Genomic DNA, 57,671 nt, shown 5'->3' with positions numbered 1-57,671 from the left:
GGGGTTCGAATCCCCTCAGCTCCACCGACCGACACCCTGTCTGACCTGCGGATCAATCGCAGGATGGACAGGGTGTCTTGTCATGTGACCCTCTGGCGTGTGCCCCCGGTGTGGCACAAGCTGTCGCATGCACTCCATGCCGCTGCATGCAGCGAAGTGTGCGTCTCACTCGGAGAGTGGGCGTCCCGCAGCATCGTCTGCATGGCCTGTGCGCCCTCATGCTGGTCGAGAGTGCGGGCGCATGTGACCACGCGGCGTACCGCATCGGCCTGCTCGGCCGGCGGTCACCCTGGGCTGTTCAGGGCGCCAGGTAGACCGACGCGCCGAGCTCGAGGAACTCGCGCGACTTCGCGTCCATCCCCTCCTCGACCGGACTGGAGTCGACCACGTGCTCCGCCGCGTAACGGCGCACGTCCTGGCTGATTCGCATCGAGCAGAACTTGGGTCCGCACATGGAGCAGAAGTGGGCAGTCTTGGCTGGCTCGGCGGGGAGGGTCTCGTCGTGGTAGGCGCGTGCGGTGTCGGGGTCGAGGGAGAGGTTGAACTGGTCCTCCCAGCGGAACTCGAACCTGGCCTTTGACAGCGCGTCGTCCCAGTCGCGGGCGCCGGGGTGTCCTTTGGCGAGGTCGGCCGAGTGTGCGGCGAGCTTGTAGGTGATGACGCCGGTCTTGACGTCGTCGCGGTTGGGCAGGCCCAAGTGCTCCTTGGGGGTGACGTAGCAGAGCATCGCGGTGCCGTGCCACGCGATGTTCGCCGCGCCGATCGCCGAGGTGATGTGGTCGTAGCCGGGCGCGATGTCGGTGGCCAGCGGACCGAGGGTGTAGAACGGCGCGCCGTGGCACCAGTCCTGCTGCAGGTCGACGTTCTCCTTGACGAGGTTGAGCGGCACGTGGCCGGGGCCCTCGACCATGACCTGGACGTCGTGCTCCCAAGCCCGCTGGGTCAGCTCGGCCAGGGTGCGCAGCTCGGACAGCTGGGCCTCGTCATTTGCGTCGGCAATGGAGCCTGGTCGGAGCCCGTCGCCAAGGCTGAAGGCAACGTCGTACCGGGCGAAGATCTCGCACAGGTCGTCGAAGTGGGTGTAGAGGAAGTTCTCCTCGTGGTGGGCGAGGCACCAGCCGGCCATGATGGACCCGCCGCGGCTCACGATGCCGGTGATCCGCTGCGCCGTGAGCGGGACGTAGCGCAGCAGGACGCCGGCGTGGATCGTCATGTAGTCGACGCCCTGCTCGCACTGCTCGATGACGGTGTCGCGGAAGATCTCCCAGGTGAGGCGGTGCGCCTCGCCGTCGACCTTCTCCAGCGCCTGGTAGATCGGAACGGTGCCGATGGGGACGGGGGAGTTGCGGACGATCCACTCCCGCGTGGTGTGGATGTCGTCGCCCGTCGACAGGTCCATCACGGTGTCGGCGCCCCACCGGGTGGCCCAGGTGAGCTTGTCGACCTCCTCGGCGATGGAGCTGGTGACGGCGGAGTTGCCGATGTTGGCGTTGACCTTCACCAGGAAGGCACGCCCGATCACCATGGGCTCGCTCTCGGGGTGGTTGATGTTGGCGGGGATGATCGCCCTCCCGGCAGCGACCTCCGAGCGGACCAGCTCGACGTCGCAGTCCTCGCGCAGCGCGACGAACTCCATCTCGGGCGTGACGATGCCCTGACGCGCGTAGTGCATCTGGGTCACGCACCGGCCTTCCATGCCCCGCAACGGCTCGCGCCGTGCGCCGCGCCACTCTTCGGATGCGGCACCCCGTCGAAGGGCGGAGCGGCCGTCGTCGGCCAGGGAGCGGTCCCGGCCTGTGTAGCTCTCGACGTCACCGCGCCCGGTGATCCACTCGGTGCGAAGTGCCGGCAGGCCCTGCTCCGGCGTGGAGCCCGGGCCGGACGTGTCGTAGAGGCGGAAGGGCTCGTTCGCCACGGGAAGGCCGCCCGGTCCGGGTGAATCGGAGAGAGCAACCTGGGTGAAGGGGACCTGCAGGTCAGGCCGGCTGCCGGGGACGTAGATCTTGGTGCGTGCGCTGCCGTGCATGTCATGCTCCTTGCTCGGTGGGGAGGGTCTGGGGGCTCGAAGGGAGGAGGTGGCTGATGGGACCGGTGCCGTGCCCGAGTCGCCAGGAGGCGGAGGCGTGCAGTGCGGCCCGGACGAACTGCTGGGCCGCGGTGACCGCAGCCAGGACGGTGCCACCGTTCGCGAGCACGGCTGTGGCGGCGGCGGCGAACGTGCACCCGGTGCCGTGGTCGTTGGGTGTGGCGATGGCTGGTCCGCGAAGCTCGTGCGTCGTCCCGTCCCGGGCCAGCACGTCGACCCGGTCGTAACCGTCGACGCCGCCGGTCACCACGACCGCGCAGCCCTTCTCGGCCAGCGCGAGGGCGTGCTCGTGCTGCCCCGCGAGCGACGTGGCGGGCGCGGTGCCCAGCAGCGCAGCAGCCTCCTCGACGTTCGGCGTCGCGAGGGTGGCCTGGGGGAGCAGCTCGGCGGCGATCGCCTGCAGCGCGTCGGTGCCGGTGAGACGATCACCACTGGTCGCGATGGCGACCGGGTCGACAACGAGCAGCGGCAGTCGTTCCTGTGCGGCCAGCCCGGCTACGAGGCGAACCACGTCGACACTGCCGAGCATCCCCGTCTTGACCGCCGCCACCGCGAAGTCGCTGGTCACGCAGGCAAGCTGCGCCTGGACCACGTCCAGTGGGACCGCGTGTATGCCGTGGACCCCGGTCGTGTCCTGCACGGTCACCGCGGTCAGCGCGCTCGTCCCGTGGACGCCGAGGGCGGCAAAGGTCGCCAGGTCGGCCTGGATGCCAGCTCCGCCTCCGCTGTCCGAGCCCGCAATGGTCAGCGCGACCCGGGGGCCTCGTGCGGTGGGTTCCGGTGTCATGCGAGCCCCGTGACCGACAGCGATGTCGCGAACGCCCCCGCGCGAGCGCGGATGTCGTCGTGTCGCAACAAGGACCCCATCACGGCGATGCCGTGGGCGCCCGCGTCCAGAACGGGGGCGACGAGCTCGGGGTGGATGCCACCGAGCGCCAGGACCCGTGGGGAGCTCGACCCGTAGCCCGCCTCCCGAAGCATCGCCTGCAGTCCGCGCGGCCCCAGGGCTGGCCCGTACCCGGGTTTGGTGGAGGTCGGCGCGACGGGGGACACCGTCACGTAGTCGCACCCCTCGGCGGCGGCCCTGCGTAGGTCCTCGGCGCAGTGGCACGACCGTCCCACGACGGCGCGGCGCACCGGCGGGAACGCGTCGTGCGCACGCAGGTGCACTCCGTCGCCTGCCTCACCCTCGCCCGGGACGGGCCAAGCCCAGCTGAACCTGGCACCGTGAGCCGTGGTGAGCGCACGCAGCCGGGACCCGGTCCGGGCCCGCGCGTGGGGCGTCAGGTCGCGCTCGCGGAGGATGACCCCGTCGACTCCGCCCCCGAGGGCTGCCCCGACCGCCTCGTCGAGGTCTTGTCCGACAGGCAGGAGCTGCCGGTCGGTGAGCAACACGAAACGTGGCACGTGCGCCGATCCGGTTCGTGGCTCCGTCATCGACCGACCATCCCCTCGAACGCCGTCGAGGCCACCGCGACCTCACGCCGCGGAATCCGGCCGGCCAGGTGTGCCTGCCGACCGGCGCACACCGCATACCTCATCGCCCTGGCCATCGCGACGGGGTCGTGTGCTCGCGTCACGGCGCTCGCGACGAGCACTGCGTCGCAGCCCAGCTCCATGGCGAGGGCGGCGTCCGAGGCGGTGCCGATGCCGGCGTCCAGGATGACGGGTACGTCCACGGCGGCGCGTACCAGCTCGATCGCGTGCGGGTTGCGGATGCCCAGACCGCTGCCGATCGGCGAGCCGAGCGGCATCACCGCGGCGCACCCGATGTCGGCCAGCCGGGCGGCCAGCACGGCGTCGTCGGTCGTGTAGGGGAGCACCGTGAAGCCGTCCTCGACCAGCTGGGCCGCGGCGTCCAGGAGTTCGAGGCCATCCGGCAGGAGCGTGCGGTCGTCGCCGATCACCTCGAGCTTGACCCAGTCCGTCTCCAGGGCCTCGCGACCCAGCCGGGCCGTGAGGACCGCCTCGCGGGCTGTGAAGCAGCCGGCCGTGTTCGGCAGGATCCGGACGCCGGCGCGACGCAGGACGTCCAGCAGTCCGCCGGCGCCGCTGGCGGGGACCCTGCGCATGGCGACCGTGACCACCGACGCCGCGGACTCCCGGATGATCTGCTCTACGACGGTCAGGCTGCTGGCGCCGCCGGTGCCGAGCAGCAGCCGTCCGTCGAGGGCCTGCCCGGCGATGACCAGGGCATCCTCGGCCGGTGCCGGATGTGCGGTGCCCGAGGCGGCGGGGCGGGTGCTGTCCACGGTCATCTCAGCCTCCCTGCATGGCGGTGACGATGTCGACGCGTCCCCACTCCGGGACCAGCGTCTGCGACCAGGCGGAGCGCGCGACGACCTCGCCGTCCAGTGCGAGGGCGATGCCTCGGTCGGGTAGGCCGAGCTGCGTGACCACGTCGGCGAGGGTGGTCCCTGCCGGCAGGTCGGCCGGGTTTCCGTTGAGCGTGAAGGTCATGGGGTGGCCTCGGAGTCGGAGTCGGGGACGGGGTCGGCGGTGACGTCGGGGGTCACGACTGGTCCAGGGCGGTTGCGTACCTGCCCGCTGCGGGCGTGGGCCGGCCGAAGCGCGCCGGCGCCAGCGCCTCGACCAAGGGGCTGGTCGGCGCTCCCTGCACGAGGGCCGTGACCGCGTGCGCCGTCGCGGGCGCCATGAGGACCCCGCCGCGGAAGTGTCCGGTGGCCAGGAGCAGTCCCGGTGTGGTGGTGGGGCCGATCACGGGGGCGTTGTCCGGTGTGGCGGGACGCAGTCGGGCGACCGCGTCGGAGAGCTCGTGGTCGGCGAGGCCGGGCACCACCGTCAGAGCCGCCTGCAGGAGCCGGTGGATGCCCTCGGCGGTGAGCCGGGTGTCGTCCCCGACGTCCTCGCTGGTGGCCCCGACGACGACCTCCCCGCTGTCGCGCGGGACGAGGTATACCTGCTCGCCCGCGACCCGGGCCCGGACGGTGTGACGCAGCAGGCCGGGCGTCCCGTCGAGCCGCAGGATCTGTCCCTTCACGGAGCGGACCAGGCGGCGACCCCCGTCCAGCCCGGCGGCGGCGAGGACCTCGTCGCTGCGGTGACCGGCGGCCACCACGACCACCTCGGCGTGGGTGAGCCCGTTCTCGGTCCGCACGCCGACGACCCGGTCACAGTCCAGCACCAGCGACCCCGCGTGCCGGTGCACGCGGACACCGGCCCGGGCGCACGCCGACAGCAGCGCCCGCACGACGGCGCGGTTGTCCACGCTGTGCTCCCCGCGCAGGTGCAGCCCGGACACGACGCGTGGTGACAAGGCAGGCTCCAGGTCCCGGACGGCCCTGGATCCCAGGCAGGTGGCCTCGAACCCTTCCCGGGCCAGGAGGGTCGCGAACCGCTGGAGCTCCTCGGCGTCCCCCACGTCGTGTGCGACCAGGAGCGTGCCGCCGCGTCGCAGGCCGATCCCCGACCCCCAGTCGGTCTCCAGCGCCTCCGCGAACGCCGGCCACAGCTGCAGCGAGTGCAGGCCGAAGCGCAGCACGTGGTCCTCGGTCGGCACCACCTCGCTGAGTGGTGCGAGCATGCCGGCGGCGGCGTACGAGGCCCCCTGTCCCGGTGCGGGGTCCACGACGTCGACAGAGCACCCACTGCGCGCGAGCCACCACGCGCAGCTCAGGCCCACCACGCCGCCACCGACGACGGCCACCCGGGTCACCGGCATACCGTCACCGCTTCCAGGAGACGGGCAGTGGCTGCCTGAGGGTCGGCAGCCTCCGACACCGCCGAGACGACGGCGACGCCGTGGGCCCCGGCGCGGACCAGGGCCGCCGCACGCGCGACGTCCACCCCCCCGATCGCGATGACCGGCACGCTGGCCTGCCGCGCGACCTCGCCCAGCAGGTGCACACCCAGCGGAGCCGGAAGTCCGTCCTTGGTGCTCGTCGCGAAGCAGGGGCCGACGCCGAGGTACCCGGCCCCGGCGCCTGTCAGGGCTCTCGCGCTCGCCGGTTCCCTCGCCGTTCCCCCGATGACCAGGCGGTCGCCCCCGAGACGCCGCGCGACCTCGACGGGAAGGTCGTGGGCACCCAGGTGCACACCATCGGCGGCCGCCGCCAGCGCCACGTCGACGCGGTCGTCGACGACCACCCAGCACCGTGGTGGCCCAGCCTCGGCGACCATCGCAACGACACGCCGGGTCAGCTCGAGCAGCTCGCGGTCCGTCGCCGACTTGTGGCGCACCTGCACCGCGATCGGGACCCCGAGTGCGTGGGCCGCCCGCAGGGCTCCTGCCACGCACGGGAGGGGGTCGCGGTCGCCGCGGGTGTCCGTGAGCACGTGCAGGCGGGGAACGGCGGCAGGACCCGCGGCGGTGGTCGGGGCTGGCTCGAACGCTGGTGCTGGCATCGGACTCCTGACTCCCTGCGCCGGCATGATCCGGATCAGGTGTGAACGGTCAGGGCCGCGTCAGCCCCCTCTCAGCCCGGTGCGCCGGACTCCCGTGAAGGTCACCGAGAGAGTAACCGCACCCCCTCCCGGTTCCGCAACCGCTGTCTCACGAGGGGTGGGGTTGCCGAGGCCGGACCGCGCTGGGGCACCGTCGCCCGCAGGTCAGGGTCGCGGTGCAAACACTGCGGACCCGAGCCGGAGCGTCGCGCCTCGGCGTCGTACCATCGTCCCCGTGCGCGTACTCGTGCTGGGCGGTACGGCCGAGGCGCGTGCCCTCGCGGTGGCCCTCGACGCTGCCGGGATCGTCTTCGAGTCCTCCTTGGCCGGGCGAGTCTCGCGCCCTCGACTGCCGGTCGGGCCGGTACGGATCGGCGGGTTCGGTGGGGCGGACGGCCTCGCCCGGTACGTCGCCGACGCGCGCGTGACACACATCGTCGACGCCACCCACCCGTTCGCAGCCGGCATGTCTGCCAATGCCGTCCGTGCAGGGTGCGCGACGGGCGTGCCGGTGCTTCGGCTCAGCCGCCCGGGGTGGGGCGGCCGCCCCGACGCCGCATCGTGGCGGTGGGTGCCGACTCTCCCGGCGATGCGCGCCACGGCCGAGCGGCTGGGCCGTCGGCCCTTCATCTCCAGCGGGCGCCAGACTCTCGGCGCGTTCGCGTCGTGGACCGACCGCGCAGCGCTCGTCCGGGTGGTGGAGCGCCTGGAGGTGGCGCCCCCCGACCGGTGGACGGTCATCGAGGATCGCGGCCCCTACACCTTGGACGGCGAGCTGGAACTGCTGCGTGCCCACGACGTCGACGTCGTGCTCACCAAGGACTCGGGCGGCTCGTACACCTCGGCAAAGCTCGACGCCGCGGGTCGGCTCGGCATCCCGGTCGTGGTCCTGTCCCGGCCGCCCACCCTGCCGGGTGCGGCAGAGGTCACCTCCGTGGGCGCATGCGTGGAACGACTGCTCGCAGCAGGAGCCGAGCACTGACGACGCCCAGGAGGCTGATCAAGCCGATCCGGTGCTGCAGTGCCCTTGCGTGGTCGATGTCCTCCGCTGTGACCGCCGGTCCGTCCCCCAGCCGACCGCGGTCCTCGGCGACCCCGTCGTAGTCGTTTCGGCCGCCCAGCTGACGGCCCAGGGCCGCGGCGAAAGCCGCCTCGACGCGGCCGGCGTTGGGACTCGGGTGCGCCGGGGCATCCCGACGCACCACGGCAAACGTGTGGCGGGCACCCCGTCGTGACCCGGTCGCGAGGGCGGTGGCGGCTACCGTGACCGAGGCCGGCAGCCAGTTGAGGACGTCGTCGAACCGTGCTGCGGCCCAACCGAACTCGCGGTACCTGGGCGACCGGTGACCGACCATGGCGTCGAGGGTGTTGACGGCCCGGTAGCCGAGCATGCCGGGCAGCCCCGCCACGGCGCCCCACACGAGGGGTGCGACCACGGCATCGGAGCCGTTCTCGGCGACCGACTCGACGCAGGCACGGGCCAGCTCGTCGGCATCGAGCGCCGAGGGATCACGCCCGACAAGGTTTCGGATGCGCACCCTGGCCCCGTCGAGGTCTCCCTCGTGCAGGAGGGTCTGCATCGCCTGCGCTTCCCGGCTCAGGGACCGGCCTCCCAGGACGACCCAGGTGGTCACGGCCACGGCCACGACCTTGCCCGCGGGCGGTAGGCGGTTCAGGCCGTGCCCGAGGACCACGACGCCGCCGACGAGGACCGCCTCGTGCACCACACCACGGGAGCGGCGCGGGGCATACGTGTGTCGTTCGAGAAGCTCGGCGGCGCGACCGAACGCGGCGACGGGATGGCCACGCCGCGGATCGCCGAGAAGGAGGTCCGCGGCATACCCGAGGACCAGTCCGGCCGTGATGTCGTCGGGCCTCACGGCTGCTTCACCGGGAGCGCCTGCCCCGCGACGACGAGCTGCACGGCGTCGCAGGCCGCGGCCACCCGCTGGTTGGTGAACCCCAGCCAGTCGGCGAAGATCCGGCCCGCACGGTTGTCTGGGACCAGGGCCAGCCCGACCTCGTTGGAGATCAGGACCAGGGGGTGCCGATGCCGTTCGACGGCCTCGGCCAAGCCGGTCAGGCGGTCGTCGAGCACGGGCTCCCAGCGGGAGCGTGGGGCGTCCCAGACATCGAGGTCGTCCAGCTGGGCGGTGAGCCAGGTACCGAGGCAGTCGACGACAGCGGGGCCCTCCAGGCCGGCGAGCGTCGCGGGCAGGTCGGTCGATTCGATCGTGCGCCAGGAGGACGGTCGACGGCGCTGGTGGGCGGCGATCCGCTCGGCCCAGTCGGGGTCGTCGTGGCGAGGTCCGGTGGCGACGTAGGTGACCGCAGAACCGTGGCCGGTCGCCTCGACGGCCACGAGCCCCTCGGCGACAGCGGACTTGCCCGACCGGATCCCGCCCAGCACCAACGTCCTCATGCGGATCCCCGGTTCGCGGTTGCTGCCCTCATTGCCTTCTCCGTCACGCCGAGGTTCCAGAGCACAGCACCACGAGCAGCACGCACTGGGCCACCTCGATGCAGGCGCCCATGACGTCGCCGGTCACACCGCCCAATGAGCGGGTGCACCGCCACAGGAGCAGGACCACCGCAGCGGCAGCGCCCGCCACCGCCAGGGCGGACCGCCACCACGGGACTGCCGCGAGGGTCCCCACGGCGCTGACGAGGACTGCGACCCCGACAAGGGCCGCGAGGGAGCCGGCCGGGGGTACGGATCGTGCGACGCCCACGCCGAGCCCGTCCGCGCGCGCCGCACGCAGCAAGGTGCTGCCGGTGAGGGCACATGCGACCCGGGCGGTGACGACGGCCACGGCGGCGACCCACACACCCCGCGGGCGGTCGACCAACGCTGCGAGGGCGGCGGCGTCGAGCAGGAGCACGGTGCCCAGCACCCCGACCGCAACCGGACCGGCGTCGCCGCGACGCATGATGTCCAGGGCGCGCTCGCGATCCCAGGAGGCGGCAAGGCCGTCAGCGGTGTCTGCCAGGCCGTCCCAGTGCATTGCCCGGGTACCCCACCCCAGGAGGGCCAGGAGGAGACCGGCGGTGACGAGGCCCGGAAGCTGCGCCAGGCGTCCCGCCCCGGCGACGACCAGCGTCCCCATGCCCAGCGGGAGCGCCGCGACGGGTGCGAGCAGCATGGCCCAGCGGGCCACCGACGGGGTGACGGGGCGCAGCCGCCCGACCGGAACGATGGTGAGTGTGCCGACGGCGAGTCGCAGGCCGTCCCCCAGAGGGCGCAGGGTGGTCACGGCCGGGGAGCGGCGAGTGCCGCGACGGCGTGACCGATCACGGTCACGGCGGGTGGCCGCAGGTCGGCGTCGGCAACGGCGGCAGCGAGGTCTGCGACGGTGGCGCGGACGACCCGCTGGGTCGCCAGCCCGGCATCGGCGACACACGCGGCGGGTGTCCGCGGGTCCACGCCGTTGGCCACGAGGGCTCTGGCGAGGGGTTCGAGATTGGCGACACCCATCAGGACAACGATCGTCAGGCCGGTGCGGGCGACGGCCCCCCAGTCGACCGACCCCCGGGTGTCCTGCGGGCCCACGTGGCCGGACACGACGACGAAGCCCTGCGCGAGCTCGCGGTGCGTCACGGGGATTCCGGCGAGCGCAGGGCCCGCGATCGAGCTCGTGACGCCAGGGATGACGCTGACCGGGATCCCAGCCTCGATGCAGGCGTTCCACTCCTCGCCCCCGCGACCGAACACGAAGCTGTCGCCACCCTTGAGCCGCACCACCGTTCGTCCGGCTCGTGCCTGCTCGACGAGGATGGCGTTGATGCGCTCCTGAGGGGTGAACTCGCCGCGTGGGATCTTGCCGACGTGGATGACCTCGACGCCCGGGTCGAGGGTGTCGAGCAGTCCGAGCGGTGCCAGTCGGTCGCACACGACGACGTCGGCGGCCTGCAGCGCCGACATGCCGGCGAGCGTGAGCAGCCCCGGGTCTCCCGGCCCGCCGCCGACGAGCACGACGCGCCCGGCGGTCGCCCGTGCGCCGGCGGGGGAATCGTGCTCGTCGGTGGCGGCGCCGGGCTGCCCCCACGGGTCGCGCAGGACAAGGTCGTATGCGTCGAAGTCGGCATCTGGGTCGAACGTCACCAGGCGCCGGGAGGCCAGATCGGCGACAACGCCGCCGGCCGAGGACGAGTCCACCCGGAGAGCAACGGTCGCCCCCTGGTCGAGGAGTCCGTGGACGGTCTCGGCGATCCGGGGGCCGGGGGTGTGCACGAGCACCCTGGCCCCCGCCGAGGGGACGGTCAGCCTCATGCAGTCACCTCCGAGGGAGCGGGTGATGACACCACGCCCGACGGGAGCGGTGATGGAAGACGGACGGCCGCGGACGTGCCGCGACCGATCCGGCCCACGACGTGGGTGAGCGCCTCCACGAAGGCGTCACTGGTCGCCGGGTCGCGAACCGCGATGCGGATCCAGCCGGCGTCCAGGCCCGGGAACGTGTCCCCCCGTCGGACGGCAAAACCCTTGGCACGCAGGGCCTCCCGCACCCCCGGACCGACGGGGAGGAGGACGAAGGGCGCCTCGCCCGGAACGGGGCGCAGGCCGGCTGCCTCCAGCGCGCGGACAAGGTGGGTGCGGTGCCGACCCGCTTCCTCCGCGGCCCGTGCCGCCTCGGCCAGCGCCCGGGGCGTCGAGGTGGCGGTCATGACGGCGGCTGCCGGCGTGGACACGGGCCACGCCGGTTGCTGGTCCCTCATGGAGGCGACCAGGTCCGGGTCGCCGACGACGTAGCCGGCTCGCAGCCCCGCGACACCCCAGGTCTTCGTGAGTGAGCGCAGGAGCAGCACGCCGTGGAGATCCGGTCCCATGAGGCTCTCCCGTTCGCCGGGTATGGCGTCCGCGAATGCCTCGTCGACGACGAGCACCCGGCCGCTGGTCCGCAGGGCCTCCAGGGTGGCTCGGGGGTGCACGACACCGGTGGGGTTGGTGGGGTTGCCGACGAGAACCAGGTCTGCGCGCGGGTCCACGAGGGCCGGGTCCAGGCTGAAGCCCGACTCGGCCCGCAGGACGAGCCGGTCGGGCTCCCGCCCCGCGCGGCGCAGCGCAGCCTCGGGCTCGGTGAACTGCGGGTGGACCACCAACGGGTGCCGGCCCTCGACCGCACGGGCCAGCAGCGTGAAGGCCTCTGCCCCGCCGTTGGTGAGCAGGACCATCTCCTCGGGGACGCCGTGCCGGCGGGCGACGGCAGCGCGTGCCGCGGCGACATCAGGGTAGGCGGCAAGTCGACTGGTCGTGCCGCGGATGGTGTCTGACAGCCAGGTCGGTGGGGAGGAGACCCGAACGTTGACCGCGAGGTCGACCAGCTCCGGGGCGTCCCGCAGCTCCGCGTCGCCGTGGTGGTCGAGGTCGTACGTGGGGTGGGCAGCACCTGCGCGGGCCTCGTCGCACGACTCGACGTGGGCCGAGGGGGTCGCACCCGCGGCGGCGCCCGTGGGGGCTGTGGCCGCCGACGGGGCGGTGCCGGCCGAGGGGGTGGCAGCGCACGTGTGCACGGCCTCGGCGAACGACCCTGCCAGTGCGGGGTTGCCGGCCCAGTGGACGTGGAGGTAGGACGCGTGCAGGGTCGGCTGGCCGGTACGCGCCGGGTCGAGGGCGAAGCCCTGGGCCGTGCCGTCAACAGTCCACGCGGCAACGGGGCCGGCGTGGGGACTGGTCGCGGTGTGGTGGAACTCGTGCGCGTTCACCTCGGTGCCGCTCGGACCGAGGAGCCCGTCCACGGGTAGCCGGGCAACGGTGTAGCGCAGCGTCAGACGGGGATGCATGGCGGCAGTGGCTGGTACTGCCCCGACCATGGGCCGGTCGTCGAGGGCCTGCGAGAGGTAGAGCAGACCCGCGCACTCGGCCACCGTCGGCAGGCCGGCGGCGATCGCGTCGCGCACCTCCCCGAGCAGACGGGTGTTGGCGCACAGGGCGGCTGCGTGCACCTCCGGGAAGCCGCCGCCGAGGTAGAGACCGCTCGTTCCCGGCGGAAGGGACGCGTCGGTTGCGGGGTCGAAGACGACAGGTTCGCACCCGGCGGCGCGCAACAGCTCGTCGGTCTCGGCGTACCGGAAGGTGAATGCCCGTCCGCCCGCAACGGCGACGACCGGCCGCGGCCCGGCCTGGGATGGCTGCGGCAGCCGGCTCGGTTCGCCTGCACCGTGCAGCGCGGCGGCTGGGGACCACGCGACGCCGGGGAGGTCCGGAGCCCGCCGGGCCAGTTCCAGGATGGCGTCGAGGTCGAGGCGTGCCGCCGTCTGCTCGGCGAGCCGCTCGAGCCCGGCCGCGGCCTCCTGCCGCTCCGCAGCGGGGACCAGGCCCAGGTGCCGCGAGGGTGCCGTGACCCCCGCGTCCCGAGGCAGGACCCCGAGCACGGGCAGGCCCGTGGCCTCGACGGCCTGACGCACTTCGACCGCGTGCCGGGGACTTCCGGCCTTGTTGAGGACCACGCCCACGACGTCGACGCCCGGGTCGAAGGTCCGGAGCCCGTGGACCGTCGCGGCCACCGTGCGCGAGGCCGAGGAGATGTCGACGACGAGCAGGACCGGCGAGCTGGTGAGGGTCGCGACGTGGGCCGTGGAGGCGAACCCCGCCCGGCCGAGCTGGCCGTCGAACAGCCCCATCACGCCCTCGACGACGGCGATGTCGGCCGGCGCTGGGCTCTGGAAGCCGTGCAGCAGCAGCGGCACCACGAGCTCGGGTGAGGTGAGCCAAGGGTCGAGGTTCCGGCCGGGGCGGCCGGTGGCCAACGCGTGGTAGCCGGGGTCGATGTAGTCGGGGCCGGCCTTGGCGGGCGCCACGGCGTACCCCTGACGGGTCAGCGCGGCCATGATGCCGACGGCCACGGTCGTCTTGCCCTGCCCGGAGGCGGGGGCGGCCACGACGAGTCGGGGGACCCTCACCACTCGATGCCCCTCTGGCCCTTCTGGCCGCGGTCGAACGGGTGCGCGAGCTTGGTCATCTCCGTCGCGACGTCGGCGACCGCGAGCAGCCGGGGCTCGGGGTCGCGGCCGGTGACCACCACGTGCTGGTAGCCCGGGCGTGACTGCAGCGTCGAGACGACGTCGTCGACGTCGATCCAGCCCCACTTGAGGGGGTAGGTGAACTCGTCCAGGACGTACAGGGTGTGCTGTTCCGTCGCCAGTCGTCGTTTGATCTCTGCCCAACCCTCGCGGGCGGCGGCAGCGTGGTCCTCAACCGTGCCGCTCTTGCGCGACCACGACCACCCGGAGCCCATCTTGTGCCACTCGACGGGGCCGCCACGGCCGGTCGAGTGGTGCACCTCGTCCAGCGCCAACAGGGCGGCTTCCTCGCCGATCCTCCACTTGGCCGACTTCACGAACTGGAAGACCCCGATGGACCACCCCTGGTTCCACCCCCGCAGGGCGAGGCCGAAAGCCGCTGTCGACTTTCCCTTGCCCGCACCGCTGTGGACGATGAGCAGCGGGCTCGTGCGGCGCTGGCGGGTGGTGAGGCCGTCGTCGGCAGCGACCGGCGTCTGTCCTTGCACCATCAGGCGGCGTTCCTCTCGGTGATGAGGGCGACGAGGCTCGCGGCTGCGACCTCGCCCAGCGGAATGTGCTCAGCGCCCATGCGCCGGGCGAGATCGGCGGCCAGTCCCATCCGGAACCGGCCCGCCTCGCAGTCGACGACGACGGCGTCGACGCCCATCGAGCGCCACCGGTCGGCCACCCAACGAACCCGCGCGAGCGCGTCCGCACCGCTGGTGGCGCGACCGTCGGTCACCAGCACGAGCAATGGTCGCCGGCGCGGGTCCCGGATCCGTTCGAGCTCCAGGACGCGTGCCGCGGTGCGCAGGCCCTCGGCGAGTGGGGTGCGTCCGCCGTGCGGCAGGTCCGTGAGGCACCGGGCGGCGGCCTCCACGGAGGAGGTCGGCGGCAGTGCGAGGCTGGCATCGTCCCCTCGGAAGGTGACCACGCCCACCCGGTCGCGGCCCCGGTAGGCGTCGAGCAGCAGGCTCAGCACAGCGGTCTTGACCTCGGCCATCCGCTGCCTGGCGCCCATGGACCCGGACGCGTCCACCACGAGCAGGACCAGGTTGGCCTCGCGTCCCTGGGTGATCCGGTGTCTTAGGTCCTGGGCGTGCAGGAGGAGTGGGCCGGTGCGGCCTCGACGGCCCTGGTGGGGGGCGGCGGCCGCGATCGTCGCAGGCAGGTGGATCCGGCCCTCGCCGCCCGAACTGGCGCCGACCGTGCGACCCCAGGAGGTGATGGCGCGGCTGCGTCGTCCCGGTTCGCCCTGCCCGGTGCCGCGCACCTGGAGCCGCCGGGCCCTGTACGGGTCGTGCGCCTCGGCCACGGCCGTGGCGGACGGCAAAGGGGCAGGAACCGGTTCGGGTACCTCCTCCGCCCCGGCGTCCGGCTCCGACTGGTCGCCGACCTGCGGGTCGGCGCCCGGGGTCGCGCCCGTGGGGGAGTCAGGGCCTGCGTGGTCCGACCGGCCGGGGTCCTGCGTCTGCGAGTCGTCGGGCCCGTCTCCGGTGTCGCGTGGGGGTGGGCCGTCCGGCTCGGGGTCGTCGTCCGGGGCTTCGTCGCCGAGGAGGGCGTCGAGCAGGTCCTCGTCCAGCCCCGGGGCATCGAAGGGGTTGCGTCGTCGTCGGTGTGGCAGCGCGAGGCGAGCGGCGGCACGGATGTCCTCTCGGGTCACCTCCGTGCGGCCGTCCCAGGCGGCGTGGGCCCGGGCGGCACGTGCGGTCACCAGGTCGGCGCGCATCCCGTCGACGTCGAAGCCGGCGCAGACGGTGGCGATCGTGGTCAGCGCCCACTCGGAGAGACGCACCGCGGGCAGGGCCTCCTGGGCGCGACGGATCCGGTCGCGCAGGACCGCCTGCTCGGCGGCATACGACCCGGAGAACGTGTCGGGGTCGGCGTCGAAGGCGAGCCGACGCCGGACGACCTCGGCGCGCTCGGACGGTTCGCGTGATGCGGCCACCTCGACGGTCAGGCCGAAACGGTCCAGGAGCTGGGGACGCAGCTCCCCCTCCTCGGGATTCATCGTCCCGACCAGCACGATGCGGGCTGCGTGCGACATCGACACACCATCGCGCTCCACCGTGTTGCGGCCCATGGCCGCAGCATCGAGCAGGAGGTCGACCAAGTGGTCGTGGAGCAGGTTCACCTCGTCGACGTACAGGATCCCCCGGTGTGCCGCGGCGAGCAGGCCAGGGTCGAACGCGGTCTCACCGGCTCCCAGGGCGCGGGACAGGTCCAGTGACCCGATGACCCGGTCCTCCGTGGCGCCGACGGGCAGTTCGACGAGCCGTGCAGGCCGGTCGTGTGCCGGTGTGTCGCCCGGGTGCGGGCCGTCAGGGCAGCCGGGGTCCGGGTGGCGTGGGTCGCACCCGAAGCGGCAGCCGGTGACGACCCTCTGCGCAGGCAGCACCTCGGCGAGGGCGCGCACCATGGTCGACTTCGCGGTTCCCTTCTCGCCGCGGACCAGTACCCCCCCGACGTCGGGGGCCACCGTCGTGAGTACCAGGGCGAGCGCCATGTCATCGGCACCGACGATGGCGGAGAAGGGGTAGTGGGGCACGCGCGTGACCTCCTGGCGAGTGACCACGCTCGCCGGTCGCAAGACGTCCCGACCGGGGGTCCGGGCGGGCGTGACGCGGGCCGACGTCCTGGCTCACGACGGGCTCACCCGTCGCTCACAGTGGCGGGACCGCTTCGGACTCACACCGAATTCCACGCCCCGCGTCGCGCGTCATCATGTCACATAGGATCCTGCGCGTGATCAACGTCGTGGGCCTGGGCGACGGCGGCTTCGCCGAGCTGCCGGAGCCCCTGCAACGCCTCGTGGCGAGAGCCCGGGTGCTGCTCGGCGCTCCGCGACACCTCGCGTTGGTGCCGGCGGTCCACGGACAGGTCCGGGCGCAGTGGCCACGGCCGCTGGTGCCGACCCTGCCGGAGTTCCTCGCCAGGCAGCTCGAGGCGGTCGCGGAGGCGGGAGAGCCGGCCGACGACGCGGTCGTCGCCCTCGCCAGCGGCGACCCGCTCACCTCCGGCATCGGGACCACCTTGGTGCACCTGTTGGGTGCGGAAGCGGTCCGGGTCCACCCGGCGCTGCCCTCGCCCGTCCTCGCCCGGGCCCGGATGGGCTGGTCGACGGAGACCACCACGGTGGTCTCCGTCGTGGGTCGGTCGCTCGCGACGATTCGCCGCCACCTCGACCCCGGCGAGCGCCTGGTCGTCCTGTGCTCCGACGGGTCGACGCCCGCGGCCGTGGCCGAGCTCCTGCGCGAGGCCGGCTGTGGTGCCTCGACGGTGACCGCCTGGTGGCACCTGGGGGGCCCGGACGAGGGGGGCCGGAGCGCCACCGCCGAGCTCTGGGATCCCACGCCCACCCCTGACCTCGTCCTCCTCTGTGTCCAGGTCGACCCCGTGGGCGCGCTGGCTCGGCCGGCGGGACCGGTCCCCGGACGTCCTGAGTCGGCCTTCGACAACGACGGACAGATCACCAAGCGCGACCTGCGCGCCTCGGCACTGGCGAGCCTGCGCCCCACCCCCGGCGCCCACCTCTGGGACCTGGGTGCCGGCTCGGGCGCCGTGGGCATCGAGTGGGTTCTGGCCGCCCGCAGGGCGAGGGCGACCGCGGTCGAACGCGACCCGTCCCGCGCCCAGCGCATCCGAGGCAACGCCGACGCGCTCGGGGCCGCAACCGACGTGGAGGTCGTCACCGCGGAGGCCGCGGCGGCCATTGCCGCGCTGGAACCGCCCGACGCGGTCTTCGTCGGCGGAGGGCTCACCGCCGACGTCGTCGAGCGCGCGTGGGAGAGGCTGCTCCCGGGTGGCCGAATGGTCGCGCACGCCGTGACCCTGGGGACGGAAGCGGTGATCGTCGCCGCGTGCTCGCGCTTCGGCGGCCGGCTGACCCGGATCAGCGTGGAGCACGCCCAGCCACTGGGGGCGCACCTCTCCTGGACCCCGTCCCGGCCCGTGGTGCAGTGGAGCGCTACCAAGCCGCTCGTGGGGCCCACCGCACCTTCCCCAGACGCACGGTCGGTGGAGACATGACCGTCCACTTCATCGGCGCGGGGCCAGGCGCTGCGGACCTGCTCACCCTGCGCGCAGTCCGCCTGATCGCCACCAGCAGGATGTGCCTGTACGCCGGGACCTACCTCGACGCGGAGGTCCTGTCGCACTGTCCCGCCGACGCGGAGCTCATCGACACCCAGCACCTGGACCTCGACGCCATCACCGAGCACCTGGTCCGAGCCACGAACGAGGGCTGGGACGTCGCCCGCCTGTGCTCGGGTGACCCGTCGGTCTACTCGGCAGTGGCCGAGCAGGCGCGTCGGCTCGATCGCGCGGGCGTGCCCTGGGACGTCACTCCCGGGGTCAGTGCGTATGCCGCGACTGCGGCCGCAGTGGGGCGTGAGCTCACCGTCCCGGAGGTGGCCCAGTCGGTGGTCCTCACCCGCGCCCAGCGCGACTCCACCGCGATGCCGTCAGGGGAGGCGCTGGGGTCGTTCGCCGCCACGAGCGCGACGCTGGTGCTCCACCTGGCGGTGCGGCACACCCGCCGGCTGGCTGACGAGCTCGCCGAGCACTACGGCGCCGACTGCCCCGTGGTCGTGGGGTCGCAGGTCAGCCAGCCGGCCGAGCTCATCCTGCGCGGGACGCTCGCCGACATCGCGGACCAGGTCGAGTCGCACGAGCTGCGCCAGGCGGCCGTCATCATCGTCGGCTGGGCGCTGGCCGCGGAAGGGTTCGTCGACTCGCACCTCTACTCCAGCCGCGGACGGACGCCCTTCCCGACGGTGTAGCCTCCCGGCCAGTGCCCGGCGCCGTCGGGCCTGTGGTCCGAGCGAAGTCCGGTGTGATCCCGGCACTGTCCCGCAACGGTGGTCCTCCTCGAGCGTGAGGGGGCGAGTCCGGTCGCCTCGCCCACACCGCCGTTTCCGTCCCGAGGAGGATGGGCCTTGGCCTCGACGCCCCCGTCACCACCTGCCCGCCAGCCCGTGCCGAGCCCCGCCGAAGGCGCGGCGGCGAACCCGTGTCGCCCTCGCTGGGGTGGTGAGGACTGGGCCCCGGTGGCGTCATACGGTGCCGTCATCCTCCTCATGCACGTCGTCGGCTTCGGGCTGCTGGTCTTCCTGATCGCCCCGCGGCACCTCACCGTCGGGAGCCAGGTGTTCGGACTGGGCCTGGGTATCACGGCCTACGTCTTCGGCCTGCGGCACGCCTTCGACGCGGACCACATCGCGGCGATCGACAACACGACCCGCAAGCTGATGGCTGGGGGTGGGCGACCCAAGTCGGTCGGGTTCTGGTTCGCCATGGGCCACTCGGGCATGGTGTTCGTCCTCACGGCCCTGATGGCTCTCGGCGCGCGCGCCGCCGTCTACCTGACCGGTGACGACTCGACCGTCCACGTCGTGCTCAGCACCATCGGCACCTTGGTGTCCGGTGGTTTCCTCGTCCTCATCGGCCTGCTCAACCTCGTCGCCCTGGTCGGGATCTGGCGCCTGTTCCGTGGCATGCGCCACGGCGTCCTCGACGAGCTGGCGCTTGAGCGGCACCTCGACGCCCGCGGCTTCCTCAGCCGGCTGCTGGGCCGGGTCGGCAGGGCGATCCGGCATCCGTGGCAGATGCTGCCGCTGGGGATGCTGTTCGGACTCGGCTTCGACACCGCCTCCGAGGTTGCCCTGCTCGTGCTGGCGGGGACGGGGGCCGCCTCAGGACTACCCTGGTACGCCGTCCTCGTCCTGCCGCTGCTGTTCGCAGCCGGGATGTCGTTGCTCGACTTCCTGGACGGCGTCTTCATGACCGTCGCCTACGACTGGGCCTTCGCTCACCCCGTTCGGAAGATCTACTACAACCTGGCGGTCACCGGGTTGTCCGTGGCGGTCGCCGTCGTCATCGGGTCGGTCGAGCTGCTGTCCGTCCTCCACGAGCGGTTCGGCCTCGACTCGTGGGCCATGAACTGGGTGGCGGACGTGGATCTCGGCAGCATCGGCTTCGTCGTCGTCGGGCTGTTCGTGGTGGTCTGGGCGGTCGCCGTGGGGTACTGGCGACTGGCGCGGGTGGAGGAGCGCTGGGCCACCGAGCCGGAGCAGGGCTGAGGCCGACGGGCTGGGCGTCGAATCACGCGTGCGGGACGAAGCGCGGCGTCCAGACCCGGCCGGTCGGCGTCACCCTGGTGGCGGACGCGCCGACGATGACCAGGCAGGTCATGTCCACCTGTTCGGGGTCGAGGGCGCCGAGAGTGGTCACCTCCAGCGCTTCGCCGGGGCGGCCCACGTCACGGGCGACGACCACGGTCGTGTCCGTGGACCTGACCTGCAGGAGGACCTCTCGGGCTCGAGCCAGCAGGTCCGGACGGGACCGGGACCGGGGGTTGTAGAGGGCGAGGACAAGGTCGGCCTCGGCGATGTGCAGCAGCCGGGACTCGATGACCTCCCACGGCTTGAGCCGGTCCGACAACGACATCATCGACCAGTCGGCACCCAGTGGTGCGCCGGCCAGCGCGGCCGCCGCGGTGGCGGCGGTGACGCCCGGGTGCACTTCCACCGGCACGGCGGCATACCGCTCGTCCTGCGCCGCCTCGAACACGGCCGAGGCCATGCCGAAGATCCCGGCGTCACCGCCGGACACGACGGCCACGTCCTCGCCCGCGCGGGCCAGCTCGAGGGACAGGCGCGCGCGGTCCACCTCGACGGTGTTGCCGCTCGCGTGGCGCCGCAGGCCCTCCCGCTGCGGAACCCGGTCGACATACGGCCCGTAGCCCACCACGTGGGCGACGTGCTCCAGCACCGCTCTCGCGTCAGGGGTCATCCACCTGTCCGGGCCGGGGCCGAGCCCGACGACGTGGACCGTGCCGGGGCGAGGGTCCCCACTGGAGGGGTCGCGCGGCCGCGGAAGCGGGGGCGTCGCCGTGGCCGAGGTGCCCAACGGTCCGGCGCGGCCCGCCGAGTCGGCACGGCGGTCCTGCCCGGGCACCACGACGATCGACATGTAGGGGACTGTGTCGGCGTCCACCTCGGCGACGGGCATGATGCGCTGGCCGTCACGGGTGGCGCGCTCGACGTAGATGGCTCGCTCGAGCAGCCCTGCCTGGCGGAGCGCCTCGCGCACCCCGGCGAAGGTGCGGCCCAGCTTCATGACGACGGCTGCCTCCGTGTCTGCCAGTCGGCGGGCCAGCTCGGGCACTGGCAGCGTCCCTGGCAGCACCGTGAGGACGTCCTCGTGCCGCGCCAGCGTCTGGGCCGCCACGGCGGTGGCTCCCGACAGGGCCGTGACCCCCGGCACGACCTCGGTCCGGAAGCGGTCGGAGAGCCGGTCGTGGAGGTACATGAAGGAGCCGTAGAACATCGGGTCGCCCTCGGCGAGGACGACGACGGTGCGGCCCGCGGTCAGGTGCACCGCCAGACGGGTGGCGCAGTCCTCGTAGAACTCCGCGAGCCACCCGTGGTACCCGGCCGGGTGCTTCACGTCCCCGGTGGTGACCGGGTACCGCAGTTCGACCTCGATGGTGCCGGGGGTGATCAGCTCGTCGGCGATGGTGCGGGCGATCGAGGCGCGTCGTGTGCCCGCGTGGTAGGCGATGACGTCGGCTTCCCCGATGAGCCGCGCTGCCTTCCGCGTGATGAGCTCGGGGTCGCCGGGGCCCACACCGACCCCGTAGAGACGGCCGGGCGGAACTCGATCCATCGCCTTCACCGAGCGAGCTCGGACCGGGTCGCCAAGGCGTTCACCGTCGCAGCAGCCATCGCCGAGCCGCCGCGGTGGCCGTGCACGACGATCCACGGAAGCTGCGTGCCATCGGGCAGGACGTGCTCGGCGAGTGCCACCTTGGACTCGGCGGAGCCGACGAACCCCACCGGCATCCCGACCACAGCGGCCGGACGGGGCGCTCCGTCGAGGACCAGCTCGAGCAGGTGGAACAGGGCGGTCGGGGCGTTGCCGATCGCAACCACGGCACCGTCGAGGCGGTCGCCCCACAGCGAGACCGCAGCCGCCGCCCGGGTCGTCGACCAGGCACGGGCCAGTTCGGGCACCTCGGGCTCGCGCAGGGTGCACACCACCTCGTTGTCGGCGGGCAGCCGCCGTCGGGTGACGCCGTGTGCCAGCATCAGCGAGTCGGTGAGCACCGGAGCGCCAGCCTCCAGGGCGGTCCGCGCCGCGTGGACGACGTCGCGCGAGGCGGCGAGGTCGGTGACGACCCCGACGTCGCCACAGGCGTGGATGACCCGGGTGGCCACGGTCGCAAGGTCTGCGGGCAGCGCGGACAGGTCCGCTCGGTCGCGGATCATCCCGAAGGACCGGCGGTAGATCTCATCGCCGTCGGTCAGGTAGTCGTACCGCCGTGTCGGCGGCGCCTCGACAGGTGCGGGCGTTCGCGGTCCTGGGCCAACCGGGGTCCTGGGCGGTCGGGTCACGAGTCTGCTCCTGCGTCGACGACGATGTCCCTCACGCTGCGGGGTGCCACCACTGCCACGTGCTCGCCGGAGGGCCGGCCGCACCTGCGTTCGCAGCCCACGACGTGCAGCCTGGGGCCGGTGGCAGGCAGCACGGCGGCGGCGGCCGCGGTCAGGTCCAGGGTGCGCGAGGTCGTGGCGCCGCACGAGGGCGCGCCCACGCACGCGGACAGCCGCGCCCAAGGGGACCGTGGAGTCGTCACGAGCCCCGCCGACGCCAGCCCGGCAGCGTGGACGGCACCCCCGGCCACCACCAGCGACCGCCAGGGGGTGAGGGTGACGTACTCGCTCACCTTGGACAGGGCCGCCACGTGCGGCGCTCGGAGCAGACCCAGGGGAACCCCTGCGACGAGGTCGTCCCCGACCGCGCCAGGCAGGTCGGGGGACGCGGCCGACGCAGCGTAAGGGGTCATGCCTGCGAAGACGGGGCCTCTGGCGGGCAGTTCACGGACGTTCCAGATGCGGTCGTCACCGCGGTGCCGCAGGAACAGCCTCGCGCGCGACAGCAGCTCCGCGGCGGCGTCGCGCCGACTGACCTCCACGGCAAAGGAGCCGGCGAGCACCCTCCCCCCGTGGTCGTCGATGGCCTCGTAGGCGATGTCCCACGGTTCGCCGAGGACGCCGTCGCCGACCCCGCCGACGGCGAAGAGGAAGCGTCCCGGTAGGGCGGCGAGCTCGGCATCGGCGACCAGGGATGTGTCGAGCTCGGCCACGAGGGATGCGAGGTCGTCGCGGCGGGGTGAGGCGATGATGTTGCGGGCCAGCTCGTGTGAGGGCGAGGGAAACAGTCCCGTGGCCTCGAGCCGGGTGACCAGGTCGGCGGGGAGCGGGTCCGGCAGTGCCCGCAGCTGCAGGCTGCCGCGGGTCGTCAGCTGGAGCACCGGGGCCCCGTGGTCGGCCGCGATCGCCAGCAGGTCGGTGATGGCGGCGACGGCCAGTCTGCCGCCGGGGACGCGCACGCGGACCAAGGCACCGTCCTGCGCCGTGAACGGGCGTGCCAAGCCCGGGCACCGGTCGGCGCGAGCGCCCCGGGCGATCGCCCCCACACCTGCGCGCCCGCTCGTCTCCACGCTGGCGAGCATAGATCGCTGGTGCCGGGCCGGTGCCAGCGGTCCGGATAGGGTGGGCGCGGTGCCGCACGGCGGAACCCGGTGCGAGTCCGGGACGGTCCCGCCACTGTGACCCCTCGGCCTGTCCGTGTGGGAAGCCAGGAACGCCGTCGGCGCCGCCGCCCCCGGACCAGGGCGCGGCCCCTCAGCAGCCGGAGCGCGGACGTCCGGCGAAGGAGCATCGGATGCCTCGCATCGCCCTCGTATCGACCTCGGACACCGACCTGCTGAGCGCTCGAGCCAGCGCAGCCGACTACGTGTGGGCCAACCCCGCACGACCCGGACACGCCGACCTCGGCGAGGTCCTCAGGTCGGCCGAGGTGGTCGTGGCGCGCATCCTGGGCGGTCCCCAGGACGTGTGCTCCGGGTTCCGGGAGATCGCCGCATCCGGTGTCCCGCTCATCGTCCTAGGTGGTGAGCAGACCCCGAACGCAGGGCTGATGGAGCTGTCCCGGGCCGTTCCTGCCGGCGTTGTGCACGAGGCGCACCGGTACCTCGCGCACGGCGGACCGGACAACCTGCGCAACCTGCACGCCTTCCTCTCCGACACCGTCCTGCTGACCGGGGAGGGCTTCGACGCGCCCCGCGAGCTGCCCACCTGGGGCCTCCTGGAGCGGCCCGGCAGGCCCCTCGTGCCAGGGGGTGCGGATCGCGTCCGGCCCCGGGTCGGCGTGTTGTTCTACCGGGCCCAGGAGGCTGCAGCCAACACGGCATACGTGCACGCGCTCTGCGACGCCATCGACGCCGCGGGTGGTGTCGGTGAGCCGATCTACGCCGCGTCCCTTCGTGATGCTCCCACCGACCTGCTGGAGCACCTGGGCGGTCTGGACGCGCTCGTGACCACGGTCCTGGCGGCGGGGGGCACCAAGCCGGCGACCGCCCAGGCGGGAGGCGAGGACGAGGCGTGGGACGTCCAGGCGCTGGCAGCCCTCGACATCCCGATCCTCCAAGGCCTGTGCCTCACCTGGAGCAGGGCCGAGTGGGCCGGCTCCAGCGAGGGCATGTCGCCGCTCGACGTCGCGACGCAGGTCGCGGTCCCGGAGTTCGACGGCCGCATCATCACGGTGCCCTTCTCGTTCAAGGAGACCGACGCCGACGGCCTGCCCCACTACGTTCCCGACCCCGAGCGGTGCGCCCGCGTGGCCACGATCGCGGTCAAGCACGCACGCCTGCGCCACACGCCCGTCGAACAGCGCCGGATCGCCATCGTGCTGTCCGCCTACCCGACCAAGCACTCCCGCATCGGGAACGCCGTCGGCCTCGACACGCCGGTCTCCACGGTCCGGTTGCTCCGGGCCCTGCGGGAGGCGGGGTACGACCTCGGCCCCCGCGGCGGCATCCCAGGGCTCGACGACGTGCCGCCCGTCGAGGGCGAGGCGCCGGACACCACAGCGGGCAACGCGCTGGTCCATGCCCTCATCGCCGCCGGCGGCCAGGACCCGGAGTGGCTCACCCAGGAGCAGGTCAGCGACGCGCAGGTGCGCATACCGGCAGCAACCTACGCCGCGTGGTTCGACCGCCTCCCAGAGGACCTCCAGGACGCCATGACCGAGCACTGGGGGCCGGCGCCCGGTGCCCTGTACGTCGACACGACACGCAACCCGCAGGGCGACATCGTCTGTGCCGCAATGACTTCCGGCAACATCGCCATCCTCGTCCAGCCACCTCGTGGCTTCGGCGAGAACCCGATAGCGATCTACCACGACCCCGACCTCCCGCCGACGCACCACTACCTGGCCACCTACCGCTGGCTGGAGGAGGAGTTCGGTGCCCACGCGGTCGTGCACGTCGGCAAGCACGGCAACCTGGAATGGCTGTCGGGCAAGAACCTGGGCATGTCGGCGTCCTGCGGGACGGACGCCTCCCTGGGCTCCCTGCCGCTGGTGTATCCCTTCCTCGTCAACGACCCGGGGGAGGGCACCCAGGCCAAGCGTCGCGCCCACGCGACGATCGTCGACCACCTGGTCCCCCCGATGGCCAGGGCCGAGAGCTACGGCGACATCGCGCGGCTGGAGCAGCTCCTCGACGAGTACGGCAACGTCACGGCCATGGACCCGGCGAAGGCGCCGGCCCTGCGCGGCGAGATCTGGACCCTGATCACGGCTGCCAAGATGGACCAGGACCTCGGGCTGTCGGGTCGCCCGGGGGACGAGGAGTTCGACGACTTCGTCATGCACGTCGACGGGTGGCTCTGCGAGATCAAGGACGTCCAGATCCGCGACGGCCTCCACGTGCTCGGCGAGGCCCCGACGGGGGAGGGGCTCGTCAACCTCGTCCTCGCGGTGCTGCGCGCCGGGCAGGTCTTCGGCGGCCGTGATTCCGGGGTGCCAGGCCTGCGTGCAGCCCTCGGACTGGCGGAGGGAGCCCCCACGGTGGAGACCGACCGGGTCGAGCAGCTCGCCCGCGACCTCGTGGTTCGGGTGGCCGACTCGTCGTGGGACGTCGACGCCGTTGCCGGCGTCGTCGAGGAACTGTGTGGACAGCCGAACCCCGGTGCCGAGGCAGCGCTCCGGTTCGCCTGCGAGGAGGTCGTGCCCCGGCTGGCGGAGACGACCCGCGAGCTGCCCATGGTCCTTCACGCCCTGGACGGGGGGTACGTCCCGGCCGGTCCCTCCGGGTCGCCGCTGCGGGGTCTGGTGAACGTGCTGCCCACCGGACGCAACTTCTACTCGGTGGACCCCAAGGCCATCCCCTCCCGGCTCGCGTACCAGACCGGCTCGGCGATGGCCCAGTCGTTGCTCGACCGGTTCGTCGAGGACGAGGGCCGGCTGCCGGAGTCCGTCGGACTGTCGATGTGGGGCACCTCGGCGATGCGTACCTCCGGCGACGACATCGGCGAGGTGCTCGCCCTGCTCGGGGTCGTGCCCGTCTGGGACGCGCAGTCGCGCCGTGTCGTCGGGCTGGAACCGATGTCGCTCGAGGAGCTGGGACGCCCACGGGTCGACGTCACGGTCCGGATCTCGGGATTCTTCCGGGACGCGTTCCCCCATGTCATCGCCCTCCTGGACGACGCCGTGACCCTCGTTGCGTCCCTTGACGAACCGGTCGAGCACAACTTCGTCCGCAAGCACGCCCTCGCGGACGTCGAAGGCCATGGCGACGAGCGGCGCTCGCGCACGCGCATCTTCGGTTCGAAGCCGGGGTCCTACGGGGCAGGCGTCCTGCAGGTCGTGGAGTCGGGCACCTGGCGGGATGACACCGACCTCGCGGAGGTCTACACCGCCTGGGGCGGTTACGCCTACGGGCGTGGGATGGACGGCGTCCCGGCGCGCGAGGACATGGAGCGCAACTACGGGCGGATCCAGGTGGCTGCCAAGAACGTCGACAACCGCGAGTCGGACATCTTGGACTCCGACGACTACTTCCAGTACCACGGCGGCATGGTCGCGACCGTCCGGGCACTCACGGGCGTCGAACCGAAGGCCTACGTGGGTGACTCGACCTCGCCGGACGCGGTGCGCACCCGAACCCTGCAGGAGGAGACCCACCGGGTCTTCCGGGCCCGAGTCGTCAACCCCCGCTGGATCAGCGCCATGCAACGGCACGGCTACAAGGGGGCCTTCGAGCTCGCCGCCACCGTGGACTACCTGTTCGGCTTCGACGCGACGGCCGGCGTGGTGCAGGACTGGATGTACGAGTCGATCGTCCGGGAGTACGTGCTCGACGAGACCAACCAGGCGTTCCTGCGACACGCGAACCCCTGGGCGCTGCGCGGCATCGTGGAGAAGCTCGGCGAGGCGGCCGACCGGGGGCTGTGGGCGCAGCCAGACCCCGAGCTGGTCGAGGCGATGCAGCGGGTCTACCTCGACGTCGAGGGGGAGCTCGAGGGATGAGGGAGACCTGGCCCCGGCCCGTGCCGCTCGTCGGAGACCCCACCAGCGCACGTCAACGCAGCGAGGACCCCCGGGGGTGGGCCATGGGGCCCGACGTCACCGCCGCCCTCGGGTCGGTCGTGTCCGCCCGTCGCGACATCCGGCGCTTTCGCCCTGACCCCGTGCCGGACGACCTGCTCACCGAGGTGCTCTCCGCGGGCCACCGTGGACCGAGTGTGGGCCACTCTCAACCGTGGCGGTTCATCGTCGTCCGCGACGGCTCGGTGCGGGACCGCGCGGCCCACCTTGCCGACCGCGCGCGCCTCGCCCAGGCCGAGCACCTTTCGGACGACCGTGCCGCCCGGATGCTCGACCTGAAGCTCGAGGGCCTGCGCGAGGCGCCGGTAGGGGTCGTGGTCGCCTGCGACCGGCGCACCCCCCCGCTCGGGGTGCTGGGACGGGCGACCTTCCCCGACGCCGACCTGTGGTCGTGCGCGTGTGCGATCGAGAACATGTGGCTCACCGCCCGCGCCCACGGACTGGGGATGGGGTGGGTCACCCTCTTCGACCCGGCCGACCTCGCAGGGCTGCTCGGGCTGCCGGAGGGGGTGGTGACGCTGGGCTGGCTGTGTCTGGGGTGGCCCGACGAACGACCGCCGGCTCCGGGTCTGGAGCGAGCTGCGTGGTCGAGCCGGATGCCGCTGTCCGAGGTCGTCCTGCACGACCGATGGCCGTCCTCCGGCGAGGGTCCCCTTCCTCCTGAGTCGCACCTGCGTGGGCCGGTGCAGGACCGGCTGGTCGCGGCTACGGACGCCTCCGACGAGTTCCTGGCGCCGGCGGATGCGCTCGGCGTCCTCGACCGGGCCCTGAACCGGGTCGAGGCGCTGTCGGCAGGTCCCGTCGAGGGAGGGACCCTCGTCCTGGCCGCCTCGGACCACCCGGTGGCCGCTCTGGGCGTCAGCGCCTACCCGACGCACGTCACCCGGGACGTGGTCGGTGCTGCCGTTGTCGGTTCGTCGATGGGGGCGGCCGCCGCTGCCGCCGCCGGCTTCGGCCTCGTCGTGGTCGATGCGGGCGTCGACGGCGGCGCGGTCGCAGGCGCGACCTCGCTGCGCCCTCTCCGCCCTCGCGGGGACCTGGCCACGTCCGACGCGCTCACCGCCGCGGACGTGGACCGTCTGCTCGCCGGTGGCCGTGAGATCGGCCTCCGCGCCGCGCAATCAGGCCTCGTCGTGCTCGGCGAGGTGGGCGTCGGCAACACGACCGTCGCGGCCGCCCTGTCGTGCGCCCTCACGGCTCTCGAGCCGCGTGACGCCGTGGGGCTGGGCGCCGGCGCCGACAGCGCCATCCTGGAGCGAAAGCGGGAGGTGGTCACGGCCGCACTGGCGCGCACCCAGGCCAACAGGGACGCGGCGACCTCGCCCGCGGAGCACGCTCGGCTCTGCCTGCAGACCCTGGGGGGCCCTGAGGTGGCTGTCCTCGTGGGAGTCGTCCTCGGGGCGGTCGAGGCCCGCGGGGTGGTCGTCCTCGACGGGCTGTGCGCGTCCGTGTCCGGTCTGCTCGCCGCACGCCTGGAGCCGGCCGCGCAGGCCCACCTCGTGGCGGGGCAGGCATCGCGGGAGCGTGCCCACCCGACGGTCCTGCGGGAACTGGGGCTCGAGCCGTTGCTGTCCCTCAGGCTGCGCGCCGGTGAGGGAGTCGGGGGCTGCCTCGCGGCCTCGATGGTGGTGCAGGGGCTGCGCATGCGCCGGTTGGTCGCCCGAACCGCTCCCGAGCCCGGCCCCCGGTCGCCCGCAGGGGGTCAGCCGGCGGACAGCGTGTAGACGTCCATGATCCATCCGTGCCGTTCCCGGAGTGACGCCCGCAGGGCGACCAGGTCGTCCACCACGTCCGCCAGCCGCCCGCTGCGCAGCTCCTGCTGCGGCATCCCGACGTAGGCGCCCCACCGAATGACCAGATCCGGGGCGACGTCCACAAGAGCGCGGCAGGCCAGGGCGCCGTCCAACATGACCACGACCGTGCCGAGGTCCGGGCGCCACTCGGCCACCAGGCGTCGTCCGGTGGTCACGTGGACCGGTCGGCCAACTGCGTGGAGAACCACCCCGTGGGCGGCGGCGAGGGCCTGGAAGGCGGAGATCCCGGGCACGACGCGGACGTCGAGGCTGGACCGGGCGGGCAGCGCGTCCACGATCCGGATGGTGCTGTCGTAGAAGGCTGGATCGCCCCACACCAGGAAGCCGATGACCGCGTCCTCCGGCAGGCCGTCGAGGATCTGTGCATAGGCGTGGACGCGTGCCGCGTGCCAGTCCGCGACGGACCTCTCGTATGCCGTTGCGCCACTCCCGTCCTGAGGCTGGCGCTCGGGGTCAGGCACTGTCACGAGCTGGTAGCTCCGTCCGGCGTCGATGAACCGGTGGCAGATCGCATGACGCAGGGCGACCAGCTCGTCGGTGGCATCGCCCTTGTCGGCGACGAGGAAGACGTCGACCTCGTTCATGGCCGCGATCGCCTGCTGGGTCACGTGGTCCGGGGAACCCGCCCCGATGCCGATGACCCAGACGGTCCGTCTGCCCGCACCGCTCATGCTGCCTTCTCCATGGCCCAGGCGAGGAGCTGGTCGAGGTCCAGGTGTTCGGTGACCGCGTCAGCCAGCCGGTCGATCATGGTCTCGCGACGGGACGCGAACGACGGTGCGCCCGCCTGCGGACGCCACGGCGAGCCTGCCGCCTCCGCGACCTCGGTGAGCCACGCCCGCCGGAAGTCGTCGCACTCCAGCGTTCCGTGCCAGATCGTCCCCCAGACCGTTCCCGAGCAGGTACCTCCCGGAAAGGACGCCTCGGCGGAGACGATCCCGTGGTGGATCTCGTAACCGGACACGGGGTGTCCCCTCCAAGAGCCGTGAGGCCTGCCGAGGACCTTCTCGTGCCGGAACTGCGTGGTGGCCTCGAGGTGACCGAGCCCGTGGACCCGCTCCACCGTGGACTCGACGGTGTCCTCGATCATCGACCCGAGCATCTCGTAGCCACCGCACACCCCGAGGACCGGACGAGCGGCGGCCACGCGGGCTGCCACCACCTCGTCGAGGCCACGTCCTCGGAGCCACGCGAGGTCGTCCACCGTGGCCCGGGAACCCGGCAGGACGAGGAGGTCGGCCTCTCGGCAGACGGAGGGGTCTGTCGTCACGCGCACCTCGACTCCCGGTTCGGCGGCCAAGGCGTCGACGTCCGTGGCGTTCGAGACCCGAGGGAAGCGCACCACGGCCACGCGCAAGGGCTCTGGCGAAGGAGTGCTGGGGCTGGTCGGGTGCCAGCGGCCCACTGACAGTGCGTCCTCGGAGTCGAGCCAGACGTCCTCGAGCCAGGGCAGGGTGCCTAGCCACGGCAGGCCGGTCCGGTCGGAGACGACCGACAGCCCGGGCGCGAGCACGTCGTGGTCGCCGCGGAACTTGTTCATGACGAACCCCCGCAACATCCCGCGGTCTGCAGGAGACAGCAGGGTGCTCGTCCCGACCACTGCCGCCAACGCGCCTCCCCTGTCGATGTCGGCGACCAGGAGCGTCGGCAGCTCGAACCGCCGCGCGAGACCCATGTTGACGTAGTCGCCTGCGCGCAGGTTGACCTCTGCAGGGGACCCTGCCCCCTCGCACACGACCAGGTCGACCGAGTCGGCGAGCTCCTCGTATGCCGCGAAGGCCGCCTCGGCCAGGTGGGCGCGCCCGGTCGCGTACTCGCCGGCGCCGAGTTCGCCGGCAGGTCGACCGCGCAGCACGACGAAGGCTCGTCGGTCGGAACCTGGCTTCAGGAGAACAGGGTTGTGGAGCAAGGAGGCCACCACACCGGCGGCCTGGGCTTGCAGGTACTGCGCCCGCCCGATCTCCGAGCCGTCCTCGCACACCATCGAGTTGTTTGACATGTTCTGGCTCTTGAATGGTGCCACGCGAATGCCTGCACGGGCCCAGGCCCGGCAAAGGCCGGTGACGACGAGCGACTTCCCTGCGTCCGACGTCGTCCCGGTCACCAAGAGGCCTGCCACGCCCAGACCCTACCGGGGTGCGGTCGTGGGTTGCGCCTAACCTGTTGCAGTGCCCGTCGTGCAGGTCCACCTCGTCCGCCACGGGGAGTCGACGTGGAACCGGGAGGGCCGTCTGCAGGGCCAGACCATCCACCCCCCGCTCACGGCACGCGGCCTCCAGCAGGCTTCGGCGGCGGCGACCACCGTGGCGGACTTGTTGGACGCCCCTGCGATGCTGTGGAGCAGTGACCTCCTCCGTGCCGCGCGGACTGCGTCGGTGATCGGCAGGCACCTCCGACTACCCGTGCACCACGAGGAATCACTGCGCGAGCAGCATCTCGGCACGATGGAGGGCAGGCTTGCACGCCACTTGCGTCCGCAGCCGACGCCATCGGGGCGGCATGTCGCCGACGTCCGCTGGGGTGGGGGCGAGAGCGTCGCCGATGTCTACCGCCGGGTGGGCCGGTTCCTGCGCCGGGAACTTGCCTCCGCGTCTGAGTGCGGCGCTCGTCATCTCGTGGCGGTGAGCCACGGGGACACGATCCGCGTCGCCACCGCGTGGCTCGCGGGGCGAGACCACCGGAACGTTGACTGGAAGCCTTTGCCCAATGGAAGCGTGACGACGGTGTCCGTCGATCCGTGGTGCTTGACCCGAATGGATGGGGATTGAGCGCAGGTCCGCCATGGGCGTCCCATGACGGCCGCTGGTCGACCCCAGTTCCTGCGATGCAACCCGTCACCGGCACACGTCATGGAGCGTCGCGAGCCCGTGTTTGATCGGCGCGGGTGCCAGAGCCAGCGTGACTGCGTTGCGCCCCCTCTTGGCATGTTGAGTTCCGAGCGGTCGCCGGGGGCCAACGGCCATCGGATGTCTTGGTGAGGTGTCGTTCTGCGGCAAATCTCGTCCCTTTGCGGGAGGCCAGGCACCTGACGCTGCGTGACCCTGTATTCACGGTTGAGCAGGGCGTTCCGGAGCTGCACAGGGTCGGCGCGGGACGGTCGCCGCGCCGGGCCCATCATCCTGGCGCGGCGATCAGCCCGGAGAACGCCGCAGCGGGTACCCGGCCCATGACCACCAGGCCGGACGGCGTCATCGCGAGGTTTGCCGGCTCGCCAGCGCCCTTGAATGCGATGGCGAAGGCCTGAGGTGGGGTGATGGTGGATATCCGATGGGGGCACGGCTCCGGCTCAGGACTTGGTTGGCCCAATGACGGTGCCAGGCCGGAGCAGTCACGGACACTGGTGCTCGCCGTGTCCGCGTCGCTGTCGCCTCTGGCTCCGTGGTCGAGTGCGCAAGGCTGGCTCCCCATAGATGCCGGGTCGTCCGCGGGGTACTTCGTCGTCCTTGGTCCCGCATCTCCCGCTTTCGCCGTCTGGGAGCTCCTCAGGTCACTTCGAACGTTGCGCACCTGGCCAGTGGCGGACGCTCTCGAGCGTGTGCTGGCACGCGCGTCTGCGATCGTCAGCGTGCTCATCATCGTGGTCTGTGCCGATGCCTTGTTCGCGTTGGCCGCCTGCGTCGCGGGCGGCGGTGGCAGCTAGCTCATCGGGAAGGATGTGGGGCGCCGGCCCTGTGCGTGAGGGAGGGACCGGGGTGCAGGCTTTCGCGGAGGTGTCCCGTCAGGATGCGACCTGAGCGAAGTCAACCGTGGAGGCAAAAGGAACACGGCCGACACCACTGCACAAGGGTCCGCGGGGCGGGACGAACTTACGCTCCGGTACCTCGCGGGCCTGCTCGAGCACCGTCTGCATAGGCCGAACCGTTCTGAGCGTCAGCGGCGTATGCCTGCGAGTTCGCGGCGGAATCATGCTGCCGCCGGTTCTGAGCCAGACCAGCCCACACCCGATGGCCACGCCACCGCGGTGACGCCGCTCCTCACAGGGGCCGACGGTCTGATCCTTGGCGGATCGGTGATCGTGCTCCTCTTTGCGGCCGGGGGGGGCCGGTTACCGACTACCAATCGGCCATGTTGGGTGCCAGTTGAGACGCGAAACACAGTGGGCTGCGCGCAGGCTGAGGGTTCAACTGGCGGTGTCGTCGGAGTGTGGCGGTGCATTATTCAACTACGTTGCCACATGGCGCAATCGCAATCTGAGGGACTTTACCTAATCCCTCCAAACGTATGGCTACTCCATACTCGTAACGACCCGAACCTTAAGCGCGGAGTGTCGAACGCGGTCCGGCGATGCGAGCATTTGCGGAACGCAAAGCAAGGAGTGGGCGCGATGACGTCAGAACTCAAGCAAGGCCCGACCCTGCCAACCCGCCAGCGTGGGCTGGCCGACGGCGATCCACGAGGCCCTGTCGCCGTGCGAAGTGTACGAGTCACATGCCCCACATGCTCAGCTGAGGTGACGTCGGTAGTCGACCATGCCTTGGCCGGCGCGGCGCCCGGGGGCCACACGGGGGTGCGTTGGACCGCCGAGGAAGGAGTCGTCGAAGCCACGCTCCAGGCGCTTCGGGCGTGGAGTGATGCGGCGCCCGCCCCGGACGCGCCGGTCCACGCCGCGGACGTTGACGCGTCCCCTCGAACGCCTGACCTCCGACTAAGCTCTACAACCGGATTTCCCGCGGCCGTGTCCACATCTAGTCCAACCACGGCAGGCGCACGCCGTCGCCGCCACGGCTTCCTCGCGCGAGTGCTGACCATGCGCGCGTTCCGGATGGATCGGGAGACCGTACGCGGGATGCGTGAGCACGACGCGGCGGTGACGACCCTCCTCGACGCCGCAACCAGCGACGGTGTTCTGGCACTCCACCACCAACGGCTTCCTGGCCGTCGTGCGGCGGTAGCCCACCTCGCGATCACAGCGTCTGGCATCTTCGTCATCGATGCTCGGCATCTTCAGTCGCGCTGTGCGGCGTCACAGGAGGTTGGCGACCCGACAGACCTCCCCTACCCGGCGGATCTTCGGGTAGGGGAGGCCATCACGAGGGTTCGATCGCAAGTGGCTGCGCTTCGCTCAGCGCTTTCGGCCATCGAACTCGCCGATGTACAGGTCGAGGGTCTGGTGTGCACCGGCTCGACGCGCAGGCTAGACAGCCTCCGGCAGGACGATGAGGCCTCGGGAGTTCGAGTCGTGTCGCTGGACGGTCTGAACGAACTGCTCGCAGTCCAGGGACCGCTGGAAGGCCCCGATCGAGCCACCCTGCACGAGTTTCTGACGGCACAAATGAGTCCTGCAGCTTGAGTTGCATGACCTCAACGCGGCCGTAGGGGTCGCATTCCAGGGGAGGTGCGATGGTGCAGAGTGGGCTGGGCTTGACGCCCATGTCTTCGCCTTCTCACGCCGCGCCCGTCCCCGGACAGAGGCTGCGTTGGGTCGTACCGGTGTGGGTCAAGGGTGGTCGTAGGCCATCATGCAGTGACGCGCAGCAACCCTGAGGCATGGCCCCGGGGCGGGCTGGTTCGGCCGATCGTTCAGTGGTGACGGGCTGTTTGCGCCAGGATGCGGTGTCGTGGGCGGCTGGGCGCTGGCAGCGCGGGTGCCCCATCGCGGGGCCCTGGCCGTGACGGCGGCGGAGCCGCCGTTCTTCACCCGGCTTGGCCTCGAGGCTCGGGTGGATCGGTGGCCGTTCGCGGTGGTCGGTCTCTTGCTGGTGGTCATAGGCTTTGTCCGTGCGGCTGGCGGTGGTGGGCGCGGGGGCGGTGGGTGGAACGCTTGCGGCCTTGTTGGACCGCGGGGGGCACGACGTGGTGGTGACCGCGCAGGGTGAGAGCCTCGAGGTCATTCGCAGGGCCGGCATCGAGCTGTCTGGGGCCTGGGGTGAGTACGTGGCGCACGTCGTTGCGTCGGAGGTCCTGGACTCGACCCCGGACATCGCGTTCGTGTGTGTGAAAGCCCAGGACGCGGCTGCCGCGATCGAGTCGAACGCGGCGCGTCTCGCGGGGAGCGTGGTCGTGGTCGTCCAGAACGGTCTGGACGGGGTCGAGAGGGCTCGGCGGCTGCTTCCCGAGTCCCGGTGCGTAGGCGCCGTTGCGGTCTTCGCTGCGGACCGCTGGTCTCGTGGTCGTGTGACTGTGGCGACGCCGGGTCCGCTCCTTGTCGGGGAAGGAGGGGGCGAGCCGTCGCAGGCCGCCGTGCAGGTGGCGACGGTGATGGCACAGGTGATGCCGTGTGAGGCGGTGAGCAACTTCACTGGTGTGCAATGGACGAAGTTGGTCGTCAACCAGGTGAACGCGGTTCCTGCCATCACTGGGCTGAGCGCTCAGGAGGTTCTCTCTGATCGGCAGCTGCGGCGCATCATCGCCGCCAGCATGCGGGAGGTGATGCGCACGGGGCGTGCGCTGGGCGTTCGGTTCGGCTCGGTACCTGGGCTCGATCACGGCGCGGTGCGTCTTCTTGCGGGGCCGCTGCCCGTGGGACAGTTGCTGCTCCTGGCTTCGCGGCGCCGCTTGGGCTCCACCCCGGTGACAGGCTCGACCTTGCAGAGCATCCGGTGGGGCCGTAGCACCGAGATCGACCACCTCACCGGAGCCGTTGCCTCTCGCGCCGCGGCCGTGGGTCGTAGCGCCCCGGTCAGCGCGGTCTTCACGGAGCTCGTCCACGAGGTCGAGCGGACCGGACGATTCCTGTCTCCGGCCGAGCTCGTGCAGCGCGTCGGGCCGGTGTCGTGACATCGCTCGCGCCCGGCCGAACCCGTGTGCCTCGACGACGCCGCGGGTTCAGACGCGGCCCACCCTGGCGCACTGGGGTGGGTGCCCGTCGAACGACCGCGGCAACAGCCGAAGTCAGACGCTTGGGTAGGGCAGATCCGCTGCTGCCTCCCGCGGTGTAGGAGGACGCGAAGCCGAGGCGCGCCGCAGGTGAACAGGGGATTTCGCCCTTTTGGCGGAGGTCTTTCGCCCTCATTGGCGGGATAACGGTGGATGGTCGGTCGCAGCACCGTCCGGTGCCGGCCTCCGCACCTTGCCGGGACGGTTTGGGGACCGGTCGGAGGAGGCATCATGCGACGGATCTTGGTTGCACTGGCGTGCTCGATCCTCGCCCTCGGCGCCACGGCGTCGACCGCTTGGGCGGGCAGCCCTCACTTCATCCAATCGGCGTTGTCCGCGTCGGCGTCCGGGAACACCCTGACCGTCGCGGGCAAGGAAGCCGGTCTAGGCGACGAGGACCAGATCCACGTGGTTCTCACCGCGACTGCACTGTGCGTCAACGGGGGTGAGAACCACCCGAAGGCGGTGAACAAGGAGTCCGTGTCTGCGGCTGGTGACTTCCCGGTGCAGAACGGCAAGGCGGACTTCACGCTTCAGGTCACCGCAACGTTCCAACCGGACTGCGTACCGCCGATGACGGTGGCATTCACTGACATCACGCTCACGGACACCACGAACAATCTGACGGCAAGCATCCCGGGCACGCTTCCGTAGTGTGCAGGCCCTGGACGCCGGCCACCCTTCCGGCGCCCAGGGCCATCCGTTTGTGCGCGTCACAGCTCGACTCCCCACGCTGCCGACCTGGGACCCCGGGCGAGGGGCCCGGCCGAGTTGAAGAGTTCGGCCCGCTTCGTCTCCGCGGCGGGACGGAGGGCGGCGGACCGGAGCGAATCGCGCCCGACGGGCATGGTCGGCAGGCGTTACCGCCCGGAAGAACAGGTGGCGAACTGATGGTGGACTTGCTGCCCCGCGAGCAGAAGTTAGGTAAACCTAAGTTAGGTTGGGCTCATGTCGATATCCGAAGCTCGTGTCAGCGCGTGGCGGGTGGTCTTGATCCCGGCCGCGCTTGTTGCTGCCGCGGCTCACATTCCGATCACGGAGGACCACTTCCACGAGGCGCCGCACGTGGGGGTCGGGTTCGTGGTGCTCGAGCTGGTCGCGGTGGTTCTGGCTGTCCTGATGTGGCGTCGTGAGAGCCAACGGGTGTACCTCGCAGCCTGCGTCGTCGGAGCCTTGGCGGTGGGGGCGTACGTGGCCAGTCGCTGGGTCGGCCTGCCGCAGATCGGCGACGACGTCGGCGACTGGGCCGAGCCGCTTGGAGTCGTGGCGGTGACTGCGGAGCTGGTGCTGTGTGTCGGCGGAATCGCGGCAGCCTCTGGTCGTCTCGGGATGATGGTCGCTCGCCGCGTCGGCGCCGCTATAGGTGTAATTCTGCTGGGTACCGGGGTGGGGGCGACGTTCGCCGCGAATGCTGCCGAGACGACCGCGCCACACGGACACGCGACGACGTCGGCGGGCAGTGGCTACTGGGACCGTCAGGTCGGCGGCGCCCCGTTCCGAAGCAACGGGGTCACGCGCACGTACTACATTTCCGCCGACGTGGTGCCGTGGAACTACGCCCCGGCCGGCCGCAACGAGATCACGGGCAAGCCATTCGACTCGGTCGCGGACACCTACGTCGCCGCAGGCCCCGGCCGGATCGGGTCGACGTACGACAAGTGCCTGTACCGCGGGTACGACGCCGCCAGCTTCACCCATCCCCAACCGCGGGCTGCTGACCAGCAGTACCTGGGCATGCTTGGACCGGTCATCCACGCGGTGGTCGGCGACACCATCAAGGTGGTGTTCCGCAACACCTGCCCCTTCCCGGCCGCCGTGCACCCCCATGGAGTGTTCTACGCCAAGGACAGCGAAGGTGCCCCCTACAACGACGGCACCACGAGCGGGGACAAGGCCGACGACGAGGTGCCCACCGGCGGCACGCACACCTACACCTGGCAGGTGCCCGAGCGGGCCGGCCCCGGCCCCCATGACGGAAGCTCGGTGATGTGGATGTACCACTCCCACACCGACGAGATCGCCGACACCTACGCCGGCCTCATGGGACCCATGGTGGTCACCCGGGCAGGGTGGGCGCGCCCGGACGGCACCCCCAAGGACGTCGACCGCGAGATCTTCACCGAGTTCTTCATCGACAACGAGACCCAGTCACCGCTGCTGGCCCGCAACGAGCGGCGATACGGCACGCCGCCGATGCCCAGCCCCGGCGCTGACCTGGATGACGACTTCGTGGAGAGCAACCTCAAGCACTCCATCAACGGATACCTGTACGGCAACATGCCCACGATTACGCTCCACAAGGGCCAGCACGTCCGCTGGTACGTCATGGGCATGGGCACCGAAACCGACCTGCACACCCCGCACTGGCACGGCAACGACGTCGTCGTCAGCGGCATGCGCATGGATGTCGTGAACCTGCTCCCCGCCAGCATGGTCGTCGCCGACATGGTCCCCGACAACCCCGGCACCTGGCTGTTCCACTGCCACGTCAACGACCACATCAAGGCGGGAATGCTGACCCGCTACACCGTGCTCTCGTAGCTCACCTGCCACGCCGCGGGTCGCACCCCGCCCTGGCGGATTGTTGACGTCGAGGTCCAGGCTCCGGTACGTCCGCGGAACCCGCTCCGGCTACCGGGGGCCGCGTCAAGGTTTCCTCAAGGCGCGTGGGCGGACCATCTGGTGTGCATAGGCTGGTGGCGCGGCGGACTGGCGTTGGTCCCCCACCAACGATGTCGGTTCTCCGCTGCGCCCTCACCGCATCCCCTGTACGCGGTGGGGGCGCCCGCATCCGGCCCCGGTTGCAGGCGGTGCTTCCCGGGACGGGGCAATGTTGACGGCGGCACCGGTAAGTCCGGCACCGGTAAGTCCGGGCGCCCGGCGACAAGGCTGGCGCACCCCTCAAGCCTTCACCTCAGTGCCCCGGCAACTGGCTCAGGGTGACGCCCTCCGGCGCGGGCGGCGACAGTCCGCAGGGGGCTCGTCCTGGTGGATCAAGTCACCACTGAGGGCGACCCCGCTGTTCAGGCCTGAGGCCGGGGTCCGCGGGGCCTGCATCAAGGACCTCGCTGATAGTGTCCACGCTGCCTGCGAAACCTGGTACCGGCATCGCCGGGTGTCGGAAATCGCTGGACCGTGGCGAAGGTGGGTGGGAACGTACGAAGGACTACCCCGGGGGGTCAGCATGGACTACATCCTTATCCCAGGTGCCGGCGGACGCGCTTGGTACTGGCACCTCGTGGTCCCTCGTCTGGTCGAGCGCGGCCACCGTGCCGTTGCCGTGGAGCTGCCAGCCGATGACGACACCAAGGGACTGTCCGACTACGCGCAGTCGGTACTCGGCGACAGGCGCCGCAGACCGGATCGTCATCGTTGCAGCGTCCCATGGGGCGTTCACCGCACCCGTGGTTGCTGGTCCTCTGGCCGCGGCCGCGGTGGTCCTGGTCAACCCCATGATCCCGGTCCCCGGCGAGTCGCCGGGGGCCTGGTGGGGCAACACCGGCGCTGTCGAAGCACGCGCGGCGCGAGCGGTGCGCCTGGGCTACCCGGTCGAGTTCGACCCGGGCGCTTACATGTTCCACGACGTGGCCCGAGAGGTTCTGGCCACGGTCACCCCCAAGGGGGAGCAGTCGCAACGACCCTTCCGCGACCCGTGCGACTTCACCACGTGGCCCCCGGCGACAACGGTGGTCTCGAGCAGGGACGACCGGTTCTTCCCGCTGGAGTTCCAGCAGCGGCTGGCCCGGCAGCGCCTCGGCGTCGAACCCATCGTGGTTCCCGGCGGGCACTTGGTGGCGCTCGCCCACCCCGACGAACTGGCAACCGCCATTCTCACCGCGACAGGTGGCACGTGCGGCTCAGTCATCGCGCCGGTCAACCACTCTGGGTCGGGGAGGGACAGGGTTCGTCTGGTGATCGCGAAACGTGTTCACCGGGCGCTGCCCAACTCCTCGTCAGACAGGGTCGACCTCGATCAGAATCGGACCCATCCGGCGGAAGGGGCATTCGCGATGTGGGCCATCAAGGCAGAGTCCTGTTTCGACGGTGAACGCTTCATCCCCGACGGGCTGACCGTGCTCGTCGAGGGTGACCGGATCAGCGGCGTCGAGCCGCTGGGGTATGACGTTCCCCAAGGGTGCCCGGTCACCACGTATCCCGGGACGCTCCTCCCAGGCCTCATCGACGGGCACGTCCACCTTGTCGCCGAAGGAACCCGGCCGGGAACGCCCGGCAGCCTGGAGCTGACCGGGGCTCTTGCCGACGAGGAACTTGACGAGGCTGTGCGCCGCAGCTTGGCCGAGCAGGCCCGTAGCGGGGTCACCACGGTGCGTGACCTGGGCGATGTGCGCTACCGAGCCCTGGTGGCGCGGGACCGGCGGAGTGCGCTCGAGCCGCGGGTGGTCGCAGCCGGACCGCCCCTGACCGTCCCTGCTGGGCACTGCCACTTCCTCGGAGGCGCGGTGCAGGGCGTCGAGGGTGTGCGGGCGTCGGTGCGCGAGCACGTCGAGCGTGGGGTGGACCTGGTCAAGGTGATGGCCAGCGGCGGCATGATGACGCCCGGCACGGACGTCCTCGGCGTCCAGTTCACCCCCGAGGAGCTGCGCGCCGCAGTCGAGGAGGCCCACGCCGCGGGGGTACGGGTGGTCGCGCACTGCCACTCGGAGGCCGCCGCACGTCACGCCCTCGCAGCCGGGGTGGACGGGCTCGAGCACGCGACCCTCTTGGGCGCGGACGGGGTCGGGTGCCCGGCGGACCTCATTGCGGACATCGCTCGTGCCGGCCTGACTGTGGACCCGACTCTGGGGTGGGACCCGGCCAAGATCGCCCCGATCGAGCAGGCGCCGGCGCACATCCGGGAGCTGGTGGAGCGGTTCGGCCTGGCGCCGGACGAGCTGCGCCGGCGACGCGCCGGGCAGATGAGCCGGTTCCGGGAAGCAGGGGTACGGGTCGTCAGCGGTCTGGATGCCGGCGTGTCGCCATCGAAGGCGCACGGGAACGTGTGGCGAGCGGTGGCCGAGCTCGCGGACGCCGAGTACACGCACGCCGAGGCCCTGACCACGGCCACCTCGGTCGCCGCCGACGACTGCGGACTGGGCGGCACGACAGGTCGCCTGGCGCCGGGCCTGGCAGCCGACCTCCTGGTCGTCGACGGTGACCTTGCGCGTGACCTGCAGGTGCTGGGACAGCCCGCTGCGGTGTGGGTCCGGGGCAAGCCCGTGCCCGAAATGTTGTCCTTGAATTCTGCGTAGCACGACCTGTCGATCGACGGCGACCAGAACGCGCAACCGGAGACGGAGGTGTGGCGGAATGCCAGACGGACAAGCCTCACGTGATGGCTCTGCGAGCGACGACTCGGCGCTCAACACCACCGGTCGGGCCGGACCGGGCACCGGCTCCCGGGAGCGGAAAGCTCTGCAGCTCCTCGGGGAAGCGCACGACCGCCTGGCGGCCCGTGCCGCAGAGCTCTCACCGAGCGGCGCCACGCGGGGGTCGTTCTGCACCGACTGGTCCGTTGCCCAGGTCTTTTCGCACCTGGGTAGCGGCGCGCAGATAGGTGCGCTGGCGCTCGAAGCCGCGCGCACCGGGGCACCGCCTCCAGACCCGTGGCCGGTGTGGAACGTGTGGGACGCCAAACCGCCCCTGACCATGGTGGCCGACTTCGCGCCCTCGGACCGCGCTTACCTGGACGCCTTGGACGAGGTCGTCCCGGAGGTCGAGGGCGGCCATCAGCTGCTCATCCCGATCGACGGCCGGCCGTGGCCGCTGGCACTCGCCCTGACCGCGCGCCTGGTCGAGATGGCCCTGCACGAGTGGGACATCGCCGTCGCCGGCGACTCCACCGCCGAGGTGGATCCGGCGGCCGCGGCGTTCGTACTCCAGGCCTTCCCGCTCCAAGTGGCGGCGCAGGGCGCTGCCGCATCGGTGGTTCAGGGGTTGGCGCCGCTCACCGCCGAGGTCGAGGTGCGTGACCCCACGGACCTGTTGCACCTGGACCTGCTGACGTCTGGTGCGCGGCTGTCTCGACAGACCCCGCCCGCCGAGGAGGAGCCGGACGCGCTGCTCACCCTGCCGGATGCCGCCGCGTGGATGCGCTTGGTCAGTGGGCGGTGGCGGCCGCGGGTCGACGACGAGCGCGCCCGGCTGACCGGCGACCTGACGTTCGCAGACCTCTGGCAGTTGTTCCCGGGGTTCTGAAGCCGACGACAGCCGCCGTGACGCGGGACAGAAGGAACGAACGGACGGTGGTCACGGGCGGAGGGAGGAAGCGGTGGGTTCGGACGGGTTCGTCGACGGCGACCTGACCCTCGACGACGGACGGGCACTGGCGTGGCGGAGCTGGGGAGGACCCGGACGGCATCCCGGTGCTGCGGTTGCAGGGCGCGCCCGGTTCGCGGCTTTCCCGGTACCCGCGAACAGGGCTCTGGCGGGAGCGGGGCGTGCGGATGGTGATGGCGGACCGACCCGGCTACGGCAGGTCGACGCGGCACCCGGGGCACGGACTTGCCAGCGTGGCGGATGACCTCGCACAACTCCTGGACCACCTGGGGCTCGAGCAGGTGCCAGTGATCGGCATCAGCGGTGGGGGGCCGTACGCCCTGGCACTGGCTGAACGGCACCCCGAGCGGGTACGGCGGGTGGCGGTGGTCGTCGGCGCAGCACCGCTGGAGGAGGCGGAGGTCGACCTCCTCATCGGGGCGAACGCCGAGGTGCGCCGCCGGGTCCGTCGCGGTGGCTGGCCGGATGTGTTCGAGTTCCTGCAAGGGATGCGATCGGAGGTGCTCAAGGACCCACTGGCCGCCTTCCGGGCCGTGATGCAGGACGCGCCGGCCGCCGACCACGCGGTCATGGCCGATCCCGAGTGGCAGGCAGTCATGAGCGAGGGCTTCCGGGAGGCGTTGCGGCCCGGGGCCGAAGGCTGGACAGACGAGTCCCAGCTGCTCTTCGGCGCCTGGGACCTCACCCCTGAAGACATCCAGGTTGACGTGACCTGGTGGCACGGGCGGCACGACGCGAACGCGCCACTGGCGGCAGCCCAACGCCTGGCACGCCGGCTGCGCAGCTGCGAGCTGCGCGTCTGGGAGGCCGCAGGCCACCTCGAGGTCTACCACCGCGAGCCGGAGGTCCTCGCCGACGTGCTCCAAGGCTGAGCCCTTCATGCCTCGCAGCACCTCTCCCGGCAACACTGACACCAGGCCTGGGATCCCCACTGCGCGCTCAGTCCGGCGAGAAAGGCATGCAAGTAAGGCCGGGTCAAATCTGGTCGTGCTCGGTGACAATCAGTGGACTGAGCGCGCTGATGGATCTGCGGCCCCAGGTGGTGTCGCAGCTGCCGGACAGAGGCATCGCCCGGATCGCAGGCATGAGCGGACGAAGCCAGCGGCGAGTAGTCCAGGCAGGTCGCCGGAAGTGACCGACGTCCCCACTCCTGCAGAATGCCGCCGCCGCACTCGGACGTGTCGTCGCGGGGGAGAGGCATCGGCAAGTTCTGCGCGTCGGAGCTGGTCAGTCGACCGGGCTGATGCGCAGCATGACCCGCTGAGGGCTCTCTCGTCGCAGCAGCCGCTCGATGGTCATGACGGCGCGGTATTCGAAGGAGTACTTCGGCTTCAGCACCTCGTCGAGCCGGCGCATGGCAGCGTCGCCCTCGACGATCTGGGCCACGGCCCTGACCGTGGGGGCGTCGTCCTCGACGATGCCGCGACGATTGCACGGCCGCAGCTCGACCGTGCGGTTCCTACGGAGCCTCTTGACCTTGCCACTGCCGACCGGTGTGGTTACGACGAGGGCATCGCCGTCACGCCCGATCCAGACAGGAGTCGGGACGCCGACGCCGTTCTTGCGAAAGGTCGTGAGCGAGACGAACTTCTCGTCGGCGAGGTGATCGAGCGTGGTGTCGGTGGGCACGAGGGGGACGCTATCCGGAAGAGCCCGGGCACGCCCGTCGTGCGTCGAAGTTCCTGCCGTCCTAAGGGCTACCGGCGCGGGGGTGGTGGCGCACTGGAGGCAGAGTGCGCTCTACGCCTGGGAGGGAGTCGCTGGATCGATGGGCTACCGAGGGAACCGCCTACCCCACGACGTCATGCCCGCCGGCATCGTCTAGTGACCCCACTGGGTAGACGACCTCGATGACCACGGGGAGGCCTGGAACGGACGTCGGCGAAAGCTCAGCTAATGAAGAACACCGACCGTACGATGGGGATGCGGGTTCTTCCTCCTAGTCAGAGCAAGCTCGCGCCGCGCCCCCACCGAGTGCCCCTCGGTGGGGGCGCCCATGGTTGGGAGCCGCCGCACCGGCTCATCCCTCAGAGACCCGGCGCGGCGGCGTCCCCTGCAAGCCCAGGACGACGCGCTCCAGCCTCTGGGCTCACATCCAGAGCATCCCCCGATGTATGAGCCACCACTTCCCCCGAACGGGTGAAGTGAGCTCACCCCACGACCACTTGGGCGCAACCGGAGCCCCCGGGGGAACGACGGCCAGTCGAGGAGACCCCCTACCCCCGGCCGCAGCCGCACCTCCACCGCAACCCCTGAGCGATGGGGTGCCTTCTTGTCGCGCGCCCCGGGACGTTGGTCCCTGACGCGACGTGTCAGCAGCGGCATATTTCGTAAGTCGGCAGCGTCATAGGCCCAACCCCCTGCCTGCTGCCGGGCCCCCGCCGGTCCATCCCGCCGGTGGGGGCGCCCATGTCAGCAGACGGTCCTAGCGTGGCCGTATGCGCAGCACCGAGCCCGCACACCACACGTTCCTGCTGCACCCCGGACGCCGAGCCGGCCATCGCGGCCTATGCGACGCAGGGGTGGCGGCGGGACACAGGGCGCGGCTCGGTGAGCCGGATCAACGGAGTGGAGCACCGGCTCGTGCCGATGCAGCGCCTGGGCCGGATCGTGACCCGCGATTTGCGGCGCCACCCACGGCAGCCAAGGTCGCACGCTTCGCGGCATGGGAGTGCGTTCTGTTCAGGCTTGGCTACGGCAGGTGCTTGCCCAGCCATCGCAATGGTCGCCCGACAACCGGGTGTCGGTGCCAGTTGTGGTCAATCACGCCACGCCGGAAGTGCCGAAACCGCTCGCGGATGTCCGCGAGAACTCCGGTCTTGTCGCGGTCCTCAAGCTCCCACGCCCTCATGGCGGCCCAGCGGGCGCAGGGGCGGCACAGCGCTACCTCTGGATTGTTTCCCAGATGCACCATGCGGCGGGGATCATCGACCGATCCGCAACACCAGCACTGCCCCGGTTGAGGCGGGTCAGGGTGCCCCTGGGCGGTGATTGTGGGAGTTCCCATGGTCACCCTTTGGTCGCTTCGGCCGCACGTGCCTTCAGTACTCGGCGAAGATCGTGCAGCGCCGGGACGTTTCTTGGACCGTCAGGCGTCGGGTAGACCCGACATGCCAGCGTCCCGGTCGTCTGCCCACCCATGAACAGATCTGTCCCGTCGACCACGAACGCCGGCGAGGCAGCGAAACCGCGAGCACGCGCCTCAACGTCGGTCTCGATAACCCCCACACTGAACGCGAGAGCAGCCAAGCCGATGTCATCGAGTGCCGTCCGGAGCACCGTCGCCGCCTCGTCAGCGCCGGGGCAGCCCGGGATCACCAGAAGTTCGACCTCCACACCAGCATCATGGCGCGCAAGTCAAGCGCCCCGCTCATCGGCTGCTTGTTTCATTGACGCACGGCCGGTGCCTGGCGAGGCTCGGTCGAGGCGTTCGGGCTGTCGCTCTCACATCGGCTGCTCACCTTGGTGTGGCTCTCATTTGGCCTGCGCAGTCCCGGACGTCGATCCCAGGGCAGGGAGAGGCTCAAGAGGGGTGTGCCCGGCTCAAAGCAGCGTTGCCCTCCCAGCTCGACAACCACAGGTACGAGCGGAGGAGAACGTGGTGGATCAGGAACCAGCGCGGGTGGTCATCGGGATGGACCCACACAAGCGGTCGGTCACGAGCGAGGTGATGCAGGCCGACGAGGCCATCGTCGGGTCAGGTCGGTTCGGCACCGACCTCGCCGGCTACCGGGACATGGTCACCATGGCCCGGCAGTGGCCCTTGCGGGTGTGGGCGATCGAGGGATGCAACGGCATCGGGCGGCACATCGCGCTTCGCCTGCTGGCCGATGGTGAACAGGTCATCGACGTGCCACCGAAGCTGTCCGCGCGGGTGCGCGCCTTCGCCACCGGGCAGGGCCGTAAGACCGACGCCACCGACGCCCACTCCATCGCCTTGGTCGGCACCCGGATGAGTGGCCTGCGCCCGGTGGTCAACGATGAGCAGCTGGCCGTGTTGCGGGTGTTGGTCGACCGGCGCCGCGCGTTGGGCGAGGACCACACCCGGATGATCTCCCAGCTGCACCAGTTGCTGCTCGAACTGATTCCCGGCGGGGCCAAAAGGGACCTGTCCGCCGCCCAGGCGAAGAGACTGCTCGCGACCGTCCGGCCCCGCGACGTCGCCGGCAAGGCCCGCAGGCGTGTGGCCGCCGAGCTCATCAGCGACCTGGAACGGATCTACGCCCGCAAGAAGGCCGCGAACAAGGAACTCGCCGAACTGCTCACCACGACCGGCACCACCCTGACCCGCCTGCACGGCATCGGCCCCTCCGGCGCCGCCCGGCTGCTCGTCGAGGTCGGTGACATCACCCGCTTCCCCGACAACAACCACTTCGCCTCCTGGACCGGCACCGCACCCATCGACGCCTCCTCCGGCGACCACGTGCGGCACCGCCTGTCCCGCGGCGGCAACCGCCAGATCAACCGGGTCCTGCACATCATGGCCACCGTCCAGCTGCGCAATCCCACCGAAGGCCGCGCCTACTTCGACCGCACCAAAGCCCGCGGCAAGACCTCCAACGAAGCCATGCGCTGCCTCAAACGACGCCTGTCCGACATCGTCTTCCGAACCATGCTCAACGACGCCGCCCACGCCATGGCGACGAGCCCGGGAGGGCAACGGGGCAACGACTCTGACTCCAGCGCGACCGGCTCACAACCCCACACCGGCACTTCGGACAAGCCTCTTCCCGGACCCGCCACCAGCCAGCCTAGGGCCGCCCTGCCCGTCGCGTCTTGACACAGAGGGGAGCCAGGACCGGCGAACATTCCTCACACGGTTTTTGCTGCCGCGCCAGGACGGCGGGACGATCTGGCGGCAATGCCCCATCTGGCGCGGGATCTGTGGACCCGTGATGTCGTGGGTCACCGAACAGGGGACCGGGAGTGAGGATCGCGACGCCGAGCTGCGGCGCGGGATGACAACAACGCTGGATCCCCGCAAGAGCGCCGCGGAGGCTGGTTGAAACCGGAGCGAGGACAGGTGCCGCTCTCGACGGGCAGTGGGTGGGTCAGGCGTCGCGCCGCTTGAGGGCTGCGGCGGCGCCGGCCAGGACGACGGCCGCGTAGCCGCAGAAGAGGGCGAAGGCCGTCCACGGGGCCAGCGCGGTCGGGTCGGGGTGGACCCGGGTGATTCCCTCGCCGAGGGTGCTGGGCAGGTACTTGCCGATCGGGTCTGCCCAGGAGGAGGGCAGGAAACGCACGATGATCGGCAGGACGAACAGGATTCCGAACAGGGTGGAGATGGCGCCGGCGGTGTTGCGCAGCAGGGCACCCAGGGCCAGGCCGAGCAGCCCGATGACGGTGAGGTAGAGGGCGGCTCCCAGGACGGCGCGCAGCACCCCGGGTGAGCCGAGCGTGGTCTGCAGGTGCTTGGAGGACAGGATCGACTGGCCGATGAGGAAGGCGCCGACGCTGGCCGGTGCCATGAGGATGAACGTCACGACGGCGAAGACGAGTGCCTTCGCCCACAGGACGGGCAAGCGGGTGGGCACCGCGGCCAGGGTGGCCCGGATCATGCCGGTGGCGTACTCCCCGGTGATCAACAGGACCCCCAGCACTCCGACGGCGAGCTGGGCGAGGAACACGCCGGCGAGGCTGCGCGCGGTCGGGTCGAAGGTGAGCAGTTCCCCGGGGTCGCGCGGTGGCCAGTGGTTGACGGTCACCAGCGGCACGAGGAAGGACAGGCCGACCACGAACGCCACCGCGGCCAGCAGGGAGAACACCGTCGAGCGCAGGGACCTCAGCTTGGTCCACTCGGACAGGACAACGCCAGCGAAGGTGACGCCACCGGTGTCGCCGGCGCGCGAGGCCGAGTGGCGGCCACTGGCGGCAGCCCGGTCCGTGCGGTGAGCGGTGTCGAGGGGCGCGTTCATCATCGCTGGGTTCCTGCTTCCTGGAGGGGGCGGGGCGCGCCGGCGATGGTCGCTCCCTGGAACTCGACGGAGCCACCGGTCAGGTCCATGAAGGCCTCTTCGAGGGATGTCTGCCGGGCGCTGAGCTCGAGCAGGGTGATGCCGGCGGCGCCGGCCGCTCGACCGACGTCGTCGGTCGACATCCCCGTCACTTCCAGCGCCCCATCGGCCTCGACCACCGTGACTTGCTGTTGCGCAAGGGTGGCGACCAGGGCGCCGGGGTCGGTGGTGCGCACTCGGACCCGGTTGCCCGAGGAGCGGGCGATGAAGTCGGCCACGCTGGTGTCGGCGATGAGTCGGCCGCGGCCGACGACGACGAGGTGCTCGGCAGTCTGAGCCATCTCGCTCATCAGGTGGGATGAGACGAAGACCGTGCGGCCCTCCGCGGCCAAGGACTTGAGCAGGTTGCGGATCCACCGGATCCCGTCAGGATCCAGGCCGTTGACGGGCTCGTCGAGGATCAGGGTGTGCGGGTCGCCGAGCAGGGCGGAGGCGATGCCAAGGCGCTGACCCATTCCGAGGGAGAAGCTGCCCGCCCGCTTGCGAGCGACCTCCTGCAGCCCTACGACATCGATGACCTCCTGCACCCGGCGACGGGGGATGCCGGCGGTCTGGGCGAGGGCGAGCAGGTGGTTGTAGGCGCTGCGACCGGTGTGCACCGAGCGCGCCTCCAGCAGGGCCCCCACCTCGTGCAGTGGCGCCCGATGCTGCCCGTAGCGCTTGCCGTTGACCAGGACGGTGCCGGACGTCGGGGCGTCCAGGCCAAGGATCATGCGCATCGTCGTCGACTTCCCGGCGCCGTTCGGTCCGAGGAAGCCCGTGACGACACCGGGTTGCACCGTGAAGGTCAGGTCGTCGACCGCTCTCTTGTGGCCGTACACCTTGGTCAGGCCCGTGGCCTCGATCATGGGCGTCTCTTTTCGTCGTGGCTGCTCGGGCAAGTTGCGGGCTGGCACGGCCGACCAACGTCATGCGGTGTCCGAGCAGGTGCCCGGCCAGCACGCCCACCGGACGAGCGGGTCACCAGCCCGGGAGCGCGAGCCAATGATGCTCACCCCCGCCTGAGCGTTGCCTGAGACGACCACGGCCCGCACGCGCCCGGCCATCCAGACACGCTATGGACCGAGCGATGCCTGCGGTCGCGCGCTCCGCGGGAAAGCCTGCGGTACAGGCCCGACCCTGGACCGGTCCCGATCCGGGGTGGCCCCGGTGGGTTACATGCGCAGCCGCACGACGAACAGCAGGAAAGACAAGACTGGCAAGCCTACGACGGACAGGGCCGCCAGGACCGTGACCACCCGAGCCCACGAGCGCAGCATCACCCGGAGCCCGGTGAAGAACAGGGTCCCAAGGAGGCCGCCGAGCGTGTTCAGGATGACATCGTCAATATCGCAGGCCCCCACGCCGAAGAGGCCTTGGGCGATCTCGACCGCGACGCTGGAGGCGACGACGACGCGCAGGTTCGGCCACACCCGGGTCCTGCCTTGCACCAGGGGCAGGCAGGACCCGAAAGGGACGAATGCCGCCACGTTGCCCAGCACGTTGCCAAGCGCGAACCGGCCCGCCGCCGCAGAGGCGGTGGACAGATAGATCGAGATAGTCGCGAACGGGACCAGGTTCAGCGAACGGATCGACCCCGGCTCGCGCGACAGCAGCAGAAGCTTGACCAGGAAGGCCAGGTAGACAGCGAAGACCAGCCACACGACGACTGTGCCGGCCCTTGTCCATGCGCTCATCGCCGGCCACGCCGGCGGCTTGGAGCTAAGACGCTCGAACTGGACCTGCGGCTGCGCCTTCACGGAGGCGACCCTACAAACGCGGTCGCCGCGCTTCGCCTGCCCCCACTCGCGTGGCAGGATGCAACGCCTCTGCGGGCCGGCTTGGGGGGTTCCCTCGCCAGCGGGGTTCGGCCGGCGAGAGCCAGGCGGCAGGCGGGGGTGGGCCTTCGCGCTGCCGCCCTCCGGTAACGCCGTGGTGCAAGCTCGCGTCAGGGACCAGGCTTTGCCGTCGGATGGCCGCCGGTCCGCGCGTGGTGGACGAGTCGTAAGGACGGGGCAAACATGGACGTATGGGCGAAGAAGTCGAGGGGAGGCAGCGCGGGCCCCGGTGGGCGGATGACTTCGACGGTCCCTGGGAGTCCGGTCTGTCCTGCCCTCAATGCGGCGCGCTGGTACCGAACTACGAGCTCAAGGCACGGCTGCACCAGCAATGGCACGACGCCATGGACGAGTACCTCGACCAGTAGCTCGTTCCCAAGGCGTTGGCTGCGTCCGCCGCCCTATCCCCGACGGTCAGCCGTTGCCGGCCCCATTGGGGTGGGGCGCTCGCGGGCCGGTCAACACTCTTGCCGCTGATGCGACGCCGTTCGTACGGCGTCGCGCCGTCCCTGCCTGGAAGCAGTGACGTGTCAGACCGCAGCTCCTCCCCAGCGGATGCACGGCCCGGGACAGGGTTCGCACGAGGTCAGTCGCTTCGCCGAGGGTGCGTCGGTGCCGGGACGAGGCGAAAGCCGCGGACGATCTCCGCAGCGATGGCCAGGGTCAGGTCCATCGGCAGCTCCACCCACGGGTGCAGCAGCTCGTCGCACCTGCGCAGCCGATCAGGATTGGTCACCCTGGAAACACGACCCGTGACCACCACGCTCCACCCGGTGCGGTCGCTGGGATCGATGCGGTCGGCCTGGTAGGTGACTACGTCCAGGACCGGAGGGATCGCCGTGCTGGCGGCTGCTGAACCCAGTCTCGTGCGGATGATGATGTCGCCGCCCTCAAGGATGTGGTTCAGCGGCCGCACGGCAGGCAGTGCGTGCTCGGTAAACACCAGCCGGCCGAACTCGACGCTAGCCAACAAGGCAAGCGCTTCGCCCTCCGGTATGGGCACCAGTCGCCGCGGCTCCAGTCGCCGCACCTCGGCGAACCGGGTCTCGCCAAGGTTCTCAGCGCCCATTGCCAATCAACCCCCAGCTCGGCACAACAGCGTCGTCTGCCCCCTGACCGAGCGCCGAAGGTCACGTTGCCGGGGATCCAGGTCCTTTGGAAGGGACCAAGGTCCCTGCGGAGCGAGACGATCGCGAGCCTCGACGCTGCCGCGTGCTGGCCGCTGCCGGCGACCACGTGTGTGGTGCAGTGCTATTGGCCACCGATGCGCCCAGATGGGCAGGTCAGATGGAGCCCTGGTGTCGCTCAATGCGCGCCAGAACATGTTCCCGTGGCGGGGCATGACCGTGGTCTTGGCGCACGTGAGCGATCAGCACGTCCGCGAGTTGGTCGGTGTTGCCGCCCGTGAAGGGTTGCTTGCACCGCGGGCATTGGACTGTCAGATGGTTCATGCATCCAACTGTGCTGCTCAGCAGCATTCACTGCTAGCGGCACGGTCGCCAGGGGTGGAAAGAGGGTGCCGCGCGAAACGCGGTTACAGCCTTGGCGCAGGATGCTGGTGGTCATGACCGGCCGGCCAGGTCACGCGGGTGGGGCCGGCAAGCAATTCAGGAATGCTCAATCGGGGCTCGCGCTCCGGCCGCGTTCGTATGGTCGTCATCACTGTTCGGCACGGCCCCGCTCGTAGAGCGGTCGAGGTTTCCGAGGTCTCGGGGGCCACCGCAAGATGGATCAGCGGCTCAACGTCTTACCGCGGCCCTGAATATGCCGGATCCATCGCCGACGGGACGCCACCGGCCGGACAGACTGTCTGTCCTCAGGGTCCACGCTGTTTTCGACAACAGGACTGAGCAGCAGCCTTGATGATCTCGCGCCGTCACCGGCATACCGTCGCGGATCGCGCGGCTGACGCGGGAGTCGGTCGCAAGGATCGCTGTCGTGGAGGCCCCGACATCCGGGAGCCGGCGGCTGTCCATGACGGATGCGCCCCCACCACTGCGGCGGTCAGCGGTGGGGGCGCGGCTTGTGATTGCGGGTGGGTCAGTCGTCGTCTTCGGTTTGGGTGGCAGGGACGACACAGGCGTCGCCGGCGAACGCGCCGGCGAACGAGGGGGCGCCGAGGGCGTTGGCGGCGTCCTTGGTGAGGGTGAGCCCGGCCGGCACGCCCGCGCAGGCGGGGGCGGAGCCGTTGATGGGCTGGACCGGGCCCAGAGCGAAGATGTTGACCCGGCCGACCTTGGTCCGGTTCAGGCGGGTGTTGGCGGTGAGGTACCCGGTGTTGAGGTTGACGTCGAACCGGGTGATGGCCAGGGTGCCGCCGCCGACGGGGGTGAACCGCAGCCCGCCTGCGTGGGAGATGACGCCGTCCTTGACGCGGGTGATGGGGAAGGAGACCTGGGCGGCGCCGCCGGGGGCGGTGAGCTGGCCTGGTGCGATGGGCATGACCTTGAGCGTGTTGACCAGGGTCGGGACGAGCTCGGGGTTGAGCACGACGGTGGTCAGACCGCCCGAGTCCTGGTCGGTGTCGTCGGAGGCTGAGGCTGGGGACGCGGCCAGGGTGGTGAGGGCGAGGGCGCCGGCCGCTGCGACGGCGGCCCAGGTGCGGGGGTGCTTCATGGTGTGTTCCTTCTCCGTGGGCGTGGGTGGACCAGTACCATGAAGGTTGCACAGGACTTTGGAGTGCGCAACGTTTCGTAAAATGAAGGGGGTTGGCGTGGACGTCGGCCGGCACTCGATCGGGGATGTGGCCGCGCTGACCGGTGTGAGTGCCGGCACGTTGAGGGCGTGGGAGAACCGGTACGGGGTCGTCGCACCGTCCCGCACGCCTTCCGCGTACCGGTCGTACAGTCCCGCCGATGTCGAGACGGTACGCCGCATGCGAGTGCTGGTGGAGTCCGGGGTGCCGGCCCGGCGGGCCGCGGTGCTGGCGCGTGACCCTCTTCCCGAGACTGCCGCAGCCGTTCAGGCGACGCCCACCGTCCCAGGCGGTTCACCGCTTGCCGACCACGACGCCCTGACCGCCATCGCTGCCCGGTTCGACCCCGTCGCCCTGCGGCGGACCCTGGATGAGGCGTTCGCCCACGCGTCGGTCGAGCGGGTCATCGACGACTGGCTCATGCCGTCGATGACCGTGCTCGGGCGGGCGTGGGAGGCGCAGCGGGTCGACGTGGCAGCTGAGCACTTCGTGACCGCCGCGGTGATGCGCCGGCTCGCGGCCCTGTTCGAGGCCAGCGGTTCATCCGGGCCGCGCGTCCTGGTCGGGCTACCGCCCAAGGCACGCCACGAGCTGCCCGTCCTCGCCTTCGCGGTCTGCCTGCGCCGGGCCGGTGTGGAAGTGGTGTACCTGGGTGCCGACGTGCCCGTGACCAGCTGGGCCCAGGTCGCGGCTGCAACCGCCCCCGAGGCTGCTGTCATTGCCGCGACTCACTCTCGCGACCTTGACCCTTCCGCCGCGACAGTCGAGGCGCTGCACGAGGCGAGGGTTCCCGTTGTCTACGTGGGCGGGCGGGCGGCCCATGAGGTCCGCGGTGGCGTACCTCTGCCGTCCCAGCTCACCTTGGCAGCACACCTGGTCCGCACAGCGCTTGCCTGAACAGGCGTATTTCGCGTGCGCCAGGGGCGTGACTGACACGCCTTGGAAGGGTGCCTGTCACTCCACACGACCGAAGGCGTGTGACTGTATGGCCACGAGGTCGATGGCCGTAGGAGGGCGCGCCGACGAACTGGCCGGGTGGGCGACGCGGTGCCAAGCTATCTGGGTCGAGTTCACGCCTCGAGGGCTCAGCACACAGCGAGCCCCGGGGGAAGGCTTCAGTCGGTGTGGCGTTCGAGCTGGATAAAACCATGAGGGAATGAGACTGGTCGCAGGATCCACCGCGTGGGTCCGTGCGCGGCGGCACGAGCAACGTCTTGGTCGACGAATGCGGGCGCGATGCACTCGTAGTCGACGCCCTTCCACCGGATCGTGCACGCGCCCGCCGCGCGGACGTTGCGAACCCAGTCCGTATCCCTGCCCCAGGGCAGTCCGATGAGGAAGCTCGTTGGGGTCGCGATGACTGCTACGGGGGTGACGTACGGCTTTCCACTCTTGCGACCGCGGTGTCGCAGCAGAGCCCACACGGGGATGTACCGGTGTCCGGCGAGGTGGACGGCGACCTTGTTGAAACGCTTTGTCGCGGACGGGACTCGTGCCATGCATCGAGCATCCTCCGTTGCACACCTGGTCAGGAGCCACTTTGCCGATGCAGGCCGTGAATAGATTTGGCGTTGCGCTGCAGCGGCTCTTGGGCCCCTGCTCGCCGCGTACCGGGCACCCCGGCTGGTAGCCGCTGTAGCTCTGGTGGCAATCCACGGCACGCTGGACCCCCGCGGCGTCGTCGCCCGGACTGGCTGAAGGTTTCCATGCCCCTATCGCGGCTCCTCCTGCACCAGGATCTTGGCCCTGACCCCTACGCCATCCGCGACCCCTTTTGCCGTCCGTCCGAAGTAGACCGTCATCCCATAGGCCCGCATGCGGCGGTGTCGAAGCATCGCCGCTGGCCGGGTCGGCACCTCGTAGCTGTACCTGTATAGGTGCCTTGGCTGCCCCGGACAGATGCATCCGGGGGCGAGGAAAATACGTGCCGAACAACTCGGCAGCGGAAGCGGATCTTCCTCCGGGGACGCTGCCTTCGCGCGTGGGTCAGGTCTCGCCGGAGGACGCCGTCGTACGCACCGTCCTCAGGGTGAGCTGCCCAGCCTCGCTGGCGGGCTTGGACCGACGAGAGTGTCCGCGCCGCTGCCAGCACTGCTCCCCGGTAGGCACACGCGTAGGGCAACAGTCTGGCGAATCCCATGACGTCGTTTCCTTCGGAGGTGCTCAGCCTCTTCGGCCCGCAGGGCGAGCGGGTCCACGCCGCGCACGGTCAGCAGCAGGAGTCCAACGCCGAGCAAAAGCGCCCTATTGAGGTGCGACGGCAGTACTAGGCGGGTCGCCTGGGGGCCGACGATGCAAAACCTGCGTCTCTGTGCGCACGCGGCGGTGCGCCGTTGCCCTATACGGAGGCGGTGAGGGGCGTAGCAAGGATGGCTGTCGGGCGGGCGGCCGTACTGTGTTCGTAGTGCTGCGGCGTTGGCCGGATCGACACCCATGAAGAGGTCGTGCGGCTTGTGCTCCCTTTGTGCCCCCGAAGGTTCACGCCGTGCATTGAATGCACTCGGGGGAGGGCCAGCCGAGCACAGGGATAAGCGATGCGGCGGGCCGCTGCGGCCTTCGCAATGAGAAGGTCAGGGGTTCGAATCCCCTCAGCTCCACCACTTGACGAAGGACCCGGCACGCTTCTCGCCGGGTCCTTCGTCGTTCCACCCGTCGGTGGGGGCCGTGCGGCTGCGAACCGCCGGTGGGTGGGGGGCGATGCCGACGTAGGTGGTCTCGAGGTACTCCTCGGTGCCGTCGAACCCGCCCTCGGGGCCGAAGCCGGAGGCCTGGACGCCGCCGAAGGGGCGACGGGCATGCGCTTCCCATCTGCTCTCGAAGCGGCGCCTCGCTCGAGGTCCTCATCGAGAGCGGGGACCGACGTCGGCCTCGATCAACTGCTTGTAGTTGGCGAGCATCCGGTCCAGCTGGCGCTCCTGATTCCCGAAGACGTGATCGAGGGCCCTGTCGACGATCGCAGCGCCTGTGGATATGGCATATCCGAGCGTGAGCGCCGTTCCGCCGTCCTGTGGTGCCATCGCATACGTCCAATCGACACCGGTTGACGCGTGATCCACGATTCGACTTCCGGGAACCAGTTCCCGCCTGCACCAGGCCGCGCGCATGGGAAGTCCTGCCACGCGCCAGGAGGTCTGCCACGTTGAGCCGATGCCATCCCCAGGCGTCGGCACGAGGGCGGAGAGGCGAACAGGCTCAGGGTCCGCGGCGACGAAGTTCTGCGGCTGCTTGACGTGGTCGAAGACCACCTCCACGGGCGCGTCGATGTGGATCGTTCGGGCATGCACGGGCTTGCCGTGCCTCCCTTTGTCCGTGTGGCTCGCCTGTGATCCTTGCCCATCGACCCCGTGCTGAAGTGTGGCGTCCACCTTCCTTGGACTCAGGGTCGGCTCCGGGCCGAGCACCGCCTGCAACCTCGCGAATCGCGGTCCGTGAGTCCTTGCCGTGACGTGGTCGAGCAGGCGCTCCAGGAGTGGCAGCCGCCACCACGGCTGCATCTGGTTCCTCACCGTGAGCCTCGTGCCGGGACCGTCCGGCTCGAACGAGTAGGTCCAGGTCCCCTCCAACCCGTTGGAGGACCTGTCGGTGATGAGTTTGTCGGGCACAAAGTCCGTGAACACGTTGAAGCCTTCGATGGACACGCCAGCGATCTTGGCGGTCCAGAGGTAGTGCGTCCCGATCCCTTCCTTGGTGAGCCTCACGTCCTTGAACCGCACTCCCTCAGGTTCCAACGCGGACCACTGAGCCGGATCCCTGAAGAAGCCGAACACCGTGGTCACCGGTGCATCGATATGGAAGCTCTGTTGGTATGTCATACCGCCACTCCTTCGAGCACTCACCCGCATCGTCACGCTGGGACGTCAGGCGCTCGCTGACCACACCGATCGGGGTAGTCGCAGCGGTCGTGCCACCGGCTCGTCGCGAGCCAGCGCCTGAGGTCGTTTCGCCTTGGTCACTCGGCCAGGAATCGGGTGAGGAGAGGGTTCACTTGGTCCGGCGCCTCGTAGTGGGCCAGATGTCCTGCGCCTTCGATCTCGTGGTACTCGATGTCCGGCAGCAAGTCGCGCAGTCTGATCATGGACTCCGGTGGGATCTTCCGATCCTGAGTTCCGTAGGTGAGCAGCACCGGAATGCCCTGCTCCCCGACGCGTCGGTAACACGATGTCGCGTCCTTCAGCGCGTCGCCTCTCAAGTTGGCCAGCATGGCTCGCCGCTTTCCTTCGTAGCGGAACTGCTCGGCGACCTGACGCTGGAGCTCGCCCACCCCATGGGTCGACACCACCGCATCGGAGAGGTCGGCGAGCTTGCGATCACCCATGACCCTCAGGAGAAGTTCTCCCAGGAGCGGGGTGGTGACGAGCCGGTAGGCGATCCCCCCTTGCCCCGGAAGCTCCGCGACGAAGGGAGCGAGCAGGGCGAGCTTGCTCACCGTGCCCGGGTTCTCGGCAGCGAAGCACGTGGCGATGCTGCCACCTTGCGAGGAGCCCACCAGGCGGATCGGGTACCGGAGGTTGAGATGGGCCAGCAACTCCGCGAGCTGGGCGTTGTAGAAGAGGCGGTCGTACGTGCGCAGCCTGGGTCTGTCGGAGAGCCCGTGCCCGTACAGGTCGTATCGCAGCACCCGGAAACCGGCGTCACACAGGGGGCCGATCGTTCGATCCCACGTGGCCTGGGGTGCGGCGTTCCCGTGAATCAGGACGACGCTCTCACCGCCCGCGTCGCCGCGGATCTCGTAGTGCGTGATGCCTGCGGAGAGTTCGACGAAACTCCCGGGCAGCCCGCTCCGCACCTCTTCTGTGAGTTGCTGGGTACTCATGTCGATCGCCCCTTTTCGCGCGAACCGCCGACACCTGCCCCCTCGGCGCCCGAGCCCGCAAGGCCTCGCAAGCACAGTCCCAGCCGCCACCCCGGCAGAGGAGCGCGCAGCATCGTGCGCGCTCCGGGTGGGTACAGGTAGCGGCTCAGTGCGTCTGGGTTCGACGCTTCGATGACCTCGGGGGCCGGGGCTTGCGTGGTCACGCTTCGACGGTAAAGACGCGGCTGGGCTCTCGGCTCGGGCCGAACGTCCTCTCCCACCGACTCCGACAAGGGCCCGGACACATGCCGGCCCATGTTGGGCTGAGGGAACCGAGGTTTCGCCCCGGTGCTGCGCCCCCGGACGGGTACCAGGACGCTGCTCTGGTGGTCGCGCGGCTGCGGGCTGCCGGGGGGCTAGGGGGCGATGCCGACGTAGGTGGTCTCGAGGTACTCCTCGATGCCCTCGAACCCGCCCTCGCGGCCGAAGCCGGAGGCCTT

46 protein-coding genes and 3 riboswitches are annotated in these 57,671 nt (G+C 70.9%); of the genes, 17 read left to right on the top strand and 29 right to left on the bottom strand.

Annotation, left to right across the window (positions count from 1 at the left end; translation table 11 throughout):
- Positions 1-298: 298 nt before the first annotated feature.
- The 7 genes from thiC to thiE form a co-directional block, all read right to left on the bottom strand.
- A complete protein-coding gene (gene thiC, locus ACFUC1_RS03315) occupies positions 299-2,026 on the bottom strand; it encodes a phosphomethylpyrimidine synthase ThiC (RefSeq protein ID WP_379116592.1) in 1,728 nt (575 codons plus the stop codon).
- A 1-nt stretch (position 2,027) separates the two neighbouring features.
- Positions 2,028-2,873 carry a bifunctional hydroxymethylpyrimidine kinase/phosphomethylpyrimidine kinase gene (gene thiD, locus ACFUC1_RS03310; RefSeq protein ID WP_379116590.1) on the bottom strand — a complete coding sequence of 282 codons (846 nt, stop codon included), beginning with the start codon at positions 2,871-2,873 and terminating at the stop codon, positions 2,028-2,030.
- Entirely contained in the window at positions 2,870-3,493 is a 624-nt protein-coding gene (locus ACFUC1_RS03305; protein WP_379116588.1) for a thiamine phosphate synthase, read from the bottom strand. Before ACFUC1_RS03305 ends, thiD begins: the two co-directional genes overlap by 4 nt.
- Before the next feature lie 26 nt (positions 3,494-3,519).
- On the bottom strand, positions 3,520-4,344 hold the full coding sequence (locus ACFUC1_RS03300; protein ID WP_379116585.1) for a thiazole synthase: 825 nt from the start codon (positions 4,342-4,344) through the stop codon (positions 3,520-3,522).
- Position 4,345: 1 nt separating this feature from the next.
- A complete protein-coding gene (gene thiS / locus ACFUC1_RS03295) occupies positions 4,346-4,546 on the bottom strand; it encodes a sulfur carrier protein ThiS (protein ID WP_379116583.1) in 201 nt (66 codons plus the stop codon).
- 52 nt (positions 4,547-4,598) lie between these two features.
- Positions 4,599-5,762: a glycine oxidase ThiO gene (gene thiO, locus ACFUC1_RS03290; RefSeq protein WP_379116580.1), complete on the bottom strand. Its 1,164-nt coding sequence runs from the start codon at positions 5,760-5,762 to the stop codon at positions 4,599-4,601.
- The gene (gene thiE / locus ACFUC1_RS03285) at positions 5,759-6,451 is read right to left on the bottom strand and encodes a thiamine phosphate synthase (RefSeq protein ID WP_379116577.1); all 693 of its coding nucleotides are present in this window, start codon (positions 6,449-6,451) and stop codon (positions 5,759-5,761) included. The genes thiO and thiE overlap by 4 nt, the downstream gene beginning before the upstream one ends.
- Positions 6,446-6,557, bottom strand: a riboswitch (TPP riboswitch). Its footprint overlaps the gene before it by 6 nt.
- A gap of 168 nt (positions 6,558-6,725) precedes the next feature.
- Between thiE and ACFUC1_RS03280 the strand changes: the two genes are divergently transcribed.
- Positions 6,726-7,472, top strand: coding sequence for a cobalt-precorrin-6A reductase (locus ACFUC1_RS03280; RefSeq protein ID WP_379116574.1), 747 nt, complete (start codon positions 6,726-6,728; stop codon positions 7,470-7,472).
- Here the strand turns inward: ACFUC1_RS03280 and cbiB are convergent.
- From cbiB to ACFUC1_RS03245, 7 genes are read right to left on the bottom strand one after another with little or no spacing between them, the layout of a single operon-like run.
- Positions 7,417-8,370 carry an adenosylcobinamide-phosphate synthase CbiB gene (gene cbiB / locus ACFUC1_RS03275; RefSeq protein WP_379116572.1) on the bottom strand — a complete coding sequence of 318 codons (954 nt, stop codon included), beginning with the start codon at positions 8,368-8,370 and terminating at the stop codon, positions 7,417-7,419. The two genes, ACFUC1_RS03280 and cbiB, sit on opposite strands and share 56 nt — an antisense overlap.
- Complete coding sequence (locus ACFUC1_RS03270) at positions 8,367-8,912, bottom strand: bifunctional adenosylcobinamide kinase/adenosylcobinamide-phosphate guanylyltransferase (protein ID WP_379116570.1); 546 nt, start codon at positions 8,910-8,912, stop codon at positions 8,367-8,369. The genes cbiB and ACFUC1_RS03270 overlap by 4 nt, the downstream gene beginning before the upstream one ends.
- Positions 8,913-8,955: 43 nt before the next feature.
- Positions 8,956-9,744: an adenosylcobinamide-GDP ribazoletransferase gene (locus ACFUC1_RS03265; RefSeq protein ID WP_379116568.1), complete on the bottom strand. Its 789-nt coding sequence runs from the start codon at positions 9,742-9,744 to the stop codon at positions 8,956-8,958.
- Entirely contained in the window at positions 9,741-10,760 is a 1,020-nt protein-coding gene (cobA, locus tag ACFUC1_RS03260) for a uroporphyrinogen-III C-methyltransferase (RefSeq protein ID WP_379116566.1), read from the bottom strand. Before cobA ends, ACFUC1_RS03265 begins: the two co-directional genes overlap by 4 nt.
- Entirely contained in the window at positions 10,757-13,390 is a 2,634-nt protein-coding gene (locus ACFUC1_RS03255) for a cobyrinate a,c-diamide synthase (protein ID WP_379116564.1), read from the bottom strand. The genes cobA and ACFUC1_RS03255 overlap by 4 nt, the downstream gene beginning before the upstream one ends.
- Positions 13,387-14,001, bottom strand: a complete 615-nt coding sequence (gene cobO, locus ACFUC1_RS03250) for a cob(I)yrinic acid a,c-diamide adenosyltransferase (RefSeq protein WP_379116562.1) — start codon at positions 13,999-14,001, stop codon at positions 13,387-13,389. The genes ACFUC1_RS03255 and cobO overlap by 4 nt, the downstream gene beginning before the upstream one ends.
- Positions 14,001-16,040: a magnesium chelatase subunit D family protein gene (locus ACFUC1_RS03245; protein WP_379116560.1), complete on the bottom strand. Its 2,040-nt coding sequence runs from the start codon at positions 16,038-16,040 to the stop codon at positions 14,001-14,003. The genes cobO and ACFUC1_RS03245 overlap by 1 nt, the downstream gene beginning before the upstream one ends.
- Positions 16,041-16,104: 64 nt before the next feature.
- Positions 16,105-16,231, bottom strand: a riboswitch (cobalamin riboswitch).
- A gap of 6 nt (positions 16,232-16,237) precedes the next feature.
- Between ACFUC1_RS03245 and cbiE the strand changes: the two genes are divergently transcribed.
- From cbiE to ACFUC1_RS03230, 3 genes are all read left to right on the top strand, one after another.
- Positions 16,238-17,521, top strand: a complete 1,284-nt coding sequence (gene cbiE, locus ACFUC1_RS03240) for a precorrin-6y C5,15-methyltransferase (decarboxylating) subunit CbiE (protein ID WP_379116558.1) — start codon at positions 16,238-16,240, stop codon at positions 17,519-17,521.
- A complete protein-coding gene (locus ACFUC1_RS03235) occupies positions 17,518-18,273 on the top strand; it encodes a cobalt-precorrin-4/precorrin-4 C(11)-methyltransferase (RefSeq protein ID WP_379116556.1) in 756 nt (251 codons plus the stop codon). The genes cbiE and ACFUC1_RS03235 overlap by 4 nt, the downstream gene beginning before the upstream one ends.
- 267 nt (positions 18,274-18,540) lie before the next feature.
- Positions 18,541-19,572: a HoxN/HupN/NixA family nickel/cobalt transporter gene (locus ACFUC1_RS03230; RefSeq protein WP_379116554.1), complete on the top strand. Its 1,032-nt coding sequence runs from the start codon at positions 18,541-18,543 to the stop codon at positions 19,570-19,572.
- Positions 19,573-19,594: 22 nt separating this feature from the next.
- Here the strand turns inward: ACFUC1_RS03230 and ACFUC1_RS03225 are convergent, their stop codons facing one another.
- The 3 genes from ACFUC1_RS03225 to ACFUC1_RS03215 are packed head-to-tail and all read right to left on the bottom strand — an operon-like array spanning position 19,595 to position 22,997.
- Positions 19,595-21,160, bottom strand: coding sequence for a precorrin-2 C(20)-methyltransferase (locus ACFUC1_RS03225; protein WP_379116552.1), 1,566 nt, complete (start codon positions 21,158-21,160; stop codon positions 19,595-19,597).
- Positions 21,161-21,165: 5 nt separating this feature from the next.
- Positions 21,166-21,888: a precorrin-8X methylmutase gene (locus ACFUC1_RS03220; protein ID WP_379116550.1), complete on the bottom strand. Its 723-nt coding sequence runs from the start codon at positions 21,886-21,888 to the stop codon at positions 21,166-21,168.
- Positions 21,885-22,997 (bottom strand): cobalamin biosynthesis protein CobG, encoded by a 1,113-nt coding sequence (locus tag ACFUC1_RS03215; protein ID WP_379116548.1) that lies wholly within the window; start codon positions 22,995-22,997, stop codon positions 21,885-21,887. Before ACFUC1_RS03215 ends, ACFUC1_RS03220 begins: the two co-directional genes overlap by 4 nt.
- 59 nt (positions 22,998-23,056) lie before the next feature.
- Positions 23,057-23,146, top strand: a riboswitch (cobalamin riboswitch).
- 75 nt (positions 23,147-23,221) lie between these two features.
- Here ACFUC1_RS03215 and cobN point away from each other — a divergent pair.
- Entirely contained in the window at positions 23,222-26,869 is a 3,648-nt protein-coding gene (gene cobN / locus ACFUC1_RS03210; RefSeq protein WP_379116546.1) for a cobaltochelatase subunit CobN, read from the top strand.
- On the top strand, positions 26,866-28,671 hold the full coding sequence (gene bluB / locus ACFUC1_RS03205; RefSeq protein ID WP_379116544.1) for a 5,6-dimethylbenzimidazole synthase: 1,806 nt from the start codon (positions 26,866-26,868) through the stop codon (positions 28,669-28,671). The genes cobN and bluB overlap by 4 nt, the downstream gene beginning before the upstream one ends.
- Here bluB and cobF read toward each other — a convergent pair.
- Together cobF and ACFUC1_RS03195 are read right to left on the bottom strand one after the other, a co-directional pair.
- Positions 28,650-29,432 carry a precorrin-6A synthase (deacetylating) gene (gene cobF, locus ACFUC1_RS03200; protein ID WP_379116542.1) on the bottom strand — a complete coding sequence of 261 codons (783 nt, stop codon included), beginning with the start codon at positions 29,430-29,432 and terminating at the stop codon, positions 28,650-28,652. The genes bluB and cobF overlap by 22 nt on opposite strands.
- A complete protein-coding gene (locus tag ACFUC1_RS03195; protein WP_379116540.1) occupies positions 29,429-30,880 on the bottom strand; it encodes a cobyric acid synthase in 1,452 nt (483 codons plus the stop codon). The genes cobF and ACFUC1_RS03195 overlap by 4 nt, the downstream gene beginning before the upstream one ends.
- 49 nt (positions 30,881-30,929) lie before the next feature.
- Here ACFUC1_RS03195 and ACFUC1_RS03190 point away from each other — a divergent pair, with 49 nt between their 5' ends.
- The 8 genes from ACFUC1_RS03190 to ACFUC1_RS03155 all read left to right on the top strand — a co-directional run bounded on the left by ACFUC1_RS03190 (position 30,930) and on the right by ACFUC1_RS03155 (position 42,725).
- The gene (locus tag ACFUC1_RS03190; protein WP_379116538.1) at positions 30,930-31,529 is read left to right on the top strand and encodes a histidine phosphatase family protein; all 600 of its coding nucleotides are present in this window, start codon (positions 30,930-30,932) and stop codon (positions 31,527-31,529) included.
- Between the two features lie 2,018 nt (positions 31,530-33,547).
- Entirely contained in the window at positions 33,548-34,051 is a 504-nt protein-coding gene (locus ACFUC1_RS03185) for a hypothetical protein (protein WP_379116536.1), read from the top strand.
- 428 nt (positions 34,052-34,479) lie between these two features.
- Positions 34,480-35,478, top strand: coding sequence for a ketopantoate reductase family protein (locus ACFUC1_RS03180; RefSeq protein ID WP_379116534.1), 999 nt, complete (start codon positions 34,480-34,482; stop codon positions 35,476-35,478).
- A gap of 330 nt (positions 35,479-35,808) precedes the next feature.
- Positions 35,809-36,231: a hypothetical protein gene (locus ACFUC1_RS03175; RefSeq protein WP_379116532.1), complete on the top strand. Its 423-nt coding sequence runs from the start codon at positions 35,809-35,811 to the stop codon at positions 36,229-36,231.
- 294 nt (positions 36,232-36,525) lie between these two features.
- Complete coding sequence (locus ACFUC1_RS03170; RefSeq protein ID WP_379116530.1) at positions 36,526-38,118, top strand: multicopper oxidase domain-containing protein; 1,593 nt, start codon at positions 36,526-36,528, stop codon at positions 38,116-38,118.
- 863 nt (positions 38,119-38,981) lie between these two features.
- Positions 38,982-40,826: an alpha/beta fold hydrolase gene (locus tag ACFUC1_RS03165; RefSeq protein WP_379116528.1), complete on the top strand. Its 1,845-nt coding sequence runs from the start codon at positions 38,982-38,984 to the stop codon at positions 40,824-40,826.
- Positions 40,827-40,884: 58 nt separating this feature from the next.
- The gene (locus ACFUC1_RS03160) at positions 40,885-41,772 is read left to right on the top strand and encodes a maleylpyruvate isomerase N-terminal domain-containing protein (protein ID WP_379116526.1); all 888 of its coding nucleotides are present in this window, start codon (positions 40,885-40,887) and stop codon (positions 41,770-41,772) included.
- A 167-nt stretch (positions 41,773-41,939) separates the two neighbouring features.
- Positions 41,940-42,725 (top strand): alpha/beta fold hydrolase, encoded by a 786-nt coding sequence (locus ACFUC1_RS03155; RefSeq protein WP_379116524.1) that lies wholly within the window; start codon positions 41,940-41,942, stop codon positions 42,723-42,725.
- Between the two features lie 355 nt (positions 42,726-43,080).
- Here ACFUC1_RS03155 and ACFUC1_RS03150 read toward each other — a convergent pair whose 3' ends face one another.
- Complete coding sequence (locus tag ACFUC1_RS03150) at positions 43,081-43,482, bottom strand: PPOX class F420-dependent oxidoreductase (RefSeq protein ID WP_379116523.1); 402 nt, start codon at positions 43,480-43,482, stop codon at positions 43,081-43,083.
- Positions 43,483-44,862: 1,380 nt separating this feature from the next.
- Positions 44,863-45,189 (bottom strand): hypothetical protein, encoded by a 327-nt coding sequence (locus tag ACFUC1_RS03145; protein WP_379116521.1) that lies wholly within the window; start codon positions 45,187-45,189, stop codon positions 44,863-44,865.
- A 265-nt stretch (positions 45,190-45,454) separates the two neighbouring features.
- Between ACFUC1_RS03145 and ACFUC1_RS03140 the strand changes: the two genes are divergently transcribed.
- Complete coding sequence (locus tag ACFUC1_RS03140) at positions 45,455-46,633, top strand: IS110 family transposase (protein WP_379116519.1); 1,179 nt, start codon at positions 45,455-45,457, stop codon at positions 46,631-46,633.
- A 271-nt stretch (positions 46,634-46,904) separates the two neighbouring features.
- On the opposite strand, the gene ACFUC1_RS03135 is transcribed toward ACFUC1_RS03140, so the two are convergent.
- From ACFUC1_RS03135 to ACFUC1_RS03115, 5 genes are all read right to left on the bottom strand, one after another.
- Entirely contained in the window at positions 46,905-47,771 is an 867-nt protein-coding gene (locus ACFUC1_RS03135) for an ABC transporter permease subunit (RefSeq protein WP_379116517.1), read from the bottom strand.
- Complete coding sequence (locus ACFUC1_RS03130; RefSeq protein ID WP_379116516.1) at positions 47,768-48,715, bottom strand: ABC transporter ATP-binding protein; 948 nt, start codon at positions 48,713-48,715, stop codon at positions 47,768-47,770. Before ACFUC1_RS03130 ends, ACFUC1_RS03135 begins: the two co-directional genes overlap by 4 nt.
- Positions 48,716-49,021: 306 nt before the next feature.
- A complete protein-coding gene (locus ACFUC1_RS03125) occupies positions 49,022-49,606 on the bottom strand; it encodes a VanZ family protein (RefSeq protein WP_379116514.1) in 585 nt (194 codons plus the stop codon).
- 664 nt (positions 49,607-50,270) lie between these two features.
- Positions 50,271-50,753, bottom strand: a complete 483-nt coding sequence (locus ACFUC1_RS03120) for a pyridoxamine 5'-phosphate oxidase family protein (protein ID WP_379116512.1) — start codon at positions 50,751-50,753, stop codon at positions 50,271-50,273.
- A gap of 971 nt (positions 50,754-51,724) precedes the next feature.
- Positions 51,725-52,300 carry a hypothetical protein gene (locus ACFUC1_RS03115; protein WP_379116510.1) on the bottom strand — a complete coding sequence of 192 codons (576 nt, stop codon included), beginning with the start codon at positions 52,298-52,300 and terminating at the stop codon, positions 51,725-51,727.
- Positions 52,301-52,382: 82 nt separating this feature from the next.
- Between ACFUC1_RS03115 and ACFUC1_RS03110 the strand changes: the two genes are divergently transcribed.
- Positions 52,383-53,276, top strand: a complete 894-nt coding sequence (locus ACFUC1_RS03110) for a MerR family transcriptional regulator (RefSeq protein WP_379116509.1) — start codon at positions 52,383-52,385, stop codon at positions 53,274-53,276.
- A gap of 218 nt (positions 53,277-53,494) precedes the next feature.
- Here ACFUC1_RS03110 and ACFUC1_RS03105 read toward each other — a convergent pair whose 3' ends face one another.
- The gene (locus ACFUC1_RS03105) at positions 53,495-53,878 is read right to left on the bottom strand and encodes a nitroreductase family deazaflavin-dependent oxidoreductase (RefSeq protein ID WP_379116507.1); all 384 of its coding nucleotides are present in this window, start codon (positions 53,876-53,878) and stop codon (positions 53,495-53,497) included.
- A 639-nt stretch (positions 53,879-54,517) separates the two neighbouring features.
- On the opposite strand from ACFUC1_RS03105, the gene ACFUC1_RS03100 reads away from it, so the two are divergent.
- Positions 54,518-54,649, top strand: coding sequence for a hypothetical protein (locus tag ACFUC1_RS03100; RefSeq protein WP_379116505.1), 132 nt, complete (start codon positions 54,518-54,520; stop codon positions 54,647-54,649).
- 570 nt (positions 54,650-55,219) lie between these two features.
- Here ACFUC1_RS03100 and ACFUC1_RS03095 read toward each other — a convergent pair.
- A complete protein-coding gene (locus ACFUC1_RS03095; protein ID WP_379116503.1) occupies positions 55,220-56,191 on the bottom strand; it encodes an SRPBCC family protein in 972 nt (323 codons plus the stop codon).
- 137 nt (positions 56,192-56,328) lie between these two features.
- Positions 56,329-57,192, bottom strand: a complete 864-nt coding sequence (locus ACFUC1_RS03090; RefSeq protein WP_379116501.1) for an alpha/beta fold hydrolase — start codon at positions 57,190-57,192, stop codon at positions 56,329-56,331.
- Positions 57,193-57,671 lie beyond the last annotated feature (479 nt).

This window comes from Pedococcus sp. NPDC057267 (assembly GCF_042668795.1).
Taxonomy (GTDB): Bacteria; Actinomycetota; Actinomycetes; order Actinomycetales; family Dermatophilaceae; genus Pedococcus.
The sequence above is the reverse complement of the archived record's forward strand: the minus strand, read 5'-3'. Positions and strand labels throughout refer to the sequence as shown.

Excerpts from the sequence above, each read along its gene's own strand:
- ACFUC1_RS03185 (WP_379116536.1), top strand. The coding sequence starts at position 33,548 with ATGCGTGAGCACGACGCGGCGGTGACGACCCTCCTCGACGCCGCAACC.
- ACFUC1_RS03100 (WP_379116505.1), top strand. The coding sequence starts at position 54,518 with ATGACGTCGTTTCCTTCGGAGGTGCTCAGCCTCTTCGGCCCGCAGGGC.
- thiD (WP_379116590.1), bottom strand. The coding sequence starts at position 2,873 with ATGACACCGGAACCCACCGCACGAGGCCCCCGGGTCGCGCTGACCATT.
- cobO (WP_379116562.1), bottom strand. The coding sequence starts at position 14,001 with ATGGTGCAAGGACAGACGCCGGTCGCTGCCGACGACGGCCTCACCACC.
- ACFUC1_RS03235 (WP_379116556.1), top strand. The coding sequence starts at position 17,518 with ATGACCGTCCACTTCATCGGCGCGGGGCCAGGCGCTGCGGACCTGCTC.
- ACFUC1_RS03270 (WP_379116570.1), bottom strand. The coding sequence starts at position 8,912 with ATGAGGACGTTGGTGCTGGGCGGGATCCGGTCGGGCAAGTCCGCTGTC.
- thiE (WP_379116577.1), bottom strand. The coding sequence starts at position 6,451 with ATGCCAGCACCAGCGTTCGAGCCAGCCCCGACCACCGCCGCGGGTCCT.
- cobA (WP_379116566.1), bottom strand. The coding sequence starts at position 10,760 with ATGAGGCTGACCGTCCCCTCGGCGGGGGCCAGGGTGCTCGTGCACACC.
- ACFUC1_RS03120 (WP_379116512.1), bottom strand. The coding sequence starts at position 50,753 with ATGGGCGCTGAGAACCTTGGCGAGACCCGGTTCGCCGAGGTGCGGCGA.
- ACFUC1_RS03130 (WP_379116516.1), bottom strand. The coding sequence starts at position 48,715 with ATGATCGAGGCCACGGGCCTGACCAAGGTGTACGGCCACAAGAGAGCG.
- ACFUC1_RS03105 (WP_379116507.1), bottom strand. The coding sequence starts at position 53,878 with ATGGCACGAGTCCCGTCCGCGACAAAGCGTTTCAACAAGGTCGCCGTC.
- cobF (WP_379116542.1), bottom strand. The coding sequence starts at position 29,432 with ATGAGCGGTGCGGGCAGACGGACCGTCTGGGTCATCGGCATCGGGGCG.
- ACFUC1_RS03110 (WP_379116509.1), top strand. The coding sequence starts at position 52,383 with ATGAAGGGGGTTGGCGTGGACGTCGGCCGGCACTCGATCGGGGATGTG.
- cobN (WP_379116546.1), top strand. The coding sequence starts at position 23,222 with ATGCCTCGCATCGCCCTCGTATCGACCTCGGACACCGACCTGCTGAGC.
- ACFUC1_RS03175 (WP_379116532.1), top strand. The coding sequence starts at position 35,809 with ATGCGACGGATCTTGGTTGCACTGGCGTGCTCGATCCTCGCCCTCGGC.
- ACFUC1_RS03095 (WP_379116503.1), bottom strand. The coding sequence starts at position 56,191 with ATGACATACCAACAGAGCTTCCATATCGATGCACCGGTGACCACGGTG.
- ACFUC1_RS03135 (WP_379116517.1), bottom strand. The coding sequence starts at position 47,771 with ATGATGAACGCGCCCCTCGACACCGCTCACCGCACGGACCGGGCTGCC.
- thiC (WP_379116592.1), bottom strand. The coding sequence starts at position 2,026 with ATGCACGGCAGCGCACGCACCAAGATCTACGTCCCCGGCAGCCGGCCT.
- ACFUC1_RS03115 (WP_379116510.1), bottom strand. The coding sequence starts at position 52,300 with ATGAAGCACCCCCGCACCTGGGCCGCCGTCGCAGCGGCCGGCGCCCTC.
- ACFUC1_RS03170 (WP_379116530.1), top strand. The coding sequence starts at position 36,526 with ATGTCGATATCCGAAGCTCGTGTCAGCGCGTGGCGGGTGGTCTTGATC.
- thiS (WP_379116583.1), bottom strand. The coding sequence starts at position 4,546 with ATGACCTTCACGCTCAACGGAAACCCGGCCGACCTGCCGGCAGGGACC.
- ACFUC1_RS03090 (WP_379116501.1), bottom strand. The coding sequence starts at position 57,192 with ATGAGTACCCAGCAACTCACAGAAGAGGTGCGGAGCGGGCTGCCCGGG.
- ACFUC1_RS03300 (WP_379116585.1), bottom strand. The coding sequence starts at position 4,344 with ATGACCGTGGACAGCACCCGCCCCGCCGCCTCGGGCACCGCACATCCG.
- bluB (WP_379116544.1), top strand. The coding sequence starts at position 26,866 with ATGAGGGAGACCTGGCCCCGGCCCGTGCCGCTCGTCGGAGACCCCACC.
- ACFUC1_RS03225 (WP_379116552.1), bottom strand. The coding sequence starts at position 21,160 with ATGGATCGAGTTCCGCCCGGCCGTCTCTACGGGGTCGGTGTGGGCCCC.
- ACFUC1_RS03160 (WP_379116526.1), top strand. The coding sequence starts at position 40,885 with ATGCCAGACGGACAAGCCTCACGTGATGGCTCTGCGAGCGACGACTCG.